The organism is Pseudomonas sp. LPB0260 (assembly GCF_013388395.1).
On the sequence record NZ_CP058247.1, the window covers coordinates 1 to 57,671 of the forward strand.

The following is a 57,671-nucleotide window of genomic DNA, read 5'->3' on the forward strand; positions in this document are numbered from 1 at the left end:
ACGAATGCAACCGCACTGACGACAGGCTTGAAAAGCGATTCCTCATCTACTTGTAGGGAGCGTCCATATACCATTTGTGAGCAGCGTAATATATGGTCGTTCGCGAATATGTGATTGTAGGAGCTAGCGCCTTTTAATAAGCGCAACCGCTGCCTCTGCGCGAAGCGCCATGCCAGCGATTTTGTGTGCCAGTTCGTTGTGCGATATGAAGAAATCGTTAGTTGCATTTAATTTTATGAACAAAGTATCCAGCTGTTCCGGTTGTAAAAGTAAGTAAGCAACTTCGTTGTTCTTTTGGGCAGACATGGCCAAAACTAGGAACTGTCCATTCTTCACCATTCTTCAATAGAAACATAGACCAACTACCTCTGGCTTTGTCTCTACCTGTCTGAATGCAAGTCGCCTGAGCTTCTGCTGTACCAGCCATTAAAAATTTGGTCGGATAGGCGGGCAACGTTGCAACCAGCATATACGTGAAGGCCCCCATTAAACAGCTGGACGCTGGAATAGCGAAGAGAGAATACAAAAACTGCTTATAGTTGCCTTCTTTGTATATGTTGGCTAGGTACCGGAAACCCGCAGGTTTTGAAGGTGTTCCTTTGTAGATGCTGCACATCAGAATAAGCGCAAAAAAAAATCAGCAATGATGAGTACGGGAGTACGACGTACTCTAAATCTGCCAAGGGCACATAAGGAGCTCGGGCTCCAAGAATTATTCCCCAAATCAGCACGCCAAATATTACCAAGATGTGTGCTGCTCTCTTTTCTATACTCATGAACTTTACTTATGGGCTCCAGCTGCTGCTAACGTTTGGTTAAGGGGCGGGCTTTAGCCCGTCCCAGTGAGCGAAGCGAACGACTTGAACCACTAGTTAGAGAACTTTCCACGTTGCTTTGGTTGTATAGCCTAAAGCAGCGGATAGTGTGAACAAGAATGAAAACTTAGCAATGCCAACTGCCGCGAAACTTAGCTGCGCCAAGCGGTCGTGTACCCCATGTGTTTGAGTAGCAAGCATTGCTATACCGATTAGGCAGTAAATTACACCGTAAATAGCGCCTGTTCCTGCACCGCTTTTGAGTGGCGTTTTACTAGAAAAATATCCTGCAACAAAACCTCCTGCCAGCCAAGGAAGGCTATAAATAGCCTCAAGCATAAGATTAAGGAATGGCCCTGAGAGTGGCTCGCCGAACACGGAAATAAGTACGAGCTTCAGGGTTTTTGCAATTAAATATGCGGCGACTGCTGCGGCTAAGCCAAGTGATATTGAGCTGCGTACCATGTTGTTCTCTAACGTTTGGTTAAGGGGCGGGCTTTAGCCCGTCCCAGTGAGCGAAGCGAGCGATTTGAACCATTTGTTAGAGGCATGGTGTTTATTCTGTGCATCTGTCAGGGTGCTTATCGCATAAGTAGCTTGTAAATTTTAAGAACTGCGACTTGTATAGGTTGTCGTTTGATAATTTGGAAAGTATTGGGTAGTAGAGATTTTGATGAATTACGACCGGGATTCCCCATATGGAATTTGGTGAGTGTGGTGCCGAGTTGAATACAATGATCATTATTATAAAAGGGCCAGCCAATAGTATGGCTGCGCATAATAATAGCGTTATCACTAGTGTTCTGGCCCTTCTGGTTGGCAGCATGGTTATGCTCTGCCTCTAACGATTAAGCTAAGGGGCCGGCTTTAGCCGGTCCCAGTGAGCGGAGCGAACGATTTGAGCGCATTGTTAGGTGCGTTATCGACGAAGCAGCGCTGTGTGATTGTGAAGATGCACGGAGTTACTCCCAAAGTTTCCAGCCAACGTATATGAAAGGAGCAGCGGCATAAAGCCCAGTAATTACAGCGGATAAGATTGATGGCCTGAATGAAGGCAAGCCACTTTTTACAAATTGCAGAAACACAATGAACGGCCAAAAAATGCAAATGGTGATTGCGACGCTGGGGCTTTTTACCAGCGGTGGGGTCAAATCAAATGCGCCGAATGTAACAGCCAGCGTGAAATAAACAATTGCTGCGAAGATAACTACCCAGCCTTGCGGCGTGGTAATTAGTGGCCCCCGAAGCAGCGCCGTTACAGATTGTGCGGAATAGTCCATAAGCACCTAACTAAAATTAGGCACCAAACGGTGCGTTTAAACGCACCATTTGGTGGATAACGTTCTGGGAGGGGGGAGCCTGAAGGGCTCTGGCGCGCGCCTTGGGCGGGGGGCGTTTGGGCGCGGGGGTGTTATGCACCATCGGGACAATTCCATTTGCGAGGGGCCGAAGAGGCGTCGAGATTAGCGCGTGCCGGGGACGGGAAACAATATGGTCGGTGATGACCAATTGGTTCTGGCAGCTGTACTGCGCGTGGGCAAATCGGCAGTTGGTAACAGGCAACGCGGCGGTATGGGCGAAGTCGATTCGGTGCGGTGGTCAGTTTTGCTGGGCGGGCGGTGCGTTAGCTGCCTGCTCGCATGTGGCGCTAACTCTAAAAAGGGGCGGCCATTGGCCGCCCTAAGGACATCCCTGGAGGGGAGGGTTCATTTGATCTGGATGCGCTCGAGCAGGTAGGCCTTGGCACTCGGGTCGCCGACCCGGGCGGCTTCGTCGGCCAGGCGCAGAGCGCGTTCCAGGTCCTTGCTGGCCAGCGCGGCGTCGATCGCCTGGCGGTAGTAGGCCTGGGTTTCCGGCAGCACCGCCGGTGCCGGCACGCTGGGCAGTTCGTTGCCCATTTCACGACCGATGCTGCGCGGCGGCACGTAGCTGTTGGCCTGCTGGCCGGCGCTGCCGTCTTCGATCAGCACCATCTTGATGACGCCCTCGGGCACGTGCAGGGCCACCGGGTCGGGGATGTTCGGCGGCTGGGTGCCGCGCGCCTTGGCATAGGCCTTGGCCGGGTGCTCCATGAGCGTCTTGCCGGCCAGCTGGGCGTCGCTGGTGTAGAGGATCAGGTAGCTTTCGTTGCCGGGGTTGTCCAGGTACAGCCGGTCGACCCGCAGCCGGGCGTCCAGGCTGTCGCCCTTGAGGCCCTGGGCGGGCACGTAGGTGAAGTCGTCGGCGCCGAGCAGGCGGGTGACGCGGAACTGGCTGTCGAGCAGCATGGCGTTGGGCGCCAGCACGGTGTCGCCGGCCTGGCTGTACAGGCGGATTTCGAAGGAGCGGCTGTTGTGCGGCAGGGCGAAGGCGCGGAAGAAGCTCTTGCCGCTGTCGAATTGAAAGGCCGGTGCGTGACGGTCGATCTGCACGCTGGCGGAAAAGTCGGGGCCGATAGGGGTATAGGGCAGCTCGCGCAGGCTGGCGCAGCAGAGCGGTGCGGCGGCCAGGGCGGCGAGGGCCGCGCCCTGGCTGGTGGCGATGGGGGCGGGCGTCTGGGCGAAGGCGTCGACCCGGCGCAGGGCGTCGTTGCTGCAGCCTGTCAGCAGCACACCGAGCAGGGCGAGGCCGGTTGTCTTGATGTACGGCATGGTTGTTCCTCTTATTGTGTTCATGCCTGCGAGTCCTGTTCACGCTGGGCCGCGCGCGATTGTGCGAGCCGCGTGGGGCGGACTCCTGGAAAAAGGGCCCCGGCCTGTTGCAGGTCCGGGGCAAAGCCATTGGAGCAGCGTTGTTGCGGATGGAACCTGCCCGGATGCAACGGGCAGTCAGCGGCTTACCACCAGGCTTCGGCCTGTACGCCGAAGGTCAGGCCGTTGTCGTCGCCCATTTCCACCGACTCGCTGGCGGCGTTGTATTTGTCGCCGTCCCACATCGCGTAGGTGGCGAACACGCGGATCTGCGGGCGCGCCCAGAAGCTGCGGCCGGCCGACCACTGCTGGGCCAGGGTGATCTTTTTCAGGTCGACGGTGTCGGCGCCGTCGGCTTGCGGGTTGACGCGGTCGTAGCCGAACTCCAGGGCGGTGCTCATGACGTTGTCCCACTTGTACACGGGGCGCACGCCGAAGGAGAACCACTGCTGCCCGGAGTCGTTGTCGAAGTCTTTGTTCTCGTAGATCTGCACGTACATCATTTCGATGTTGTCGCTCAGGCCGACCACGCCCTGGTTGACCAGGCGCTGCATGTCGCCGTTGCTGTTGCCGGTGGTGTTGCGCCCGGTGCCGCCGATGATGCCGTCGGTACCGTATTGCAGGGCCAGCTTGTTGAAGCCGCCGAACCAGTTGCCCTGGGTGTGCTCGACGGTGATCAGGTGGCCCTTCTGGTCGCGATAGCCCGGGTCCTTTTCCTGCTCGTCGGTGAGGTTGGCCTTGCCGTAGTCGTAGCCGAACTCCAGCTTGCCGTCGGTGTTGAAGTCGATGTCGTTCAGGCGCAGGTCGAGGGTGTCGTTGGCCACGTTGGTGCCGGTGCCGGCGCCGTTGTATACCCAGGTGCCATCGGTGTTGCGCATCCAGGCGATGTGGGCCTTGGCGAAGCCCAGGTCGATGTTCTCGATGCCGGCGCCGGGGCCGGAGACATCCCAGTAGTAGTAATCGTTGATGTGCACGTCGTGGCGCTGGTAGTAGCGCTTGCCCGCCCACAGGGTGGAGCCGGGCAGCATGCTGAGGACGTTCTTGCCCTGCACGTTGAACTGGCGGATCGAGCTGGTGCCGTTGGCGTAGGGGTTGTCGCCGTTGCCGCCCTTGCTGTCGGTGGCTTCCCAGTCGTTCGCCTGGTTCGACTTGTAGGCAATCATGCTGTCGACGTAGAAGCTCTGCTCGCCTTCCTTCCACACTTCCTGACCCAGGCCGATCTCGGCGTAGGTTTCGCACTCGTTGCCCAGGCGGTACTTGGCCGGCGCGCCGGCGGCCTGGAAGCACGCCTGGTCGCCGCCACCGCCGGTGGCGCCGATGCCGGAGCGCAGGTAGCCGTGGAAGTCGACGGCCATGGCCGGGCTGGCCAGCAGCAGGGCGGCGACCAGGGCGCTGGGGCGGAACAGCGGGGCAGGGTGGATCTTGTTCATCGTGGGGACCTTTTGTTGTTGTTGGATTCGAGGTGGCCGCTGGTTGGCGAAGCCGTTGCCAGGGCCGGGGCCATGGGCTGCTGCACGACCGGGTAGGGGCAGATGAACCGGTGGCGGCTGTCGGCAAGCGTCCGCCAAGGCCGGTTGGGCCACATCCTCCCGGCGATTTTTTTTCCAGGCTGAGGGGCTGGGCGTAGTGGGGCGTAGGTGCCGGGGAGGGCGGGGCGGAGGTAGCCATGGGCGGTCTACGCCTGCGGCCTACGCCGCAAAAAAACGCCGGGGGGAGGTAGGAGGCGCCGCCCAGGGACGGCAGGCTGCGACAGTCGGGTGGACCCTCGGGGCCGCCGGTCTATCCATCCGGGGGCGGCCCCCCGAAGTCGGATGCTCAGAACAATGACAACAAGGAGCTTTACGATGAACCGATACCTGCGAATCGCCGGTCTGACCCTGGCCCTGACGCCCCTGGCCTACCCCTGGGGCAACCTGCTGCACGCGGCGGACGCCAGCGGCAAGTCGCCGAACGGGGTGCGCTACCACGGCGGCGACGAGATCATCCTCCAGGGCTTTCACTGGAACGTGGTGAGAACCGCCCCCAACACCTGGTACAGCACCCTCGCCAGCAAGGCCCCGAGCATCGCCGCCGACGGTTTCACCGCGGTGTGGATGCCGGTGCCCTGGCGCGATTTCTCCAGCTGGAGCAACCCGGGCGATGGCACCTCGGGGGGCGGCGAAGGCTACTTCTGGCATGACTTCAACAAGAACGGCCGCTATGGCGGCGACAGCCAGCTCAAGCAGGCGGCCAACGCGCTGAACGGCGCCGGGGTCAAGCCGGTTTACGATGTGGTACCCAACCACATGAACCGTGGCTACCCCAACAAGGAGATCAACCTGCCGGCCGGCCAGGGCCTGTGGCGCAACGACTGCGTCGACCCCGGCAACTACCCCAACGATTGCGACGACGGCGACCGCTTCGTCGGCGGTGAGGCCGACCTCAACACCGCCCATGCGCAGAACTACGCCATGTTCCAGCAGGAGTTCAGCAACCTGCGCAGCAACTACGGCGCCGGCGGTCTGCGCTTCGACTTCGTCCGCGGCTATGCCGGCGAGCGGGTCAACAGCTGGATGAGCGCCGCCCAGGACAACGCTTTCTGCGTCGGGGAGCTGTGGAAGGCGCCGGGCGAATACCCGAGCTGGGATTGGCGCAACGGCGCCAGTTGGCAGCAGGTGATCAAGGACTGGTCCGACCGCGCCAAGTGCACGGTGTTCGACTTCGCCCTCAAGGAACGCATGCAGAACGGCAGCATCGCCGACTGGCGCCATGGCCTCAACGGCAACCCCGATGCGCGCTGGCGCGAGGTGGCGGTGACCTTTGTCGACAACCACGATACCGGCTACTCGCCCGGCCCCAACGGCGGCCAGCACCATTGGCCGCTGCCCGACGCCAAGCTCAAGCAGGCCTACGCCTATATCCTCAGCAGCCCCGGCACGCCGGTGGTGTACTGGCCGCACATGTACGACTGGGGCCATGGCGACTTTATCCGCCAGCTGATCCAGATCCGCCGCGCGGCGGGGGTCAAGGCGGCGTCGGCGATCCAGTTCCACAGCAGCTATTCGGGGCTGGTGGCCACAGTGACCGGCGAGCAGCAGCAACTGGTGATCGCCCTGGGCTCCAACCTGAGCAACCCCAACCAGGTGGCCGGCGGCAGCTTCACCCAGGCGCTGAATGTCGATAACGGCCAGGTGCGCATCTGGCGCAGCGGCAGCACCGGCGGCGGCCAGGTGAATGTCAATTTCCGCTGCGACAACGGCGTCACCCAGTTGGGCGACAGCGTCTATGCGGTCGGCAGCAGCGCCGAGCTGGGCAGCTGGAACTCGGCCAATGCCGTGCGCCTCACCGACACCAGCGCCTACCCGACGTGGAAAGGGGTGATCCGCCTGCCGGCGCAGCAGAGCCTGGAGTGGAAATGCATCATCCGCAGCGAGAGCAACCCGACCCAGGTCAAGACCTGGCAACCGGGCGCCAATAACCGCCTGACCAGCGCCGAGGGCGTAATCAGCATCGGTCGCTTCTGACGGCTATGACGGCCCTGGTGCGCATGGCGCACCCTACGTGCGTGCGCCAGCTGCTGTGGTTAAGGGTGGCCGTAGGGTGCGCCGCGCGCACCAGGTTCTATCCTGATCGAGCGATTCGTATCAGGAGACAGGGAATGTCCAACTACCGTCGTGCCCGGGAGACCGGTGCCTGCTATTTCTTCACCCTGGTGACCCATAAGCGCCAGCCTGTGCTGACCCAGCCCAGGCTGCGTGAAGCCTTGCGCCTGGCCATCGAACAGGTACGCCAGGGGCACCCCTTCAACATCCATGGTTGGGTGCTGCTGCCCGACCACCTGCACTGCCTCTGGCAACTGCCCGAAGGTGACGCCGATTTTGCTGTGCGCTGGTCGAAGATCAAGCGCCTGACCAGCCAGGCAGTGCCCGAGCTGTCGGCCAGCATCGGCTTTAGCCGCAGCCTGCGTCGTGAATCCGGACTGTGGCAGCGGCGCTTCTGGGAACACCGCATCCGCGATGAGCGGGACTATCGCCAGCATCTGGATTACCTGCACTGGAACCCGGTGCGTCATGGCCTGGTCGCGCGGGTTGGCGACTGGCCCTGGTCGAGCTACCACCGCCTGGTGCGGGATGGCGTGTATCCGGCGGATTGGGGCGGCGCCGGGGAGGTGCAGGGAGGGTTCGGCGAGTGAGCCGGTGCATCCCATTTCCGCGTGGCCGTGTAAGCCAGGTGGTGCGCGAGGCGCACCCTACGGGGGTAGAGGTGCCTGCCCGGTAGGGTGCGCCGCGCGCACCGGCATCAACCGCCGACCTGCCAGGTGCTGGCCTGCTGGCGGGCCAGGCGCAGTTGCTCGCGAAAGTCCTCGCCGGCGCCTGGCGTCTCCAGGACTTGCAGACGCCGCAGGTCTGCCTGGCGTTGGTGCAGGGCGCTTTCCAGCCAGTCGATACGGGCCAGGGTCAGCGGCGTGCAGGTCTGGCCGCCGAGGTCGTCGTGCAGGTCCAGCCAGTGGGAACGCCAGGCTTCCTCCAGGTACAGGTCTTCCAGGTCGCCCTGCAGCGCCCGTTGCCAGCCTGCGCAGATGGCCGCCAGCCAATCCAGCACCACCGGGCTGGCGCCCCGTTGCGCCAGGTCCATCTGCAGCTGCCGGTAGGTGTCCAGGGTGATCTGCTTCTCCAGGCGCAGGGCGGCCAGGGCCCGGGTTTCCGACTGTCGCTCCAGGGTCATCAGGTGGGCGAAATAGTGGCGCGTCTCGAAGCGCTCGGCGCCATGGAACTGGGGGGTAGCCGTGCCGTTGCTGTTGAAGTGCCGCAGCGGGTCGAAGCGGTACATGTAGCCGAAGTCGAACAGGCGAATCCGGCCGTCGTCGAGGATGTTGCCCGGGCACAGGTCCCACTCGAACAGGCCCTCCAGCAGCAGCGCGCGCAGGCAGTCGAACAGCTGCAACAGGCGCCGCTCCGTCCAGTCCTGCACCGGTTTCCCGGCGATCCAGGGCGACAGCAGCACACCACGGCGGTAGCTGGCGTACTGGGTGTCGACCAGGGCGGCGAAGCGCTCAAAGCCGCCGGGGCCGGCCTTTAGCCGCTGGATGTCGGCGCGGTGTTGCAGCTCGTTGAGAAAGGAGGTCTGGCCGTCGACGTTCTGCACCTTGCAGCGCTGGCGGGCGCGCTTGAGGGTCCAGTGGCGATCGCCGGCTTCGATGCGATAGACCTCGGCGGTCAGGCCGGCGCTGAAGTGCTGGCGTACCCAGGGGCTGTCGGCGTCGGTGATAACCAGTTGCTCGAGGGGCAGGGGGCAGTCGGCGGCGCTGCCGATCTCAAGTTCCGCGCCGCTGGCGGCGAAGGCCAGTTGTTGCTGGTGGCGTTGTTGTTCGGCGGTCATCTGGGCACCTGTTGCGGGAAATGGCTGGTGCGCGGGGCGCACCCTAGGGTGGTGTTGGGATTGGTGCGCATGGCGCACCCTACGGGGTGTTTTCTGTAGGGTGCGCCATGCGCACCACGGGTTTAGGGGCCCTGCACAACTACCACCTTGTCGGCGCCGAGCTGGCGGCTGAAGGCGTAGGCCTGGCCGGGCAGGCGCTGGTGGCGGCCGGCGCCGATGGCCGGGTGACGGGCGCGAAACTGTCCGAGCAGCTGCCAGTGGCGAATCAGCGCGGCGATCTCGGGCTGCTCGTGCTCGCTCCAGTTCATCGCCGAGCGGGTGCCCTGTTGCGGGTCCGAACCGCTGGGGCCGAGGCGCCGCGCGCTTTCATCGCCGTAGTAGAGCTGCACCGCGCCGGGGCTCAGCAGCAGGGCCGAGGCTAGGCCGCGCTGGCGCGCCAGGCTGTGCCCCTGACTGGCGAAGAACAGCGAGGTGTCGTGGGACGAGGCGTAGCTCATGAAGTTGTGCGCCGGGTTGTCGGACAGCAAGGCAGCGTAGTCGCGGTAGGTGCTGTCGGCCTGGGCCAGGCACTCGCTGGCCGGGCCGGCGCTGTCGTGCTGGAAGGCGAAGTTGATCAGACCGTCGAAGCCGTTGGCCTGGTAGCTGTTGGGTTGCGGGCCGTGGCCGAACACCTCGCCGACCATCCAGAACGGCGTGCCGCTCATGGGGTCGTGCGGGTTGTTGGCGGACCACTCGGCGCGCGCCTGGTCGGCGGCGCGGCGCAGTTCGGCCCAACTGGCCAAGTCGACATGCTTGACGGTGTCGGCGCGAAAGCCGTCGACGCCGAACTCGCGCACCCAGAAGCTCAGCCATTCGGCCAGGTAGTCGCGCACCCGGTAGCCTGCGCGCTCGACCGCGCGGGTCGGCTGCTTGCGTTTGAGGAAGGCGGGTAGGGCGACCGCCTGCTGGCTGTCGGTCTTGAAGTCCGGGAGGAAGGCCAGCGAGCCCTTGAGCGGGTCGGCCAGCACGCTGGGCGGGCTGTCGTAGTCGGCGATGCCGGCGCGCACCCAGTCCTTGCCCCACCAGGCGGCCCAGTTCGGGTGCTGGTAGTCGATCAGGTTGTGGTAGGCGTGCAGGTTCTCGAAGGGCTCGGGGCGCCAGGCGCTCCAGTCATTGGGCAGGAACTTGCTCATGCCGCCGCGCAGGGCGCCGAAGTCAAGCGCCTGCATGTCGGCCAGGGTCGAGTAGCCGGGATGGTTGAGCACCACGTCGAACAGCACGCGGATGCCGCGGGCGTGGGCCTGCCGGATCAGCTCGCGCAGCTCGTCCTCGCGGCCCATGTTGGCGTCCAGCTGGGTGTAGTCCAGGGCGTAATAGCCGTGATAGGCGTAGTGGCGGAAGTCGCCTTGATCGCCGCCGCCGACCCAGCCGTGGATCTGTTCATAGGGCGCGCTGAGCCACAGGGCGCTGACTCCGAGCTGCTGCAGGTAGTCGAGTTTGCCGGTCAGGCCCTTGAGGTCTCCGCCATGGAAGGTGCCGATCTCCTGCTCGCCGTCCGGCTGGCGGCCGTAGCTGCGGTCGTTGCCGGGGTCGCCGTTGGCGAAGCGGTCGGTGAGGACGAAGTAGACCGTGGCGTTGCGCCAGTCATGGGAAGCCGGCGCATCCGCTTCGGCCGCCTCCAGTAGCAACAGGCCGCCGCTCTGGGCCGAAGGCTTCAGGCTGACCCGGCCATGCTCGACCCGGGCCTGCTGGCCGCTGTAGGCGTCGCGCAGCAGCTGGCCATCGGCGAACACCCGGCTGACATCGACCTCCAGGGCTTCGCCCTGCCAGCTCGCGCAGCGGGTCGGGCGGGCGGCCTGCTTGACCGGCAGCAGGCGTAGACTCGGCGCGTCGCCGCCCTGGAACAGCAGGCGGTAGCGACCGGCAGTCGCCAGCGTCAGGCTCAAGTGGCTGTCTTCGCGCCAGGGGTGGCGCTGGTACGGCGCCAGCGCCTGGGCGGCGGCGCTGCCGGCAGGCCCTTGTAGCACCAGCAGGCCGGGGGCCAGCTCCAGTTCACTGCTGAAGCGTTGCCGGCCATCCGTCTGCCAGTCCAGCGCCACGGCTTGCTGGTCCAGCCAGGCCTGGACCGGCGGCGCGGCGAGGGCGACGCGCCCCGGCAGCAGAAGGATCGTCAACACGAACAGCCATCGATAAGGGGACACTGAGGGGCGCATGGGGGCTCTCCGGGGTCGGGGGAAACCCCATTGAAGCGACTGGCTGTGCGCTGCGACAGGCGCAGAAAGGGCAGGGATGGGTCGATTTTTATCGCGGTGGTGGCAGACTACGCCCCCATTGCTACGCCCTGCTCGAGTCGATCCGGGGAGGATGTGGGCTGGGCTTTTCTGGTCGAGGATGCAGGGGCTGCTCGACCGGTCCATGGCAGGCAGCGGATGTGGATTAACTATAAGAAGCCACGAGGAAATCACGCATGAACAAGAAGCTGTTTGGCGCCGCCGCGATCGGCCTGGCCGCCACCCTGGGTCTGCCTTTGACGAGCCAGGCGGCCATCGAGGAAGGCAAGCTGGTCATCTGGATCAATGGCGACAAGGGCTACAAGGGTCTGGCCGAGGTCGGCGAGCGTTTCACCGCGGACACCGGGATCAAGGTCGAGGTGGCCCATCCGGACAGCGCCACCGACAAGTTCCAGCAGGCCGCCGCCACCGGCAATGGTCCGGATATCTTCATCTGGGCCCACGACCGTTTCGGTGAGTGGGCACAGAGCGGCCTGATCTCGCCGATCAACCCCAGTGCCAAGACCCGCGCCGAGAGCGAGGACTTCGCCTGGCAGGCGGTGACCTACGACGGCAAGCTGTGGGGCTACCCGATCGCCGTGGAGGCCACCGGGCTGATCTACAACAAGGCCCTGGTCAAGACCCCGCCCGCGAGCTTCGACGAGGTCATGGCGCTCAACGAGGAGCTGGCCAAAGACGGCAAGCGCGCCATCCTCTGGGACTACAACAACACCTACTTCACCTGGCCGCTGCTGGCGGCCAACGGCGGTTACGTGTTCGCCGAAGCCGACGGTGGCTTCGACGTGAGCAAGACCGGAGTCAACTCGGCCGGCGCCAAGCAGGGCGCCGCCACCCTCAAGGCGCTGATCGACCAGGGCGTGATGCCCAAGGGCGCCGACTACAGCGTGGCCGAGGCGGCGTTCAACAAGGGCGAATCGGCCATGTTCATCAGCGGCCCCTGGGCCTGGTCGAACATCAAGAAGAGCGGCATCGACTTCGGCGTGGCGCCGATCCCGGCGGTCGGCAGCGAGCCGAGCAAGCCGTTCAGCGGGGTGATGGCCGCGACCCTGAACGCCGCCAGCCCGAACCAGGCCCTGGCCGTGGAGTTCCTCGAGAGCTACCTGCTGCAGGTCGAGGGCCTGAGGACGGTGAATGCCGACGTGCCGCTGGGCGCGGTGACCCACAAGGCCTATATGGCCGAGCTGGCCAGTGACCCGCTGATCAAGGCGACCTTCGACAACGCCGCCATGGGTCGGCCGATGCCCAACGTGCCGGAGATGGGCGCGTTTTGGTCGGCCATGGCGCCAGCCCTGACCAACATCACCTCGGGCCGCCAGAGCGTGGATGCCGCCCTCGACGACGCCGCCAAGCGCATCGCCAAGTGAAACCCAGCCGCCACCGACGCCAGGCGTCGGTGGCGGACCTGCCTGAGGCTATAAGTAGATGTCAGCCCTTAACGAGCCTGCCGACCTGGCCGGTCTGCCCATGACCAAGAGTCTCACCCCGCCCTCGCTGCGCAAGGCCCTGCGCTGGTCGGTCTGGAGCCTGTTCAACGCCCTGGCGCTGTACCTGGTGGTGGCGCTGTATGCCCAGCAGCAGCTGGCTTTCGCCCTGCTCGGCCTGGTGGTCACCGGCATCGCCAGCTATGTGTTCATCAGCCGCCGTACCTACGCCCACCGCTATATCTATCCGTCGCTGGCCGGGATGCTGGTGTTCGTGATCTTCCCGCTGCTGTACACGGTCGGCATCGGCTTTACCAATTACAGCGCGAGCAACCTGCTGAGTTTCGAGCAGGTCCAGCGCTACCACCTGAATCAGACCTACCTGGCCGGCGAACGCTATGCCTTCGCCCTGCACCGCGATGCGGCCGGCGAGCTGCGCCTGCGGGTCGACCGGGGCGAACGGGGCGTGTTCGTCTCGCCGCCTCTGCTGGGCGACCCGGCCGTGCGTTCGCCGCTGCCGTTGCAGCCCGCCGAGGCTGAAGCACTGGGCGAGGCACTGCCGCTGCGCGAGGTGATCCAGCGCCGGGCCGAACTGGAGCAGTGGGCGCTGCGCGATGCTGAGGGCGAACTGCTGCGCCTGTACGGCCTGCGCGAGGTGGCGGCGGTCAAGCCGCTGTTCCGCCTGCTGGAGGGCGGTGACCTGCTCAATACCCGCAGTTCCGAGCGGCTTACCGCCGACCACGACAGCGGCTTCTATGTCGACAGCCACGGCAACAGGGTGGCGCCGGGCTTCACCGTGTATGCCGGCTGGAGCAACTTCGCCAGGGTGCTGGGCGATCCGAGCATCCGCGGTCCCTTCCTGGAAATCTTCGTCTGGACGGTGGTGTTCGCCGCCGGCACCGTGCTCTTCACCCTGATGCTTGGGCTGCTGCTGGCCAGCCTGCTGCAGTGGGACCTGGTGCGTGGCAAGCCGTTCTACCGGGTCATGCTGATCCTGCCCTACGCGGTGCCGGCCTTCATCTCGATCCTGGTGTTCCGCGGCCTGTTCAACCAGAACTTCGGCGAGATCAACCTGCTGCTCGACAGCCTGTTCGGCGTGCGCCCGGACTGGTTCAGCGACCCGACCCTGGCGCGCGGGATGATCCTGCTGGTCAACACCTGGCTCGGCTACCCCTACATGCTGCTGCTGAGCATGGGCCTGCTGCAGGCGATCCCCCGCGACCTCTACGAGGCCTCGGCGATGGACGGCGCCACGCCGCTGGACAACCTGCTGAAGATCACCCTGCCGCTGCTGATCAAGCCGCTGGCGCCGCTGCTGATCGCCAGCTTCGCCTTCAACTTCAACAACTTCGTGCTGATCACCCTGCTCACCCGCGGCGGCCCGGACATCATCGGCGCCACCACGCCGGCCGGCACCACGGACCTGTTGGTCAGCTACACCTACCGCATCGCGTTCCAGGATTCCGGACAGAACTTCGCCCTGGCGGCGGCCATCGCCACCCTGATCTTCCTGGTGGTCGGCGGCATGTCCTGGCTCAACCTGAAACTGTCGAAAGTCAAAGTCTGAGGAATCACCCCATGGCGATGGTGCAACCCAAATCCGTGAAATACCGCCTGTGGCTGACTCATGCCGGGCTGCTCGGCTTTATCGGCCTGATCCTCTTCCCGCTGCTGATGGTGGTGTCGATTTCCTTTCGCGAGGGCAACTTCGCCACCGGCAGCCTGCTGCCGGACAACCCGACCCTGGAGCACTGGTCGCTGGCCCTGGGCATTCCCTATACCCAGGCCGACGGCAGCGTGGTCAACCCGCCGTTCCCGGTGCTGACCTGGCTGTGGAACTCGCTGAAGATCGCCTTTATCAGCTCGCTGCTGATCCTCATGCTGTCGACCACCAGCGCCTACGCCTTCGCGCGCATGCGCTTCGCCGGCAAGGGACCGATCCTCAAGGGCATGCTGATCTTCCAGATGTTCCCGCCGGTGCTGTCGCTGGTGGCCATCTACGCCCTGTTCGACCAGCTCGGCCAGCACGCCAGCTGGTTGGGGGTGAACAGCCATGGCGCGGTGATCGTCGCCTCCCTGGGCGGCATGGCCCTGCACATCTGGACCATCAAGGGCTACTTCGAAAGCATCGACGCCTCCCTGGAAGAGGCCGCCATAGTCGATGGCGCCACCACCTGGCAGGCCTTCCTGTACATCCTGTTGCCGATGAGCGTGCCGATCCTCGCGGTGGTGTTCATCCTGGCCTTTATCACCAGCATCACCGAATACCCGATCGCCTCGGTGCTGCTGATGGACGTGGACAAGCTGACCCTGTCGGTCGGCGCCCAGCAGTACCTCTACGAGCAGAACTACCTGTGGGGCGACTTCGCCGCCGCGGCGGTGCTCTCCGGGCTGCCGATCACCGCGGTGTTTCTCTACTGCCAGAAGTGGATAGTCGGCGGCCTGACCGCCGGTGGCGTGAAGGGGTAGGGTGCGCCCTGCGCACCAGGGGGCCTGCATCGAAGCCCGCTTGTGACGTTCGGGTTGCGCTGCTGCCGTTTATTGGTGCGCGCGGCGCACCCTACGGGCGCCGGTGTATCGGGACTGGGTAGGGTGCGCCCTGCGCACCAGGGCCTGCATCGAAGGCCGCTTGTGGCGTTCGGGTTGCGCTGCTGCCGTTATTGGTGCGCGCGGCGCACCCTACGGGTTGACCGCGAGCGGCGTCGGGTAGGGTGCGCCCTGCGCACCATGGTGATGGCCGTCGCTGGGGCATAAGGTTTTTGCCCTATAGCGCAGACGCAAGCCTGCAACTTGGTTAGATTTCGACGCTACCCGAACAACCATAACTAACGGGAGACGTTTATGAATGCCTTGGCCTCGACGCCCATGCTGCAACCCCTGCCGCTGATTCCGGCCAAGTTCGCCGCGCCGGCAGTCCATCGCGGCCTGCTCGCCCGGCCACGTTTCGATGAGTGGTTGCAGCGCCTGCCCCAGGTGCGCTTGGCCGTGCTGCAGGCGCCCAGCGGGTTCGGCAAGACGGTGCTGGCCAGCCAGTGGGCCCAGGACTTCCTCGGCGCCGTGGCCTGGCTCAACCTCGACGGCAACGACAACCAGCCCCGGCAGTTCGGCCGCTACCTGGTCAACGCCCTGGATCGGCAGCTCGAGGCCGGTTGCCCGCAAGCCGTGGCCCGCGCCGAACTGGGTGAGGAGGGGCCGGAGAGCCTGCTCACCCGCCTGCTCGCCGAACTGCCGGCCGAGCACGCGCCGCTGCTGCTGGTGCTCGATGGTTTCGAGCAGTTGCGCAACGCCGAGGTGATCCAGGCGCTGCGCTTCTTCCTGCGCAACATGCCGGAGTGGTTGACCCTGCTGGTGTGCAGCCGCGGCCTGCCCGACCTGGGTGTCGCCGAATGGCGGGTCAAGCAGCAGCTGCTGGCCGTCGACGCCGTGCAGCTGGCCTTCGAGCACGACGAGGTGCAGAGCCTGCTGGAGCTGGGACTGCCGTTTGCCATCAACCGCGAGCAGATCGAGCGCCTCAACCGGCGTATCGGCGGCTGGCCCTGCGCCTTGCAGCTGGCCGTGCAGGAAGTGCAGACCGGGCGCGGCATGGACCTGTTCCTGGAAAGCCTGCAGCTCGGCCACCCCTATATCCGCGACTACCTGCGCGAGCAGGTGCTCGCCGGCCTGGGCGAGGCGACCCAGGACTTCCTCTATTCCACCTGCCTGCTGGAGCGCTTCAGCGCGGCCCTGGCCGATCGCCTGACCGCCACCTGCAACGGCCGCGAGATGCTCGAACAGCTGGAGCGCAGCGGGCTGTTCATCCAGCCGGTCGATGGCCTGCGTCAGTGGTTCGCCTACCATCCGCTGTTCGCCAGCTTCCTCAAGGGCGAGCTGCGCACCCACCAGGCGCCGCGCATCGCCGAGTTGCACCTGCGCGCCGCCGAGGCGCTGCTGGAGGAGCGGATGGCGGAGGAGGCGGCCGAGCACGCGGTGCTGGCCAACCACCCGCAGCGGGTCGAAGAGATACTCGTCAACCACGGTCGCCAGTTCTACCGCCAGGGGCGCCTGGAACTGCTGCAGCAATGCCTGCAGGTGCTGCCGGAAAACCGCGTCGCCGAGTCGCCGCTGTTCACCCTGCTGCAGGCCTGGTCATCGCAGAACCAGTACCAGTGTGATCAGGTCGAGCGCTGGCTGCAGGCCGGCGAGGCGGCGCAGAAGGGCCAGTACAGCCCCGAGCAATGGGTGCGCATCGAGGCCGACTTCAAGGCCGTGCGCGCCCAGGTGGCGATCAACCAGGGCAACCAGCAGCAGGCCATGGCCCTGGCCCGCGAGGCCCTGGCCTTCGAGCCGCTGACGATGCGCACCTCCAAGGTCGCGGCGATGTCGGTGCTGGCCGAGGCGCACTTCGTCCAGGGCGACCTGCAGCAGGCCCAGCAACTGCACGAGGACACCGTGCGCCGTGCGCAGCAGATCAATGCCGCGCACCCGGTGCTGTGGAGCCTCGGCCAGCTGTCGGAAATCGCCATCGCCCAGGGCCACCTGCAGAAGGCCTACAACCTGCAGGAGCGGGCGCTGCAATACATCGAGCAGGAAAAGCTGCCGTTGACCCCGATCATGGAGTTCATCCACCGGGTGCGCGGCCAGGTGCTGCTCGAATGGCACCACCTGGATGCGGTCGAACAGTGCGCCCTGCAGGGCCTGGAGCTGCTCGACCGGGTCGGCGACCACTGGTTCCTGCAGTGCTACGTGCTGCTGGCCCGGGTCGCCCACGCCCGCGGCCAGCAGAGCGTCTGCGCCGACTATGTCGGCAAGCTCAAGAGCCTGCTGGCGGCCGACGACTACCACATCGACTGGCAGGCCAATGCCCACGGGGTGATGCTCAGCTACTGGGAATCCACCGAGGACAAGGACAGCATCCGCCAGTGGCTGAGCACCGCGCCGCCGCTCAAGCCCGGCGCCAACCACTTCGCCCAGGGCAACGCGCGCAACCATGTACTGGCCTACCTGGCGCTGAACCAGGCCGAGCGCGGCTTGCCAATCCTGCGCCAGCTGCAGATCGACGCCGAGCGCCACCAGCTGGTGATGGACCAGAACCGCAACCACATCCTCCAGGCCATGCTCTACTGGCAACGCGAGGAGCGCCAGAGCAGTCTCGATCACCTGCATAAGGCCATGACCCTGGCCAGCGGCACCGGCGCCATCGGCAGTTTCCTGCGCCTGGGCAAACCGCTGATCGCCATGCTCAAGAGCCTGCAGCACGAACGCCAGCTCGACGAGCTGGAGCGCCAGCGCGCCGACCGCCTGATCCAGCTGGCCCAGCAGCAGCGCGACTTCAGCCGGGCGATCCGCATCACCCTCGACGAGGCGGTGATCCAGGACATCATCAACCGCCCGGATGTGCCCGAGCTGATCCGCCATTCGCCGCTGACCCGCCGCGAGTGGCAGGTGCTCAGCCTGATCCATGCGGGCCTTTCCAACGAGCAGATCTCCGAGCACCTGAACGTGGCGCCGACCACCATCAAGACCCACATCCGCAGCCTCTACCAGAAGCTCAACATCACCCAGCGCAGCGAAGCCGTGCAGCTGGCACGCAGCCTGCTGAGCAAGATCCAGGGCGAGTAAGGCGTAGGGTGCGCCGTGCGCACCGATTTGCTGGCGCTGGCGATTTCGAGTTGTGGTGCGCGTGGCGCACCCTACGGTAACCCACGGTTGTGCAGGTCCGCGTAGGGTGCGCCGTGCGCACCGATTTGCCGGCGCTGGCGATTTCGTGTTGTGGTGCGCGTGGCGCACCCTACGGTAACCCACGGTTGTGCAGGTCCGCGTAGGGTGCGCTGTGCGCACCGATTTGCTGGCGCGGGCGATTTCGAGTTGTGGTGCGCGTGGCGCACCCTACGGTAACCCACGGTTGTGCAGGTCCGCGTAGGGTGCGCCGTGCGCACCGATTTGCTGGCGCTGGCGATTTCGAGTTGTGGTGCGCATGGCGCACCCTACGGCTCCTGGGTTGTACGGGGCGCGGTAGGGTGCGCCGTGCGCACCGATGGGGTGATGGGGGCGGATTCGGGCATTGCTGGGTGTGCCGCGTCGTAGGCTCGGCGCCGATCTCCTCCTCCCCGATGCGCAAGAGCTACGCCGGCGAAAAAACGCCTGGGGAGGATGTGCGGGCAGGGCCACCTGCCTAGAGTGGCAAGCGTCATCACCCTCTATAAGGCTTTGCTGTATGGCAGTTAATCGCAAGGACTGGTGGCGCGGCGGCGTCATCTATCAGGTTTACCCGCGCAGTTTCTTCGACAGCAATGACGATGGCGTCGGCGATCTGCCCGGCGTGCTGGCCAAGCTCGACTACATCGCCAGCCTGAATGTCGATGCCATCTGGTTGTCGCCCTTCTTTACCTCGCCGATGAAGGATTTCGGCTACGACGTGAGCGACTATCGCGGCGTCGATCCGCTGTTCGGCAGCCTGGAGGACTTCCAGGCGCTGGTCGCCGCGGCCCATGAGCGTGGCCTGCGCATCATCATCGACCAGGTGCTCAACCACTGCTCGGACCAGCACGAGTGGTTCAAGGAGAGCCGCTCCAGCCGCACCAACGCCAAGGCCGACTGGTTCGTCTGGGCCGAGCCGAACCCGGACGGTACGCCGCCGAACAACTGGCTGTCGGTGTTCGGCGGTTCCGCCTGGTCCTGGGACGGGCGGCGCAAGCAGTACTACCTGCACAACTTCCTGGCCAGCCAGCCGGACCTGAATTTCCACTGCGAGGCGGTGCAGCAGCAACTGCTCGACGACATGGAGTTCTGGCTCAAGCTTGGTGTCGACGGCTTCCGCCTGGATGCGGCGAACTTCTACTTCCACGACCGGCAACTGCGCAGCAATCCGCCCAACCCGGACATCCGCGAGGGCGGCATCGGTGTGCGCGCCGACAACCCCTACGCCTACCAGCAGCACCGCTTCGACAAGAGCCAGCCGGAGAACCTGCCGTTCCTGCGCCGCCTGCGCGGGCTGATGGACCGCTACCCGGGCACCTCGACCGTGGCGGAGATCGGCTGCGACCAGTCGCTGCGCACCATGGCCGCCTATACCAGCGGTGGCGATACCCTGCACATGGCCTATTCCTTCGACCTGCTGACCGCCCAGTGCAGCCCGGCCTTTATCCGCCACACGGTGGAGAGCATCGAGCGCGAACTGGGCGACGGCTGGCCGTGCTGGTCGGTGGGCAACCACGACGTGGTGCGGGTGATAAGCCGTTGGGCGCTGCATGGCAAGGAGCAGCCGGCCCGCGGGCGCCTGTTGATGGCCCTGCTGCTGTCGTTGCGCGGTAGCGTCTGCCTGTACCAGGGTGAGGAGCTGGGCCTGCCGGAGGCCGAGCTGGCCTTCGAAGACCTGGTCGACCCCTACGGCATCCGCTTCTGGCCGGAGTTCAAGGGCCGCGACGGTTGCCGCACGCCCATGCCCTGGAGCAGCACCGCGCGCCATGCCGGCTTCTCCAAGGCGCAGCCCTGGTTGCCGCTGGCCGAGCCGCACCGGGCGCTGGCGGTGGACGTGCAGGAGTCGGACCCGCAGTCGATGCTCAATACCTACCGGCGTTTCCTCGCCTGGCGCCAGGCGCAGCCGCTGCTGATCGAGGGGGCGATCGAGATGCGCCACCACGACGACGGTCTGCTGGTATTCGAACGGCGCCTGGGCGAGCAGGCCTGGTTGTGCCTGTTCAACCTGAGTGACGCCGAGCGTCGCTACGACCTGCCGCTGATGGTCGAGCCGCTCGAGGACGTCCCCGCCAGCACTGCCGAGTTCCTCGGCAGCTGGGTACACTTGCCGGCCCACGGGTACGGCTTCGCCCGCCTGTTGGGCTGAGAGGAAAATAGCCATGGCCAGCGTCACCCTGCGCAACATCTGCAAGAGCTACGACGGTGCGGCGATCACCCGCAACATCGACCTGGATATCGAGGACGGCGAGTTCGTGGTCTTCGTCGGCCCCTCCGGCTGCGGCAAGTCCACGCTGTTGCGGCTGATCGCCGGGCTGGAAGACATCAGCGCCGGCGACCTGTTGATCGACGGTCAGCGGGTCAACGAGCTGCCACCCATGGATCGCTCGGTGGGCATGGTGTTCCAGTCCTACGCCCTCTACCCGCACCTGAGCGTGGCGGAGAACATGGCCTTCGGCCTCAAGCTGGCCAAGGTCGGCAAGGCCGAGATCCGCCGCAAGGTCGAGGCCGTGTCGCGCATCCTGCAGCTCGACCAGCTGCTCGAGCGCAAGCCCAAGGACCTTTCCGGCGGCCAGCGCCAGCGCGTGGCGATCGGCCGCACCATGGTCCGCGAACCCAAGGTGTTCCTGTTCGACGAGCCGCTGTCGAACCTCGACGCCTTCCTGCGCGTGCAGATGCGCATCGAGATTTCGCGGCTGCACCAGCGCCTGAAGTCGACCATGATCTACGTCACCCACGACCAGGTCGAAGCCATGACCATGGCCGACAAGATCGTGGTGCTCAACGCCGGCGAGATCGCCCAGGTCGGCGCGCCGCTGGAGCTCTACCATTACCCGCAGAACCGCTTCGTCGCCGGCTTCATCGGCTCGCCGCAGATGAACTTCCTGCCGGTGCGCGCCCTCGGCGCCGACGCCGACGGCGTCGAGATCGAGCTGCCCGGCGCCTGCCGCATGCGCGTGCCGGTCGATGGCAGTGCCGTGCAGGTCGGCGAGGCGCTGACCCTGGGCGTGCGCCCGGAGCACTTCGTCGCCGCCGAGCAGGCCGACTTCGCTTTTACCGGCGAGATCGGCGTGGCCGAGCGCCTGGGCGACCACAACCTGATCCACCTGAGCCTGGAAGGGGTGGCGGAGCTGATCACCCTGCGCGGCGACGGTAACGCGCGGGTGGCGGCGGGCCAGCGCTACGCCGCCGGGCTGATGGCCAACAAGTGCCACCTGTTCCGTGCCGACGGCCAGGCCTGCGCGAGGCACTACCGCGAGCCGGCGATCCATGGCTGAGCGCGGACGCGCGGTTCAGCAGTAGCGTTGCAGCGCATCGGCCAGGTCCTTGGCCAGCAGAGCGTCAGGGGCCCGGGCTTGGTCGCCGGCGCGGTACTTGCCGGTCTGCACCAGGCAGGCCTGCAGGCCGGCGCGCTGCGCGCCCAGCACGTCGCTCTCGACATCGTCGCCGATCATCAGCGCCTGCCCGGCCGCCACGCCGAGCTCCTCCAGGGCCCCGGCAAAGAAAGCCGGCGAGGGTTTGCCGAGCACCTTGGCCTGCACCCCGGCGGCGTACTCCAGGGCGCGGACGAAGGGCCCGGCGTCCAGGCGCAGTGCGCCCTGGTAGCGAAAGTAGCGGTTGTCGCCCATGGCCAGCAGCGGCGCGCCGTCCAGCAGCAGGTGGAAGGCCCGCTCCAGGTGGGCGTAGTCGAAGCGCTCGGCGGCATCGCCGATGACTACCGCATTGGGCGCCGGCAGTTCCAGCAGGTCGGCGAATTCGGCTTCAAGGTTGCGGTGGATCAGGCAGTAGGGGCGCAGGCCATGCGCCTGCAGGTAGTGACGCATGGCGCGCGGTGCGCTGTAGATCTCCTCGGGCTGCAGGGCATAACCCATGGCGAGGAGCTGGCGATGGATCTCGGCGGCGGTCAGGCGCGAGGTGTTGGTCACGAGGCGCAGCGGGTAGCCCTTGGCCTGCAGGGTCCGGACCGCCTGCACCGAGCCGGGTATCGCCTGGGTGTCCTGGTAGAGCACGCCGCTGATATCGAGCAGCACCGCCTGTGGCATCGGCCTATTCTCTCGTGGGTATCGGTCCTGGCGCGTCAGCGCCTTCTACAGCGATAGCACAGCTTGTCCGCGGCTGCCGTCTGCGCGCGCCCGCGGGGAGTGGTCTAGGGTTGCTGACTGGCCGGTGGAAAACGGCCAGCCGCTTGCCTCGATCGACCGCGGGGCAGGGCAACCAGGCGACAGGTGAGCGCCGGGCTGGTGCTCCCCAACAACCCGATGAGGAAACACGACATGCGTTTTATGGTGATGGTCAAGGCCACAGCCGATTCCGAAGCCGGTGTGATGCCCAGCGAAGAATTGTTGGCCGCCATGGGGCGTTACAACGCGGAGTTGGTCGAGGCGGGGGTGTTGCAGGCCGGCGAAGGTCTGCACCCCAGCAGCCGGGGCGCGCGGGTGCGGTTTGCCGGTAGCCAGCGCAGCGTGGTGCAAGGCCCCTTCCCGGAAACCCGGGAGCTGATCGCCGGCTTCTGGATCTTTCAGGTGGAGTCCTTGCAGGCCTGCATCGACTGGGTCAAGCGTTGCCCCAACCCCATGCCGGGTGACTCGGAGATCGAGATTCGTCAGTTGTTCGAGGCCGAGGACTTCGGTGAGGCACTCACGCCAGAGTTGCGCGAGCAGGAAGAACGCGTGCGCGCGCGCACCGAACACCAACCGCGAGGAAATAAAGGATGAAGATCAATAGCTATCTGTCGTTCGACGGCCAGTGCGAGGCCGCCTTCAGGTTCTACGCCGAGTGCCTGGACGGCAAGCTGGACACCCTGATGCGCTACGGTGAAAGCCCCATGGCCAAGGACGTTCCGGCGCAGTTCCATGAGCGCATCATCCATGCCAGCCTGAAGCTCGATGACCAGGTGTTGATGGGCTCGGACAGCATTCCGCTGCAATGCCCTTACGAGGGGATCAAGGGCTGTTCGGTCTGCCTGCAGGTGGACAACGTCCCCCAGGCGGAGCGCCTGTACGCCGCCCTGTCGGCAGGAGGGGCGGTGCAGATGGAGCTGCAGGCGACCTTCTGGGCCGCGCGCTTCGCCATGTTCACCGACCGTTTCGGCGTACCGTGGATGATCGACTGCGAGGTAGACAGCCAGATGGGCTGAGCCGTCCAGCGGGTGCCCCATCAGGCACCCGCTGGCCCTGGCCCTAGACGGCCAGCAAGGCCTCGCGCTCGGGCAGTGGCTCTTCGGCCACCCCGGCGAGGAACTCGTCGCCCCAGCGGCGGATGTCGTTGTAGCTGACGATATCGAACAGCTGGCGCAGGCGCGCCTGGGCCTCGGCCTTGGGCAGGTTCAGCGCCAGGTAGCAGCTCTGCACCAGGTCAGCCGGGTCGTGCGGATTGGTCAGCAGGGCACCCTTGAGTTCGGCGGCGGCGCCGGCGAACTCGGAGAGCACCAGCACGCCGCTGCCACCGAGCAGGCCCTGGGCTGCGACGAACTCCTTGGCCACCAGGTTTAGGCCGTCGCGCAGCGGGGTGATCCACATGACGTCGGCCATGGCGTACCAGGCGCTGACCTCCTCGAACGGCAGGCTGCGGAAGAAGAACTGCAGCGGCGTCCAGCCGATGCGGGCGAAGCGCCCGTTGATCCGCCCGACGGCCTGCTCGATCTGCCCCTGCAGCTCGTCGTAGATGGTCATTTCCTTGGCCGCCGGCACGCAGACGGTGACCAGGGTGACCTTGCCGAGCAGCTCCGGGTTTTCCGCCAGCAGGCGCTCGTAGGCGTTGAGCTTCTCCAGGATGCCCTTGGTGTAATCCAGGCGTTCGACCGAGAGGATCAGCTTGACCCCGGACAGCTCCTCGCGCAGGCGGGCCATCATGTCGAGGATCTTCGGGTTGTCCAGGGCGCTGCGGACCCGGTCGATGTCCAGACCGACCGGATGGGCGCCCAGCTTGACCACCCGGCTGCCGGTATCCACGGCGGTGGTCATGCGCTCCAGGCCGACCGCGCAGCCGTAGGTGATGAAGCGCGGCGCGCAGTTCTGCCGGCTGACCGTCTGCAGCGGCGTGACGCCGCGGGCCACGTCGACGAAGTTCTCCACCTGGCGCGGGATATGGAAGCCCACGTAGTCGCACTGCAGCAGGCTGCCGATGATCTGCCGGCGCCACGGCAGCACGTTGAACACGTCCGCCGAGGGGAAGTAGGTGTGGTGGAAGAAGGCGATGCGCAGGTCCGGGCGCAACTCGCGCAGGTAGGCCGGGACCATCCACAGGTTGTAGTCGTGCAGCCACACGGTGGCGCCTTCCGCGGCCTCCAGGGCGGTGCGCTCGGCGAACGCGCGGTTGACCTTGCAGAACACCTGCCAGTCGTCCTCGTTGAAGGTGGCGCGCTCCCAGAAGGTGTGCAGGGTCGGCCAGAAGGCTTCCTTGGAGAAGCGCTTGTAGAAGACGTCGACATCCGCCTTGCTCAGCTTGACCCGCGCAGCGGTGAGCTTGGGGTAGCGCTCGGCATCCACCGGCGTATGGGTATCGAAGGGCTCATCGTCGTCCTCGTGTACCGCCCAGGCGATCCAGGAGCCCGGCCGGCCGTCGCCGAAGAAGCTCAGCAGGGTGGGGATGATGCCGTTCGGCGAGGTCGGCCGGCGACGCTGCAGCTTGCCGTCGGCGCCGCGATGCTCCTCGTAGGGCAGGCGGTGGTAGACCATCACCAGTTCGGCGTTGCCGGGCTGGGCCGCCTTGCGGCGTTCGGCGGCGATGCCGTGTTCGCCGAGGAAACCGAAGTGGGCGAAGGCCTCGAGGATGCCGCCGCAGCCCGGGCGCTCGGCGTGCAGGGTGAGCGAGTGCTGGGCGGTGGCTTCGAGCAGGCCTTGTTCCGACTGGCCAACACAGACGCCCTTGAACGGGCCGCTGAGCATGGACAGGTCATTGAGGGTGTCGCCGGCCGCCAGCACCTGGTCGGCCTCCAGCTCCAACCAGTCGGCCAGGGCCTTGAGGCTGCTGCCCTTGTTCACCCCCTGGGGCAGGAAGTCGAGGTAGCGCTCGGCCGAGTACAGAAGGTCGCAGCCCAGGGCCTGTGCGGCCTCCAGCAGGGCCGGATTGGCCGCCTGTTCCGGCGTGCAGAAGTAGGAGCAGCGGCGGGCCTGGGGCACGTCCTGGCGCTCCAGCTCGAAGCCCTCGATGGCGCTGGCTACCTGGCTCTCGCCGGGCCACAGGGCATCCACCGCGCTCTGCAGCGGCTGGATCGGCTGCAGCGTATCGCCGTGCACCAGGCTGGCGCCGACGTCGGCGATGATGAAGTCCGGCTGCGGCAGCGTCGGGTCCGCCAGCAGCGGCAGCACCGCTTCCAGGCTGCGCCCGGTGACGTAGGCCAGGCGGATGTCCGGGTGGGCGGCAATGGTCTGGTAGAGGCTCAGGCGATCCTCGGGATCGCCGGCGAGAAAGGTTCCATCGAGATCGGTAGCAAGTAGCATGCGCTGTCTCCCTGTCCATGAGTGGGTGCAGTTGACGCGCCGACGTGGGCCGACGAGCTATGAGCCTAGTGATGCATTGCTGCGCGATTATGGCGCGGCAGGCATTGGGCTCTGCGTGTTGGGCAGTCGCGCCTGGGAAGGCGGCTGCCGGGTTTGTCGCAGGCGCTGGCGAACCGGCGCCTACGGAGATTCGGCCAAGGGCTCCTCGGCGTGCGGCTCGGCGTCCGCCGCTGGTGCGTCGGGCATCAGCTCGAGCACCGTATGGCTGGTACGCAGCATCGGCACGAAGTGCGCGTGCTCGCCGCTGACCAGGTCACTGACGTGACGCAGGCGATAGATCGTGTAGGCGGCCAGCAGGGCCAGCACCGCGGCGAAGAACAGCGGCAGCGCCTGGGCGCCGAGCTGCTGCATCAGCACCCCGGCGAGCAACGGCCCGCAGACGGCGCCGACGCCGTTGACCATCAGCAGGCTGCTGGAGCCGGCGAGGATTTCATCGCTGTGCAGCTGGTCGATCAGCTGCGCGACCGCCACCGGGTAGATGGCGAAAGACAGGCCACCGAACAGGAAGATCAACCCGAGCAACGGCCGGCCGGCCGGCAGCAGGCTCATCAGCAGGGATACCAGCACAGCCAGGATCACCACCCAGAGCAGCACCAGGCGGCGGTCGTGCTTGTCCGAGTAGAGTCCGATCGGCCATTGCAGCAGGGCGCCGCCGAGGATCGCGCTGCTCATCATCAGGCCCACGCCGGTGGCATCGAAGCCGCTCAGGCTGGCGTATACCGGCGCCATGCCCCAGAAGGCGCCGAGGGCGAGGCCGGACAGGCCGGCGGCGGCGATCGACAGCGGGGCGATGCCGAGCAGCTGACGCAGATTGGTGTGCAGGGTATCCGGCACGCTGGGCTGGCCCTGGCGGGTCAGGGTGATGGGCATCAGCGCGGCGCTGATCAGCATCGCCGCGAGGGCGAACAGCATGAACTCGCCGGGTTCGGCCAGGCCGAGCAGCTGCTGGGCGGCGGCCAGGGCGCCGAGGTTGACCGCCATGTAGATGGCGAACACCTGGCCGCGCTTGTCCGCGGGGGCCTGGGCGTTCAGCCAGCTCTCGATGACCATGTACAGGCTGACCAGGGCCAGGCCATAGAGCACGCGCAGGCCCAGCCAGACCCAGGGATCGACCAGTAGCACATGGAGCAGGGCGGTGATGGCGGCGAGCGCTGCGCAAAAGGCGAACGCACGGATGTGCCCAACGCGGCGCACCAGCGGGATCGCCAGCCAGGTGCCGAGGAGGAAGCCGACGAAGTACCCGGACATGATCAGTCCGAGCATTGCGGTGGAGTAGCCTTCGGCGACACCACGCAGCGTCAGTAGGGTATTGAGCAGGCCATTGCCGAGCAGGAGTAACGCGACCCCGCTCAGCAACGAACTGATAGGGGCAATTTGAGACCACATGGCGGACTACCCTAGGGAAGTAAGTCCTCGATAGCAAGCATGAATCGCGCCAGTGACTGCCGGGTGTGTTGTGTAAGTTATTGTTATATATCGAAAAAATAACTGACAAAAGGCGCCTTGATTTATTTTTTGGCCGATTGTGCACCGCTATGGTGCGCGCATGCCTCAGTCATTCTCGATTTTCAGCGGTTTCAACGCAGGGGGCGACAGCGGCGCGGCCTGGTTGAAGCGCTCGATCATGCCGTTGATTTCTTCGCGGTCGCGGCGGTTGCGGATATGCACCGCCGCGGTCTCCACGACGCTGCGCGCGTGGCGTACCAGGTCCGCCTGGTGGTGGGCGCGGGGCTGCTGGTAGAGCAGGTTCTTGAAGGCCTGCAGCAGGCTGGTCAGGACATGGGGGTCGCAGCTGCCGTAGGTCCTGAGCGGGCCGAAGATCAGTTGCAGCAGCTGGTCCAGCGACAGTTCGAAGAAGAACAGTCGCGGCGGCCCGTCCGGCAGCGGCGATACGTCCAGGTCGGGCAGCTCCATGCGCTTGCTGAACAGCACGGTGAGCATGTCGATGGCGGTGATGGCGGTGCCCGGGTCGTTGATCCCGGGGCTCAGGGCCTTCACCGCGATCTCGGAGATATGTTTGCAGCCGAACACGTAGTGGGAGCTGGCGTATTGTTCGACGAAGAAATCGAAGCAGTCGCGCAACTGCGCGCACAGGTCCTCGTCGACCTCGCGGTCCAGCTTGAACAGCGGGTGCCCGGCCATGACGAAGAAGCCGCGATGGATCAACACCACCATGCGCAGGTCGTTGTCGACCAGCAGTTCGTTGAGGGTGCCGGTATTGAGCTCCTTGAAGTAGCCGCTGCGCTGGGCGTCGACCGTGGCCCAGCCCTCGTCGGCCGGCCAGGACGGCGAGTCCTGGCACTCGAGCAGCTTGCGGGCGTTGCTGTCGAGTTTCTCCTGGGTCGTGACGTAGAGGTTGTTGAGGATGTGTTCGACCTGGATCGACAGCGAGATCGAGCGGATGAAGTCGACGAACAGTCCCAGGCAGGCAATGCCCAGGCCCAGGGTCACCAGTACGCCCAGGCTGGGGACGCGCTCGCTGTTGCCCTGCTCGATGGTGGTGATCAGCAGCAGGGCGTAGACGATGGTGCCGAGGTAGAAGCCCAGGGTCTTCTGGTGCCCCTTGCTGCTGATCAGCCCCGGCACGACCCGCGGCGAGAGCGCCGCGGAGGCGTTGTTGAGTACCACCATGACCATCGAGAAGCTGAACACCATCAGCGACATCACCCCGCCCACCAGGGTGCCGAGGATCAGCCGCGCGTTGTCGGCATTGCGCACCAGGCCGATATCCAGATGGGCCTTGAGGGCCATCAGCCAGGGCTGGTACTCGATGGCGATATTCAGCAGGCCTGCCAGCAGGAAGGCCAGGGAGATCAGCGTCGGATAGAACGCCAGGCTGTGGATGGTGCGCAGGTAGATGCGAAACAGCAGGTTGGCTGGTTGGACCACGGGACTTTCCGTTTCGGTGAGGACAATGCCTCGAAGGATAGTCGAGCGCTGGGCCGTGCCAGGAAAAGCCGGCACGCGGCCGGCTTGCTCAGGGTGGTGTCAGGCGCAGACGGTGGCGATGGCTGCGGCCAGTTGCTCCAGCCGGCGGGCATCCAGGCCGGCGACATTGGCCCGACCCGAGCCGACCATGTACACGCAGAACTCGTCGCGCAGGCGTTGCACCTGTTGGGGCGACAGGCCGGTGTAGGAGAACATCCCGCGCTGCTCGGCGATGTGGGCGAAGCGCTCGGCCAGGCCGTGGGGGCGCAGGGCTTCGACCAGGCCCTGGCGCAGGCTGGCGACGCGCTGGCGCATGGCGTTCAGCTCCTCCTGCCACAGTGCCTTGAGGGCCTCGTCGTCGAGGATGCTGGCGACCACCGCGGCGCCGTGGGCCGGCGGCGTGGACCACAGGTTGCGGGCGATGTAGGCCAGCTGGCTGCGCACATCCAGGAGCTTCTCCGCGTCCGCCGCGCAGACCAGCAGGGCGCCGGTGCGTTCGCGGTAGAGGCCGAAGTTCTTCGAGCAGGAGCTGGTGATCAGCAGTTCCGGCAGCGCCTCGGCAAACAGGCGCACGGCCCAGGCGTCCTGTTCCAGGCCGGCGCCGAAGCCCTGGTAGGCGAAGTCGATCAGCGGCAGCAGTTCACGGGCCTTGACCACCTCCAGCACCCGGCGCCAGTCGTCCTGGCTCAGGTCGAAACCGGTGGGGTTGTGGCAGCAGGCGTGCAGCAGCACCACGTCGCCCTGGGGCAGGCGGCCGAGGGCATCGAGCATCGCCTCGACATCCAGGCGGTTGTCGGCGCCGACGTAGGGGTAATGGCCGACGCGCAGGCCGGCTTCGGCAAACAGGCTTTCGTGGATCGGCCAGGTCGGGTCGCTCAGCCAGATGCCACGGCCGGGCAGGCAGTGGCCGATGAAGTCGGCCGCCAGGCGCAGCGCGCCGGTGCCACCGGGTGTCTGGCTGGCGGCGGCGCGGCCTTCGGCGAGTGCCGGGCTGGCGGTACCGAGGACCAGTTCGGCCAGGCGAGCGGTGAACAGCGCATCGCCATGACCGCCGATATAGCTCTTGGTGGTCTCGCGCTCGACCAGGCGCTGCTCGGCCAGGGTAACCGCCCGGGGGATCGGCGTCAGGCCCTGGGCGTCCTTGTACACGCCGACACCCAGATCGAGCTTGGCCGGATTGCTGTCGGCGCGGAAGGCTTCCATCAGCCCCAGAATGGGGTCGCCGGGAACCCGCGCGATCTGGCCGAATTGCCTCACTTGCGGCCCTCCGCGCTGCTAGCCACCTGGTCGGTGCGTGCGGCCATGATGAAGTCGTTGCGATGCAGGCCGCGGGCCTCATGGCTCCACCAGGTCACGGTGACCTTGCCCCATTCGGTGAGCAGCGCCGGATGATGGCCTTCTTCCTCGGCGATCGCGCCGACGGCGTTGCTGAAGGCCAGGGCGTGGCGGAAGTTCTTGAACAGGAAGACCTTCTCCAGCTCCATGTGATCGCCGCGGGTTTCGATGTTCCAGTCGGGGATCTGCTTGATCAGCTCGGCCAGCTCCTCGTCGGATACCAGCGGGGCGCCGGCGCGGCAGGCTTCGCAGTGGGCTTGGGCAAGGCTCATGGGGATTCTCCAGGGCAAAGGGGGGTTATGGGGTAGGGCGGAAAACCGCAACGGGTTTTCCACCTTGGGTTCAGAGGGTGGAACAGACCGCCGTCGGTTTCCACCCTACGCCGCTTTGGGCGGGAATTTCGGGGCGTGCAGGCCCATCTGCATGGCCCGGTGGACCAGTGCCATGATGTCCTCGTGGGCCAGCTCGAACAGACGCTTGAGTTCCGGCAGGACGAAGTACAGCGGCTGCAGGATATCGATACGGTACGGCGTGCGCATCGCCTCCAGGGCGTCGAAGGACTGGTGCTCGGGCTCAGCGGACAGGCAGTAAACGGTCTCCTTGGGCGAGGAGAGGATGCCGCCGCCGTAGATCTTGCGGCCCTGGCTGGTGTCGACCAGGCCGAACTCGATGGTCATCCAGTACAGCCGCGCCAGGTACACCCGCTCTTCCTTGCTGGCCTTGAGGCCAAGCTTGCCGTAGGTGTGGGTGAATTCGGCGAACCAGGGGTTGGTCAGCAGCGGGCAGTGGCCGAAGATCTCGTGGAAGATGTCCGGTTCCTGCAGATAGTCCAGCTCTTCCGGGGTACGGATGAAGGTGGCCACCGGGAATTGCTGGCTGGCCAGCAGCTCGAAGAAGGTCTGGAAGGGGATCAGCGCCGGCACGCGGGCGACCCGCCAGCCGGTGGCTGCCAGCAGCACCTTGTTGATCTCGTCGAGCTGGGGGATGCGTTCGAGCGGCAGGCCGAGCTGGTCGATGCCGTCCAGGTACTCCTGGCAGGCGCGCCCTTCGACTACCTTGAGCTGCCGGGTGATCAGGGTGTTCCACACCTGATGCTCGGCGTCGCTGTAGTGGATGAAGCCGCTTTCGTCCGGTTTGCGGGCCACGTACTGCGTGGATTTCATCGCTGCCTCCTGAGGGGGCCTTGTTGTTGTGTTGGACTATGGATATCCCAGGATGTGCAATTTCGCAGCTGCCCCCGTGTCGCCTGAGGCGGGTCGTGCTCGGATTTTTGTAAAGAATAGATTACGACGTCGGCGACATGGCTCGGCGTCTTCTTGCTGTCGGGTATATCCGTCACATATTCTTGACGGAAATTAAGGCTGAGCGCGCATTTCCATGGCCTTCAGCCCACCAAAACGCCGTCTTCGGGGCCCTCATGCGTATCAAAGTCCACTGCCAGAACCGTATCGGCATCCTGCGCGACATCCTCAACCTGCTGGTCGAGTACGGCATCAACGTGGCCCGCGGCGAGGTCGGCGGCGAGCAGGGCAATGCCATCTACCTGCACTGCCCGAACCTGATCAACCTGCAGTTCCAGTCGCTGCGCGCCAAGTTCGAGGCGATTCCCGGGGTCTTCGGCGTCAAGCGCGTCGGCCTGATGCCCAGCGAGCGCCGCCACCTGGAGCTCAATGCGCTGCTCGGTGCTCTGGACTTTCCGGTGCTGTCGATCGACATGGGCGGCTCCATCGTCGCCGCCAACCGCGCCGCTGCGCAGCTGCTCGGCGTGCGGGTGGACGAGGTGCCGGGGATTCCGCTGTCGCGCTATGCCGAGGATTTCGACCTGCCCGAGCTGGTGCGGGCCAACAAGTCGCGGATCAACGGCCTGCGGGTCAAGGTCAAGGGCGACGTGTTCCTCGCCGATATCGCGCCGCTGCAGACCGAGCACGACGAAAGCGATGCCCTGGCCGGGGCGGTGCTGACCCTGCACCGCGCCGATCGCATCGGCGAGCGCATCTACCATGTGCGCAAGCAGGAGCTGCGCGGCTTCGACAGCATCTTCCAGAGCTCCAAGGTGATGGCCGCGGTGGTGCGCGAGGCGCGGCGCATGGCGCCGCTGGATGCGCCGCTGCTGATCGAGGGCGAGACCGGCACCGGCAAGGAGCTGCTGGCCCGCGCCTGCCACCTGGCCAGCCCGCGTGGCCAGTCGCCGTTCATGGCGCTCAATTGCGCCGGGCTGCCGGAGTCGATGGCCGAGACCGAGCTGTTCGGCTATGGCCCCGGCGCCTTCGAGGGCGCGCGACCGGAGGGCAAGCTCGGCCTGCTCGAGCTGACGGCTGGCGGCACCCTGTTTCTCGATGGCGTCGGCGAGATGAGCCCGCGCCTGCAGGCCAAGCTGCTGCGCTTCCTGCAGGACGGCTGCTTCCGCCGGGTCGGCAGCGACGAGGAGGTGTACCTCGACGTGCGGGTGGTCTGCGCCACCCAGGTCGACCTGTCCGAGCTGTGCGCCAAGGGCGAGTTCCGCCAGGACCTCTATCACCGACTCAACGTGCTCAGCCTGCATATTCCGCCGTTGCGCGAGTGCCTGGACGGCCTGGCGCCGCTGGTCGAGCACTTCCTCGACCAGGCCAGCCGACAGATCGGCTGCCCGCTGCCCAGGCTGGCGCCCCAGGTGCTGGACAAGCTCGGCCACTACCACTGGCCGGGCAACGTGCGCCAGCTGGAGAACGTGCTGTTCCAGGCCGTGTCGCTGTGCGAAGGCGGCACGGTCAAGGTCGAGCACATCCGCCTGCCCGACTATGGCGCCCCTCAGCCGCTGGGTGACTTCTCCCTGGAGGGCGGCCTGGACGCCATCCTCGGGCGTTTCGAGAAGGCCGTGCTGGAGCGCCTGTACCAGGATCACCCGAGCAGCCGGCAGTTGGGCAAGCGTCTCGGTGTGTCGCACACCACCATCGCCAACAAGTTGCGCCAGCATGGCCTTGGCAAGGAATAGAGGGTCGCGCTATTGGCGCTGAACGAGTGCGTTTGCACCTCATCGGCTTTCCTGTCGCACCAGGGTCCTAGCGTCGGCTTGCCCAGGGCGGGGCGGTCAGATCCTGTTAGACCTTGGTGTAATGGCTCGTCCGGAGCCGCTGGCGGAGACTTTTGGCATCCGAACCCTGCGTGATTCGGATGCAGTACGCTTCCGTTCCCCGTAAGCCTTATGGGTAAGCGATCCCTTGCGGGATCGCTTTTTTTTGCCTGCGATTTGCCCGCCGGCGCTGACCGCCACCAATGCAGTAGTGCGGTACTACGATGGTCGAATGGTCCGGCCCAGGGCGCGCGGGCTAAAAATGCAGCATTGAAGAACAACAACTACCCACCGAGGTGTAATCGATGAGTGCTGCGTCCCTGTATCCCGTGTGCCCCGAGGCGGCTGCCCGGTCCTTGACCGATGAGGCCACCTACAAAGCCATGTACCAGCAGTCGGTGAGCAACCCCGATGGTTTCTGGCGTGAACAGGCGCAGCGGCTCGATTGGATCAAGCCGTTCACCCGCGTCAAACAGACCTCCTTCGACGAGCACAATGTCGACATCAAGTGGTTTGCCGATGGCACCCTGAATGTCTCCCACAACTGCCTGGACCGGCATCTGGCCGAGCGTGGCGAGCAGGTGGCGATCATCTGGGAGGGCGACGATCCTGCCGAGCACAAGCACATCACCTACCGCCAGCTGCATGAGCAGGTGTGCCGCTTCGCCAACGCCCTGCGTGGCCAGGGCGTGCAGCGTGGCGACGTGGTGACCCTCTATATGCCGATGATTCCCGAGGCGGTGGTGGCAATGCTGGCGTGCACGCGCATCGGTGCCATCCATTCGGTGGTCTTCGGCGGCTTCTCTCCCGAGGCCCTGGCCGGGCGCATCGGCGATTGCGGCTCGAAGGTGGTGGTCACCGCTGACGAAGGCGTGCGCGGCGGCAAGCACACGCCACTCAAGGCCAATGTCGATGCGGCCCTGGGTGGCGCGGAAACCGCCAGCGTGGAGAAGGTCATCGTCTGCCGGCGCACCGGTGGCGAGATCGCCTGGAACCCCGGACGCGACCTCTGGTACGAGGAGCTGGTCGAGGTCGCCGGCAGTGACTGCCCGGCCGAGGAGATGGGCGCCGAGGACCCGCTGTTCATCCTCTACACCTCCGGCTCCACCGGCAAGCCCAAGGGTGTGCAGCACACCAGCGGTGGCTACCTGTTATACGCCGCGCTGACCCACGAGCGGGTGTTCGACTACAAGCCCGGTGACATCTACTGGTGCACCGCCGACGTCGGCTGGGTCACCGGCCACAGCTACATCGTCTACGGGCCGCTGGCCAATGGCGCGACCACCCTGCTGTTCGAGGGCGTGCCGAACTACCCGGACATCACCCGCATGGCGCAGGTCATCGACAAGCACCGGGTCAATATCCTCTACACCGCGCCGACCGCGATCCGCGCCATGATGGCCCAGGGCGATGCGGCGGTGCAGGGCACGGACGGCTCCAGCCTGCGCCTGCTCGGTTCGGTGGGCGAGCCGATCAATCCGGAAGCCTGGAACTGGTACCACACCACCATCGGCCAGGGCCGCTGCCCGATCGTCGACACCTGGTGGCAGACCGAGACCGGCGGCATCCTGATCAGCCCACTGCCGGGCGCCACCGCGCTCAAGCCCGGCTCGGCGACCCTGCCGTTCTTCGGCGTGCAGCCGGCCCTGGTGGACAACGAAGGCCAACTGATCGAGGGCGCCGCCGAAGGCAACCTGGTGATCGTCGACTCCTGGCCGGGTCAGGCGCGCACCCTGTATGGCGACCACGGGCGCTTCGTCGACACCTACTTCAAGACCTTCAAGGGCATGTACTTCACCGGCGACGGCGCCCGTCGCGACGAGGACGGTTACTACTGGATCACCGGCCGGGTGGATGACGTGCTCAATGTCTCCGGGCACCGCATGGGCACCGCGGAGATCGAGAGCGCCCTGGTCGCGCACGCCAAGGTCGCCGAGGCGGCGGTCGTGGGCGTGCCTCACGACATCAAGGGGCAGGGCATCTATGTCTACGTCACCCTGAACCAGGGCGAGGAGCCCAGCGAGCAGCTGCGCCTGGAACTGAAGAACTGGGTGCGCAAGGAAATCGGCCCGATCGCCTCGCCGGATGTGATCCAGTGGGCCCCGGGCCTGCCGAAGACCCGCTCGGGCAAGATCATGCGGCGTATCCTGCGCAAGATCGCCACCGCCGAGTACGATGCCCTCGGCGATATTTCCACCCTGGCCGACCCGGGCGTGGTGCAGCACCTCATCGATACCCATCGCAGCATGCAGGCCGCCTGACCGGCGCCTGACAACGACGCCCCGCCCCGGCCATCAGCCGCGGCGGGGCGTTGTGCTTTCTGCGGTCTGCTCGACGGCCGCGGTGGGCGCAGCGGCGGTAACGCTTTGCCCGGGCTGCTGGGGCGAACGGAAACGCTTTGCCCGCGTTTTGTCTGTTCGGCTGGCACCTGTTGCGGGGCTGGCACGCTCAAAACCCCGTGGCTATTGGTCTGGGCGTGTTTGGGCGCGTTTATTGCTTTAGTTACCGGTTATCCCTTCTTCTGGTCTCTGCACGTTTGCTGGAGGCTGTCAATGCGTCTCGCCCGGCCTTCCTGGTCTTTTGTAATTACTTGTCGCATTGAGGAAATTTCGCCTTCCGGGCTCTCGCTAGAATGCCGCTCACCCAGTCGGGCCGCCTGTTGTCCGTGTGTAACGCGGCAAGGACGGCGACGTTCCCCGCAATTCATGCATGGCTGGATGCATGCGCATATCGGCAGGCTGCCGAGCGAGCCATTCCCATTCGAAGGAGTCACAAGATGAAGAAGATTGCACTTCTCGGCGCCCTGGCGCTCTCCGTGCTGTCCCCGCTGGCCATGGCCGAAGACGCCAAGCCCCTGCGTATCGGCATCGAAGCGGCTTACCCGCCGTTCGCCTACAAGACTCCGGAAGGCAACATCACCGGTTTCGACTACGACATTGGCCAGGCTCTGTGCGAGGAGATGAAGGTCGAGTGCAAGTGGATCGAGCAGGAGTTCGACGGCCTGATTCCGGCATTGAAGGTGCGCAAGTTCGACGCCGTGCTGTCCTCCATGAACATCACCGAGGAGCGCCTGAAGTCGGTGGACTTCTCCAAGAAGTACTACAACTCCCCGGTTAAGCTGGCGATGAAGGCCGGCACCGAGATCAACGACCCGCTGGTCGATCTCAAGGACAAGAAGGTCGGCGTGCAGCGCGCCTCGATCTACGATCGCTATGCCACCGACAAATTCGCCCCGGCCGGTATTGAAGTGGTGCGCTACAGCTCGCAGAACGAGATCTTCCTCGACATGACCGCCGGCCGCCTGGATGCCACCCTGGCCGATGCGGTGAACATCGATGACGGTTTCCTCAAGACCGATGCGGGCAAGGGCTTCGCCCTGGTCGGGCCAACCTTCTCCGAGCAGAAGTACTTCGGCGAAGGCGCCGGTATCGCCGTGCGCAAGGGCGAGACCGAACTGGCCGACAAGATCAGCGCGGCCATCGCGGCGATCCGCGCCAACGGCAAGTACCAGGAAGTCCAGGACAAGTACTTCGACTTCGACATCTACGGCGAGTAATCGCATCCCACCGAAAGTGGCGCAAACCGATCCGAAGGTGAATCTGCGCCACTTTTTCGTTGTGCTCCACGGCGCCTGGTGGCGCCCGCTTGAGGTAACTAGAGCATGCTGAACGGCTACGGCTCGACCATTCTCGAAGGTGCCTGGCTCACCTTGCTGCTGGCCCTGTCCTCCGTGGCGGTGGCGGTCTTCCTCGGTCTGGTCGGGGCGGCGTTCCGCCTGTCACCGATCAAGTGGCTGGCGATGCTCGGCGAAGCCTACGCCACGGTGATTCGCGGCATTCCCGACCTGGTGCTGATCCTGCTGATCTTTTATGGCGGCCAGGACCTGGTGAACCGGGTGGCGCCGATGCTTGGCCATGACGAGTACATCGACATCAACCCGTTCATCGCCGGTGTGTTCACCATGGGCTTCATCTTCGGCGCCTATCTGTCCGAGACCTTTCGTGGCGCCTTCATGGCGATCCCCAAGGGCCAGGGCGAGGCGGGTGCCGCCTACGGCATGAGCGGGGTGCAGGTGTTCTTCCGCATCCTCGTGCCGCAGATGATCCGTTTCGCCATTCCCGGCTTCACCAACAACTGGCTGGTACTGACCAAGGCCACCGCGCTGATCTCGGTGGTCGGCCTGCAGGACATGATGTTCAAGGCGAAAAGCGCGGCCGACGCCACGCGTGAACCCTTTACCTTCTACCTGGCGGTCGCGGCCCTGTACCTGGTACTGACCAGCGTGTCCCTGCTGGCCCTGCGCTACCTGGAAAAACGCTACTCGGTCGGCGTCAAAGCCGCGGAACTGTGAGTAAGGGAGCGAGCGCATGATCTTCGATTACAACGTTATCTGGTCGAGCCTGCCGCTGTACCTGGGCGGGGTGCTGGTGACCATCAAGCTGCTGCTGATCTCCCTGGCCCTGGGCCTGGCGATGGCCATTCCGCTGGGGCTGATGCGGGTGTCCAAGTCGCAGTTGCTGAACTTCCCGGCCTGGCTCTACACCTATGTCATCCGCGGCACGCCGATGCTGGTGCAGCTGTTCCTGATCTACTACGGCCTGGCCCAGTTCGAGGCGGTGCGCGAGAGCATGCTCTGGCCGTACCTGTCGGACGCGACCTTCTGCGCCTGCCTGGCCTTCGCCATCAACACCAGCGCCTACAGCGCGGAGATCCTCGCCGGCAGCCTGCGCGCCACCCCCCATGGCGAGATCGAGGCGGCCAAGGCCATGGGCATGTCGCGGGCCAAGCTGTACCGCCGCATCCTGCTGCCGTCGGCCCTGCGCCGGGCGCTGCCGCAGTACAGCAACGAAGTGATCATGATGTTGCACACCACCAGCCTGGCGTCGATCGTTACCCTGATCGACATCACCGGCGCGGCGCGCACCGTCAGTTCCCAGCATTACCTGCCGTTCGAGGCCTTCATCACCGCCGGCCTGTTCTACCTGTGCCTGACCTTCGTCCTGGTGCGCCTGTTCAAGTCGGCCGAGCGCCGCTGGCTGGGCTACATGGCGCCGCGCAAGGCCTGAGGAGGCGAGCATGCACCGGATCGAGCACGTACTGCCCTGGGGTTGCCCGGGCACCGAGCGCCGTTTGACCGTGTTCCGCTTCGGCAGCGGGCCGTGCAAGGCCTATATCCAGGCCTCTCTGCACGCCGATGAGTTGCCCGGCATGCGCGTGGCCGTGGCGCTCAAGCGGCGCCTGCGCGAACTGGAGGCCCAGGGCCGCCTGTGCGGGGTGATCGAGCTGGTGCCGGTGGCCAACCCGATCGGTCTGGCGCAGCTGTTTCAGGCCGCCCACCAGGGCCGTTTCGAGTTCGCCAGCGGCAAGAACTTCAACCGCGACTTTTTCGACTTGGCCGGCGCCATCGCCCCGGCCCTGGAAGGCAGCCTGGGCCAGGACGGCCCGGCCAACGTGCGGCTGATCCGCGCGGCCATGCAGGCGGCCCTCGACGCCCTGCCGCCGGCCGAGTCCGAGCTGCAGGGCCTGCAGCGCCTGCTGCTGGGGCATGCCTGCAACGCCGACGTGGTGCTCGATTTGCATTGCGACTTCGAGGCGCTGGTGCACCTGTACTGCCTGCCGCAGCAATGGTCGCTGCTGCAACCCTTGGCCGCACGGCTGATGGCCGGAGCGGTGCTCACTACCGAGGACGGCGGCGGCAGCTCCTTCGATGAAGCCTGCTCTGCGCCCTGGTTGCAGTTGGCGCGGCGCTTTCCAGAGGCGGACATCCCGCTGGCCTGCCTGGCCGCCACCGTGGAGCTGGGCGGCATGGCCGACACCGAAGCGGAGCGGGCCGAGGCCAGTGCCGAGAGCATCCTGGCGTTCCTCGCCGAGCAGGGGCTGATCGCCGGCGATTGGCCGCCCGCCCCACGGGAAAGCTGCGCGGCGACGCCATTCGAAGGCGCCGAATATGCCTACCCGCCCCACGCAGGCGTGGTGAGTTTCCTGCAGCCGCTGGGCGCACGGGTCAAGGTCGGCGACCCGCTGTTCGAGGTGCTCGATCCCCTGGAGGATCGCCACAGCATCGTCCGCGCCTCCACCGACGGTGTGCTCTATGTGCGTGAACGGATGCGCTTCGCTCAACCCGGTCTATGGCTGGCCAAGGTGGCCGGCAGTACCCCTATTCGCCAGGGTCGCTTGCTGAGCGACTGATTCAAGAGAGTGGAAACCATGTACAAACTCGAAGTTCAGGATCTGCACAAGCGCTATGGCAGCCACGAAGTGCTCAAGGGCGTGTCCCTGGCGGCGAAGGCCGGTGATGTGATCAGCATCATCGGCTCCAGCGGCTCGGGCAAGAGCACCTTCCTGCGCTGCATCAACCTGCTGGAGCAGCCCTACGGCGGCAAGATCCTGCTCAACGGCGAGGAGCTCAAGCTGGTGGCCAACAAGGATGGCGGGCTCAAGGCCGCCGACCCCAAGCAGCTGCAGCGCATGCGCTCGCGCCTGTCCATGGTGTTCCAGCACTTCAACCTGTGGTCGCACATGAGCGCCCTGGAGAACGTCATGGAGGCGCCGGTGCAGGTGCTCGGCGTGGCGAAGAAGGAGGCCCGGGAGAAGGCCGAGCACTACCTGAGCAAGGTCGGCGTGGCGCACCGCAAGGATGCCTACCCGGGGCACATGTCCGGTGGCGAGCAGCAGCGCGTGGCAATCGCCCGCGCCCTGGCGATGGAACCGGAGGTGATGCTGTTCGACGAGCCGACCTCGGCGCTCGACCCGGAGCTGGTCGGCGAAGTGCTCAAGGTCATGCAGGACCTGGCCCAGGAAGGCCGCACCATGGTGGTGGTGACCCACGAAATGGGCTTCGCCCGCGAGGTGTCCAACCAGCTGGTATTCCTCCACAAGGGCGTGGTAGAAGAGCGTGGCTGCCCGAAGGAAGTGCTGGTCAACCCGCAATCCGAGCGGCTGCAGCAATTCCTCTCCGGTAGCCTGAAGTAAGCGGTAATTCGTGCGTCGCGGCATGCCCCGAAAAGCCATTAGAGCCTAAACTGCCCCCCATGACTGCCCATCGAATCGGCTTCCTGCTTTGGCCTAATACCAAGCCCCTGACCTTGGCCCTGGCTGAGGAAGCCCTGCGTGTCGCCCAGCGCGTCCACCCCGAGGTGGTCTACGAGCTGTCCTTCCTCCAGGCGGAGGTGCCCGAGGAGGGCGCCTGGCGCCTACCGGGCGCGCCATGGCAAGGCGAATTGGAGGGCTTTGACAAGCTCTTTCTGCTCGCCGATGAGCCGCCGGCGGCCATCGCCCCGGCACTGTCCAGTGCGCTCAAGCACCTGGTGCGCGGCGGCTGCGTGATCGGCGGCATCTCGGCGGGCGTCTATCCGCTGGCGCAGCTGGGCCTGCTCGACGGCTACCGCGCCGCCGTGCACTGGCGCTGGCAGGACGACTTCACCGAGCGCTTCCCCAAGGTGATCGCCACCAGCCACCTGTTCGACTGGGATCGCGACCGCCTGAGCGCCTGTGGCGGGCTGGCCGTGCTCGACCTGCTGCTGGCCCTGCTGGCCCGCGATCATGGCGCCGAGCTGGCCGGGGCGGTGTCCGAGGAGCTGGTGGTCGAGCGCATCCGCGAGGGCAGCGAGCGTCAGCGCATTCCGTTGCAGAACCGCCTGGGCTCCAGCCACCCGAAGCTGACCCAGGCGGTGCTGCTGATGGAGGCCAATATCGAGGAGCCGCTGACCACCGACGAGATCGCCCAGCACGTGTGCGTGTCGCGCCGCCAGCTGGAGCGCATCTTCAAGCAGTACCTGACCCGCGTGCCGAGCCAGTACTACCTGGAGCTGCGCCTGAACAAGGCGCGCCAGCTGCTGATGCAGACCAGCAAGTCGATCATCCAGATCGGCCTGTCCTGCGGCTTTTCCTCGGGTCCGCACTTCTCCAGCGCCTACCGCAACTTCTTCGGCGCCACCCCGCGCGAAGACCGCAACCAGCGGCGCAGCAACAGCCCGTTCGAGCTGACGTCCTCGGAAGCCGAACGCAGCTGATCCCGGTGAATGAAAAAGCCCGCGTTGTCGCGGGCTTTTTCATGCCTGTCAGGCGCTGCTAGCGCTGATCGTTCTCGCGCGGGAACAGTGCATGGCCACAGCGCGTGCAGAACGCCGCTTCCGGCTCGTGGAACTTCTTGGCGCAACTGGGGCAGTCGCGCTTGAGCTGTTCACTGCCGCGCATCGCGGCGGCCAGTTCGGCGCTGAAGATGCCGGTGGGCACGGCGATGATCGAGTAGCCGGTGATCATCACCAGGGTCGACAGGGCCTGGCCCAGGGGGGTCTTGGGCACGATGTCGCCGAAGCCGACGGTGGTCAGGGTGACCACCGCCCAGTAGATGCCGGTGGGGATGCTGGTGAAGCCGTTGCTTGGCCCTTCGATCACATACATCAGGGTGCCGAACACCGTGACCAGGGTGGCGATGCTGGCGAAGAACACGATGATCTTCTGCCGGCTGCCGCGCAGGGCGGTGAGCAGGAAGTTGGCCTGGGTCAGGTACTGGCGCAGTTTGAGTACGCGAAACACCCGCAACATGCGGATCACCCGGATGATCAGCAGGTACTGGGCGTCGGCGAAGAACAGCGTGAGGATGGCCGGCAGGATGGCCAGCAGATCGATCAGGCCGAAGAAGCTGAAGGCGTAGCGCAGCGGCTTGGGCGAGCAGTACAGGCGCACCCCGTACTCGATGGCGAACAGCAGGGTGAAGCCCCATTCCAGGGCCTTCAGCCACTCACCGTACAGGCCGTGGTAGGCGTCGACGCTGTCGAGCATGACCACCACCAGGCTGGCCAGGATCGCCAGCAACAGGTAGCGATCGAAGCGCTGCCCGGCCGGGGTGTCGGTGAAGAAGATGATGACGTAAAGCTGCTGGCGCCAGTTGTCCAAGGCGAACTCCCTGCTTGCGAGAGGGCAAAGCCTAGGCAGGATGAGCCGGGGCTGGCAAGGGGTAATCTCGGGCGCGGGGCGAATGCCGTGCGCGCGTGTGCAGCAAGCAGAGAAGCGCTCGCGCCCGGCGTATCGGCAGGGCGCGCGCCGTGGTCAGTCGACTGCCAGGTAGTGCTTGGTGAAGCTGTCGCTCACGACTTCCCACAGGGTCGGGGTGCCGCTGGCGACGAAGAAGGCATCGCCCGCCTTGTAGTGGGCGGTCTCGCCGGTCTGTTCGTTGGTGATCTTCACCTCGCCAAGGGTCACCACGGCCTGCTCGTGGAAGGTGTAGGGCAGACGGAAGCGGCTGCGGCGGACACCGAAGTAGCCGGCGCTGACCGACTCGTCTTCGGTGGCGAAGGTGGTCAGGGCGAACATGGCGTTGTCGCCTTCGAGCATCTCGACGCCGATGTCTTCGAGGGTGCCGCTGGGTTCCAGTTCTTCCAGGGTGATGCCTTGCTTGATGCTGTGCAGCATGTCGTTCTCGCTCGGTTGAGGGCGCGGGCCCGCAGGGATGGGGCTCTACGCTAGCAGGGCGGGTTGCCTGTGCCATGCGCATGCGCGACACCGGGCGCCATGGAAACGCCTTGCCGCCGGTAATTAGGCAGCGATTGGCGGTTTCCCCTGGCAACCGATCCGCCCCGGGCGATCCACGCGCCCGGAGGACAGGCGCCTGCTCAGTGGGATTGCCGTCCGGGCACGCCGGCCTTGACCGCGCGCTGCCAGCCTTGTGCGCCGGTCTGGATCAGCCAGCAGGCGAGGATGAAAGGCAGGGTCAGCGCCTGCAGCCCCAGACTGCTCAAGCCCAGCTGCAGCAGCGTGGCCATGCCGATGCCCAGCAGCACTACCCAGGGTCTGCGTTGCACCTGGCTCAGCGCGATCGCCGCCAGGGCGCCGTTGTAGCCGTAGAGCCCGGCGAGGGCCCGCTCCTGGGGCGCGCCCAGGAGCAGCGCCAGGCCCAGGCCGCAGGCCGAGCCCAGCAATGCCCAGCACGCCGCGCGGCGCGCGGCCAGGAACAGGCCGAGTAGCATCAGCAGGCCGGCCCAGGGGCTGTCCAGGAAGATCACCTGGGCGAGCCCCAGGGCCATGCCGCTCAGCGTACCCAGCCAGTCCAGGGTTGCAGCCGTGACCAGTGGCCCCGGCTGCGCCTGGAGGCCCATGGCGGGCGCCAGGCTCAGCAGCAACCAGCTCAAAGCCACGAACGGAAAGGTGAAGGCCGGCAACCAACGGCGTTTGCGCATGCCCTGCATCCAAGGCGCCAGGATCAGGCTGGACAGGCCGGCGCTGGCGATGATCAGCAGCGGCACGATGAGCGACCAGGCGAACTGCAGGCTGATCAGCAGGCCAAGCAGGATGCCGTTGTAGCCATACAGGCCGATCTCGATATCGGCCTGGGGGTAGCCGCGGCGTTGGGCGGTGAGCATGCCGCTGAGGCCACCGAGCAGGGCGCCGCCGAGCAGCGCCGGCGCCTCCGCGGCGAGGCCTAGTACTAGCAGCAGGCCGAATCCCGGATGGCTTTGCAGAAGGACCTGGCTGAAGCCATTGAGCAGGGCGCGCAGACCGCGCAGGGCGTGATGTGGCGAGGGCAGTTCGTGCATGCGCGTGAACCCGGATAAAAAGAGGCGCCCATCGTTTGCACGATGGACGCCTGCAAACTGGCGATGCCAGCGTGGGAGTCGTGGGGCTGCGGCCAGATCGACCCGGGCCGCAGCGGTTAGCGGGTCAGTGCAGGGTCTCGATGCGCAGGCTGTTGGTGCTGCCGGGCTGGCCGAAGGGTTCGCCGGCGGTGATCACCAGGGTGTCGCCGGCCTTGGCCAGGCCGGCGGACTGGGCAATTTCCAGGGCGGTGCGGGTGACGTCCTCGACCTGGTGCAGGCGCGCGTTGACCACCGAGTAGACGCCCCAGGCCACGGACAGGCGGCGCGCGGTATCGAGGCTGGGGGTCAGGCTGAGGATCGGCGCCTTCGGCCGCTCGCGCGAGGCGCGCAGGCTGGAGGCGCCGGACTCGGTGTAGTTGACCAGCGCCGCCACCGGCAGGATGGTGCTGATGCGGCGGATCGCGCAGCTGATGGCGTCCGAGGCGGTAGCCTCGGCCTGGGGGCGGCTGACGTCGAGCTGGGCCTGGAAGTCCGGGCCGCCTTCCACCTGGCGGATGATCTTGCTCATCATCTGTACCGCTTCCTGTGGGTAGTCGCCGGAGGCGGTCTCGGCCGACAGCATCACCGCGTCGGCGCCTTCGGCCACGGCGTTGGCCACGTCGGTGACCTCGGCACGGGTCGGCGCCGGGGAGAAGCGCATCGATTCGAGCATCTGCGTGGCCACTACCACCGGCCGGCCGAGCTGGCGGCAGGTGCGGATGATGTCCTTCTGGATGCGCGGCACGTTTTCCGCCGGCACCTCCACGCCCAGGTCGCCGCGGGCGACCATGATGGCGTCGCAGAGCCGGGCGATTTCTTCCAGGTGCTGCACCGCCGAGGGCTTCTCGATCTTGGCCATGAGGAAGGCCTTGCCCTGGATCAGCTCGCGGGCCTCGCGGATGTCCTCGGGGCGCTGGACGAACGACAGGGCCACCCAGTCGACCCCCAGCTCCAGGCCGAAGCTCAGGTCGCGGCGGTCCTTCTCGGTCAGCGGCGACAGCTGCAGCACGGCTTCGGGCACGTTGACCCCCTTGCGGTCGGACAGTTCGCCACCGGCGATCACCCGGGTATCGACGGCGTCGGCATGCTTGGCGGTCACCTGCAGGCGCAGGCGGCCATCGTCCAGCAGCAGGGTCATCCCCGGCTGCAGGGCCTCGATGATCTCCGGGTGGGGCAGGTTGACCCGCCGGGCGTCGCCTGGGGTGGGGTCCAGGTCCAGGCGCAGGGCCTGCTCGCGTTCCAGGTTGACCTGGCCCTCGGCGAAGCGCCCGACCCGCAGCTTGGGCCCCTGCAGGTCCATGAGGATGCCGATCGGCGTGCCCAGCTGCTGCTCCACCTCGCGCACCCAGCGATAGCGCTGGGCGTGGTCGGCGTGTTCGCCGTGGCTGAAGTTGAGGCGGAACAGGTTGACGCCGTTTTCCACCAGCTGACGGATGTCGTCGATGGTCTTGATCGCCGGGCCGAGGGTGGCGAGGATCTTTACTTTCTTGTCGGCTTTCATGGGGCTGGACTCTCGAGAATAAGAATGGCGCGGAAATCGTTGACGTTGGTGCGGGTCGGCCCGGTGACGATCAGCTGGTCCAGGGCGGCGAAGTAGCCGTAGCCGTTGTTGTCGTCCAGTTCGTCGCTGGCGTTCAGGCCCAGGCGCGCGGCGCGCCGGTAGCTGTCCGGGGTCATCAAAGCGCCGGCGTTGTCTTCCGAGCCGTCGATGCCGTCGGTGTCGCCGGCCAGGGCGTAGACGCCGGGCAGCCCCTTGAGGCAGTGGGTCAGGCTGAGCAGGAACTCGGCGTTACGCCCGCCACGGCCATTGCCGCGCACCGTCACCGTGGTCTCGCCGCCGGAGAGGATCACGCAGGGCGCCTTGAGCGGCTGGCCATGCAGCAGCACCTGGCGGGCGATGCCGGCGTGGACCTTGGCCACTTCGCGGGCCTCGCCCTCCAGGTCGCCGAGGATCAGGGCCGGCAAGCCGGCGGCCTCGGCCTTGGCGGCGGCGGCATCGAGGGACTGCTGGGGCATGGCGATCAGCTGGAAGTGGCTGCGCGACAGGCAGGGATCGCCGGGCTTGACCGTTTCCGAGCGCGGGTCCTGGAGCCAGGCGCGGACGTTGGCGGGAATCTCGATCTGGTAGCGGGCGAGAATGGCCAGGGCCTCGGCCGAGGTGCTCGGGTCGGCCACGGTCGGGCCGGAGGCGATCACCGAAGCCTCGTCGCCGGGCACGTCGGAGATCGCATAGGTGTACACGCTGGCCGGCCAGCAGGCCTTGGCCAGGCGGCCGCCCTTGATCGCCGAGAGGTGCTTGCGCACGCAGTTCATCTCGCCGATGGAGGCGCCGGACCTGAGCAGGGCCTTGTTGATCGCCTGCTTGTCGGCCAGGCCGATGCCCTCGGCCGGCAGGGCCAGCAGGGAGGAGCCGCCACCGGACAGCAGGAAGATCACCCGGTCGGACTCCTCGAGGTTGCTGACCATCGCCAACACCCGCCGGGCCACCCGTTCGCCGGCATCGTCCGGCACCGGGTGGGCGGCTTCCACCACCTCGATCTTGCGGCAATCGGCGCCGTGGTCGTAGCGAGTCACCACCAGACCGCTGACCTCGCCCTGCCATTCGCGCTCGATCACCTCGGCCATGGCGGCGGCGGCCTTGCCGGCGCCGATGACGATGACCCGGCCGCTGCGATCGGCCGGCAGATGGTCGGCCAGCACCTGGCGCGGATGGGCGGCGTCGATGGCGGTGGCGAACAGCTCGCGCAACAGGCTTTGCGGATCGAAGGACATGGCGGACTCCTGAGTCTGGACTCTTGTTATGGCTGGCTACGCCACCGGGCGAGGCTCACCGCTTTGGTCGATTGCAGTCCGCAGCGGCCGCCTGGCAGCGGCTATGGACTGGAATCGACCCACCCGGCCGGCAGGCCGTGACACCGCCAACCGGGCAGATCGAAAAGGGCACCGGCTGACTGGCCCAACCTACCTTGGGTCAGCCAGCCGGTGTGTTGCTCGTTGTGCGCCTCAGTCCTCGCGGATCGAGAAGTTGGCCATGTGCTCCAGGCCCTTGACCAGCGCCGAGTGGTCCCAGTTGCTGCCGCCGAGGGCCGCGCAGGTGCTGAACACCTGCTGAGCGTTGGCGGTGTTGGGCAGGTTGAGGCCCAGCTCGCGGGCGCCGGACAGGGCCAGGTTGAGGTCCTTCTGGTGCAGGCTGATGCGGAAGCCCGGGTCGAAGGTGCCCTTGATCATGCGCTCGCCATGCACCTCGAGGATCTTCGAGCTGGCGAAGCCGCCCATCAGCGCTTCGCGCACCTTGGCAGGGTCGGCGCCGTTGCGCGCGGCGAACAGCAGGGCCTCGGCCACCGCCTGGATGTTCAGCGCGACGATGATCTGGTTGGCCACCTTGGCGGTCTGGCCGTCGCCGTTGCCGCCGACGCGGGTGATGTTTTTGCCCATGGCCTGGAACAGCGGCAGGGCGCGTTCGAAGGCCTGCTCGCCGCCGCCGACCATGATCGACAGGGTGGCGGCCTTGGCGCCGACCTCACCGCCGGAGACCGGGGCGTCCAGGTATTCGGCGCCGCTGGCGTTGATCTTGGCGGCGAAGGCCTTGGTGGCCGACGGCGAGATCGAGCTCATGTCGATCACCACCTTGCCGGCGCCGACGCCCGCGGCCACGCCGTCCTGGCGGAACAGCACGTCCTCGACCTGCGGGGTGTCCGGCACCATGACGATGATGAACTCGGCCTCCTGGGCCACTTCCCGGGGGTTGGCCAGGGCGATGGCGCCGGCCTCGACCAGGTCGGCCGGGGCCGGGTCGTGGTGCTCGGAAAGGAACAGGGTGTGGCCTGCCTTCTGCAGGTTCTGCGCCATGGGCTTGCCCATGATGCCGGTACCGATGAATCCGATTTTTGCCATGAGATGCACTCCTAGATAGTGGGCTCAGATTGCGTTGTGCGCTTTCATCCAGCCGAGGCCGGCGACGGTGGTGGTGGCCGGCTTGTATTCGCAGCCGATCCAGCCCTGGTAGCCGATGCGCTCCAGGTGTTCGAAGAGGAAGCGGTAGTTGATCTCGCCGGTGCCCGGCTCGTTGCGGCCGGGGTTGTCGGCCAGCTGCACGTGGTTGATCGCCGCCAGGTTGTCCGCCACGGTACGGGCCAGGTCACCTTCCATGATCTGCATGTGGTAGATGTCGTACTGCAGGTACAGGTTGTCGCTGCCGACCTTGTCGCGAATGGCCAGGGCCTGCCTGGTGTTGTTCAGGTAGAAACCGGGAATGTCGCGGGTGTTGATCGCCTCGATGACCAGCCTGATGCCGGCTGCCTGGAGTTTTTCCGCGGCATACTTGAGGTTGTCGACGAAGCACTGCTCGACAGTGGCGCAATCCAGACCCTGGGGGCGGATGCCGGCCAGGCAGTTGACCTGGGTGTTGCCCAGCACCTTGGCGTAGGCGATGGCCTTGTCCACGCCGGCGCGGAATTCCTCGACCCGCTCGGGGTGGCAGGCGATGCCGCGCTCGCCCTTGGCCCAGTCGCCGGCCGGCAGGTTGAACAGCACCTGCTCGAGGCCGTTGGCGTCCAGGCGTGCCTTGATCTCCGCTACCGGATAGTCATAGGGGAACAGGTACTCGACGCCGCTGAAGCCGGCTTCGGCGGCGGCGGCAAAACGGTCCAGGAAGTCCACCTCGGTGAACAGCATGGACAGGTTGGCTGCAAAGCGGGGCATGGGGGGCTCCTTCAATGGTCGGGTAGGGCCCGGAGTTACTCCGGGCTCGGGAGTGGGTCAGTCGAGCGCCATGATGCTGGTCGGTGCGTCGGCCCGGCTGCTGGCCAGCGCCTCGAACTCGTTGATGGCGTCGATCTCGGTACCCATGGCGATATTGGTCACCCGCTCGAGGATCACCTCGATCACCACCGGCACCTGGTGCTCGGCCATCCAGGCCTCGGCCTGCTCGATGGCCGGGCGCAGTTCTGCCTGGGAGCGCACGCGGATGGCCTTGCAGCCCAGGCCCTCGACCACCGTGATGTGGTCGACGCCGTAGCCCTCGACCTCGCCGGCATTGATGTTGTCGAAGGCCAGCTGCACGCAGTAGTCCATGTCGAAGCCGCGCTGGCTCTGGCGGATCAGGCCGAGGTAGGCGTTGTTCACCAGGATGTGGATATAGGGCAGCTTGAACTGCGCACCCACGGCCAGCTCCTCGATCATGAACTGGAAGTCGTAGTCGCCGGACAGCGCGACGATCTTGCGCTGCGGGTCGGCCACGCGAACGCCCAGGGCCGCCGGGATGGTCCAGCCCAGCGGGCCGGCCTGGCCGCAGTTGATCCAGTGGCGCGGCTTGTACACGTGCAGGAACTGGGCGCCGGCGATCTGCGACAGGCCGATGGTGCTGACGTAGCAGGCATCCTTGCCGAACGCGTTGTTCATGCACTGGTAGACGCGCTGCGGCTTCATCGGCACGTCGTCGAAGTTGGTCTTGCGCAGCAGGGTGGTCTTGCGCTCGCGGCAATCGGCGGCCCAGGCGCTGCGGTCCTTCAGGCGGCCGGCGGCCTTCCACTCGCTGGCCACCTGGACGAACAGGGCCAGGGCGGCACCGGCATCGGAGACGATGCCGTAGTCCGGCGAGAAGACCCGGCCGATCTGGGTCGGTTCGATGTCGACGTGGACGAACTTGCGATCTTTTGTATACACCTCGACCGAGCCGGTGTGCCGGTTCGCCCAGCGGTTGCCCACGCCCAGCACGAAGTCGGACGCCAGCATGGTGGCGTTGCCGTAGCGGTGGCTGGTCTGCAGGCCGACCATGCCGGCCATCAGCGGGTGGTCGTCGGGGATGCAGCCCCAGCCCATCAGGGTCGGGATCACCGGTACGCCGACGATCTCGGCGAACTGCTGCAGCAGGGCCTCGGCGCCGGCGTTGTAGATGCCGCCGCCGGCCACGATCAGCGGGCGCTCGGCCTGGTTGAGCATCTCCAGGGCCTTCTCGATCTGCGCCCGGGTGGCACTGGGCTTGTACGCCTGCAGCGGCTGGTAGGTCTCGATGTCGAACTCGATCTCGCCCATCTGCACGTCGAACGGCAGGTCGATCAGCACCGGTCCGGGACGGCCCGAGCGCATCACGTGGAAGGCCTGCTGGAACACCCGCGGGACCAGGGCCGGCTCGCGCACGGTGACGGCCCACTTGGTGACCGGCTTGGCGATCGATTCGATGTCCACCGCCTGGAAGTCCTCCTTGTGCAGGCGGGCGCGTGGCGCCTGGCCGGTGATGCAGAGGATCGGGATGGAGTCGGCGGAGGCCGAGTACAGGCCGGTGATCATGTCGGTGCCGGCCGGCCCAGAGGTGCCGATGCACACGCCGATGTTGCCGGCCTTGGCCCGCGTGTAGCCCTCGGCCATGTGCGAGGCGCCCTCGACGTGGCGGGCCAGGATGTGGCGGATGCTGCCATCGGCCTTCAGCGCGGAATACATCGGGTTGATCGCCGCGCCGGGTACGCCGAATGCGACCTCTACACCTTCCTTGCGCATTACCGCCACTGCAGCATCGATTGCTCTCATTCGCGCCATGATTGAATCCTCCAGGCTGTATTCGATATTTTTTGTACGTGGTCAAAGCATGCCGTGCCCGCAGTTATGGGGTAAACTGCAGGTCTCTTCATTTCTGTCGATATCAGGAGTATCGAATGGATCGTCATACCCTGTTGCACAGCTTCGTTCTGGTGGCCGACCACGGCAGCTTCGCGGCTGCCGCCCTGGCCGAAGGCGTGACCCCGGTGGTGATGGGGCGGCGTCTCGATGCCCTCGAGCGCCACCTGGGGGTCAAGTTGATGCATCGCTCGACCCGCGGCCTGTCCCTGACCGACCTGGGCGAGCAGTATCTGGAGCGCGCCCGCGGTCTGCTGCGCGACTTCGACGAGGCCGACGCGAGCATCACCCACGGCGGGCATTCGGTCAGCGGCCACCTGGTGGTGTCGGCGCCGGCGGCGTTCGGCCGGCGTCATATCGCTCCCCACGCCCCGGCGTTTCAGGCGCGTTACCCGGAGCTGAAGCTGTCGTTCAACCTGACCGACAGCGTGGTCGACCTGGTGCGCCAGGGCTACGACATGGGCATCCGTATCGGCGAGGTCACCGACCCCAACTATGTGGCGATCAAGCTGTTCCCTAACCGCCGCGTGGTCTGCGGTGCGCCGAGTTATTTCCAGCGTCATTCGGCGCCGCAAACCCTGGAGGACTTGAGCGAGCACAACTGCCTGGCCTTCAACCTGCAGGGGGGGCAGCAGCGCGGCTGGACCTTCCTGCGCGATGGCAAGCAGGTGGCGATCAAGGTTTCCGGCAATCTGGACTGTAATGACGGCGAACTCCTGTACAACTGGGTGAAACAGGGGCTGGGCATCGGCTGGCGTTCGACCTGGGAGATCCAGGCCGAGCTCAAGCGCGGGCAGCTGGTGACGGTGCTCGACGAGTTCGCCGTGCCGGCCTACGACATCCAGGCCGTCTATCCGCAGCAGCGCTACCTGCCAGCCAAGGTGCGGTTCTTCATCGACTACCTGAAGTCGATCTACAACACGCCAGGCTATTGGGAGAGTTGATGCGGATAACTGTATACAAAAAGATCGATTTAAATGTAAACAAATAAATTATTCATGTGTACAGTTGCTCGGCCTGCCAATCTGCAGCGCTGCGTTTGGCCAAGGGCGCCGGTGCGGCGGGCAGGGTTTTGGATCATCAGCCTGAGAGAGGACAAACCATGAGCACCCTGAACCTGGATACCGCCACAGCCATCAGCAACCAGGCCCTGGCGATCGGCCGCGAGCTGTCGGCGGCGCCGCTGACCGTTGCCGTGCTGGATGCCGGCGGTCACCTGATCTGTCTGCAGCGCGAGGACGGCGCGAGCCTGCTACGCCCGCAGATCGCCATCGGCAAGGCCTGGGGGGCGGTCGCCCTGGGCAAGGGCTCGCGCCTGATCGCCGCCGATGCCCAGCAGCGTCCGGCGTTCATCGGCGCGGTGAATACCCTGGCCGATGGCAAGCTGGTGCCGGCGCCAGGAGGCGTGCTGATACGCGATGCGGCGGGGCAGCTGATCGGGGCCGTCGGCATCAGCGGCGATACCTCGGACCTCGACGAGCAGTGCGCCATCCGGGCTGTGGAGGCCCAGGGACTGACGGCCGATGCAGGCATCGCCGGGTAGGGGGAGGAGGTACGGCGGCGAAGCCGCCCAATGCGCGCGCAGGCGGTGACTGCGCCGCGGGTGCGGGCCTAGCGGGCCGTGACCTGCTCGGAGGGGCTGCTGGCCGAGCTGGCGTCGACTTCGCAGCCCTTGATCACCAGGCGGATGATGGTTTGCGCGGCGGCTTCGTAATCCTCGTCGCTGAGGCTGGCCTTGCCGGTGACGGTGGAAATCTGCCAGTCGAAGTCCGCGTAGGTCTGGGTCGCCGCCCAGATGCTGAACATCAGGTGGTGCGGGTCGACGGGTGCCATCAGCCCCTGGTCGATCCAGCGCTGGATGCAGGCGATATTGTGCTGGGCCTGGGCGTTGAGCTCCTCGGCCTGCTCGGCGGACAGGTGCGGCGCACCGTGCATGATCTCGCTGGCGAACACCTTGGAGGCAAAGGGCAGTTCGCGGGAGATGCGGATCTTCGAGCGGATATAGGCCTCCAGCACCTCGGCCGGGCGCCCCGGCTGGTTGAAGGGCGCGGAGGCGGCGAGCAGCGGCTCGATGATGCTTTCCAGCACCTCGCGATAGAGGTTCTCTTTCGATTTGAAGTAGTAGTAGACGTTGGGCTTGGGCAGGCCGGCCTTGGCGGCGATGTCGCTGGTCTTGGTCGCCGCGAAGCCCTTGTCGGCGAACTCCTCACTGGCTGCGCGCAGGATCAGCTCTTGGTTGCGCTCGCGAATGCTGGTCATAGGCCCTATCGATTTCCTGGTGTCGCCCTGCTTGGGGCGGCGGGCCGGCATGGTAGCACCGGCCTCGCGCAGCGCTCAAGCCGGCGGCTGATGGGCCTGTCAGCGCTTTCCTGACCTGTCGGTCAATTGAATGTATACACAAATAGATTTTTCTGTTTACATCCTTCTTCGTTCACTTCACCACAAGAAATGTCTCGGCTCCTTGGGCGACAGGAGACTCGCTGTGCACAACCCCCAGCTGGTCGACCCCTTCGGTCGGCGCATCACCTACCTGCGGCTGTCGGTCACCGACCGTTGCGATTTTCGCTGCACCTACTGCATGGGCGAGGACATGGTGTTCGCCCCGCGCGCGCAGATTCTCAGCCTGGAGGAGCTCTACGCGGTGGCCGATGCCTTTATCGGCCTGGGCGTCAGGCGTATCCGCATCACCGGCGGCGAACCCCTGGTGCGCAAGAACCTGCTGAGCCTGCTGGCGCGCCTGGGCCGGCGCGACGAGCTGGAAGACCTGGCCATCACCACCAACGGCTCGCAGCTGGCCGAACTGGCGCCGCAGCTGCGCGCCGCCGGGGTCGCGCGGCTGAACATCAGCTTGGATTCGCTGAGGCGCGAGCGCTTCGCCGCCTTCACCCGTCGCGACCGTCTCGAGCAGGTACTGGCCGGCATCGATGCGGCGCGGGCCGCGGGTTTTCGCCGGATCAAGCTCAATACCGTGGTGCAGAAGGGGCGCAACGACGATGAGGTGCTCGACCTGCTCGAATTCGCCATGGCGCGCGGCCTGGATATCAGCTTTATCGAGGAAATGCCGCTGGGTGATATCTCCAGCCACAGTCGTCAGGCCACCTTCTGCTCGAGCGACGAGGTGCGCGAGCGCATCGCGCAGCGCCACGCCCTGGTGCGCAGCAATCGGGCGACCGGCGGCCCCTCGCGCTATTGGCAGGTGGTGGGCAGCGCCACCCAGGTCGGCTTTATCTCACCGCACAGCCACAACTTCTGCGGCGACTGCAACCGGGTGCGGGTCACCGCCGAGGGCAAGCTGGTGCTCTGCCTCGGGCACGACCATGCCCTGGACCTCAAGGCGCTGATCCGTCGCTACCCAGGCGACCGCGAGCGCCTGCGCGGGGCGCTGCTCGATGCTTTGCGCCTCAAGCCGGAACGCCATCACTTCGCCAATGACGAGCAGGTCCAGGTGGTGAGGTTCATGAGCATGACCGGCGGCTGATTCGCCGCCACCTGGGCACTTCTTGGCCCCTCGCCGTTGCGCCACCCCGATCCAAAACAAAAAGAAGGAGGGTTGCTGTGAAAATCACTCGCGTCTGCAGTTTACTGATGGTGCTGGGCGCTACCGGAGCCAGTGCCGAAAGCTATGTGATCGGCGTGGAAGAGCTGGCTTTCGCCCCGCACTACAGCATCGACAAGCAGGGCCAGTACCAGGGCTTTGCCCGTGAGCTGTTCGACGCCTTCGCTGCGCACAGCGGTGTCCAGTTGAGCTACAAGCCGTTGCCGGTGGCGCGCCTGCTGCCCGCGCTGCTGGCGGGAGAGGTGGACCTCAAGTACCCCGACAGCGCCCATTGGGCCCAGGCGCAGAAGGACGGTAAGGACCTGCACTACAGCCAGGCGGTGGTCAACTATGTCGATGGCGTGCTGGTCGCGCCGAAGCGCCAGGGCCGCCCACTCGAGCAGCTCAAGCGTCTGGCCATGGTCGACGGCTGGACGCCCTGGGGCTATCAGGAACGGATCGACGCCCAGCAGATCGTGCCGACCTACAACGACGACCTGCGCAAGATGATCCACCAGGCGCTGAAGCAGGACACCGACGGCGCCTACTTCAACGTGGTGGTCGCCACCCATTACCTCGACAACATTCGTGCCCGCCCCGGCGCCCTGGTGTTCGACCCCAAGCTGCCGCATACCCGCGGCACCTTTCACCTGTCCAGCCTGCGGCATGCCGAACTGCTGCAGCGTTTCGATCGCTTTCTGCTCGAGCGCCACGGCGAGGTGGCGGCGCTGAAGGCCAGGTATCGGGTGGAGGCCAATCTGGATTCGGAATACATGGGCATGGAGCAGTGGAAGGTGGACTTCCTCAAGCGGCAGAAGGCCAGGCAGACCGGCGAGTGAGGGCTTGCGCGCGGCAGCCCCATGGGCCGGTGCATCGCCCACGGGGCTGCCTGGCGGCAGTTCTATCAGCTGCGGAATCGCTGGCAGGCCGACCAGTGGCGCATCATCAGGTAGTAGCTGAGGCCCGCGGGGACCAGGCTGGCGTACCAGGACACCGAGGACAGGCTCAGGGCCGCCGCGGCGCCGATCAGCGAGGCGATGATGGCGGCGTAGTTCACGCCCCGATAGGGGCCGTGCGCGTCGTAGAGCTTGCCGATATCCAGCTGGCGCCGGCGGATGATGAAGTAGTCCACCACCATCACCGCGAAGATCGGCCCGAGGAACGCGGAGTAGGTCTGTACGAACACCTGCAGGCCGGCGGAGGATTCTTCCCTGACCAGCTCCCAGGGAAAGGTGCCGAAGGCCAGCAGGCCGACGATGATGGTCGAGGTGCGGAACGGCAGCTTGAACACATCCATCAGGATGTAGGTCGGCGGCACCACGTTGTTCAGCACGTTGGTGGTCACCTGGGCAAAGGCGATGAACAGCAGGGTGGTCACCAGCAGCGGGGTGTTGTCGACGGCGCTGGAGAACACCTGGATCGGGTCATTCACCCCGGTGGCGCCGGACACCATCAGGCCGATCAGCCCCATGAACAGGGTGCAGGGCAGGATCGACATGGCATAGAGGGTGGTCAGCAGGCCCGCGCCGCTGCCCTGCTTGAGCTCGCGCGAGTAGTCGCTGACGTTGAGCATCATGGTGCTGTAGATGCCGAGGAACAGCATGGTCGCGCCCCAGAACGGCAGGCCCCAGGTGCCTTCGACGTTGACCAGATTGGTCATGATCTCGTCGCCGTAGCGGTTGATCACGCTGTAGAACATGTACACCAGCGACACCAGGATAAAGCCGCTGCCGACGTTCTCCAGCCACTTGATGCCCTGGAAGCCGAACATCGACAGGCCGATCTGCAGGAACTGGAACACCACGAAGTAGAAGATCATGTTGTCGAAGCCCAGCAGCGTCGCCGACACGGCGTTGATCGCCGCCGCCCCGACCCAGCTCTGAAAGCCGTACCAGACGATCGCCGGCACCGCCCTGACCAGTCCGGGGAAGCGGGTGCCGGCGAAGCCGAAGGCGCTGCGCGCCTGCACCATGAACGGGATGCCGTACTTGTAGCCGGCCGCTCCGTTGAGCGCCAGGGCGATGCCGATGACGAAGCAGCCGATGCCGATGGCCAGCGCCGTCTGCAGCAGGTTGAGGGTGCCGACGATGCTCGAACCCATGGCGAAGGTGCCGATCGACACGCAGCCGCCGAACCAGGCCAGCAGGTAAGAGAGCCTGCCCATGATGCGTTTTTCTTGCGGGGCCAGTGATTCGTCACCGGCGGGTTTGCTGGCTGCCGGCTGTGCGTAGCCGAGAGCCGGTGAAGCGACAGTTTCGTTTTGCATGGTATGAACCTCGGTACAGGGAACTGAAGTTCCCGTTGTTCTTGTTGTGTCGTTACCTGATTCCATCGTCGCAGCGCGTCTGACCCTCTATGGTCAGCGCTGGCAGTGCCGTGGCTAGCGGCCCGGCTGCCCGGGTGAGAGGTAGGCGAACTGTCCGCTGAAGGCCTTGGGCCGCGGGAAGTCGAGGTCGCCATGCTTGCTGGTGCCCAGCTGCAGGCTGGCCAGCGCCTCGGCCAACTTCACCGCCGCGGTGACGCCTTCGACGATTGGCAGGCCGACGGCTTCGCTGATCTGCGCGGTCAGGTCGGCCATGCCGCCGCAACCGAGGACGATGGCGCCGATGTTGTCTTCGGCCTTGGCCCGCAGGCATTCGTCGATGATCCGATCCAGCGCCAGGTTGCCGTTGTGCTCGAGATCGAGCACCGGAATCTCCGCCGCCCGCACCCGGCGACAGTGGTGGGCATAGCCGTAGTTCTGCAGCAGGTGCTCGGCGATGATCCCGGTGCGGCCCAGGGTGGTGACGATGGAGAAACGCGTGCTGATCAGCGCGGCGAGGTGGAAGGCCGCTTCGGCGATACCGATCACCGGGGCGCGGGTGAGTTCCCGGGCAGCCAGCAGGCCGGGGTCGCCGAAGCAGGCGAGGATGTAAGCGTCGGTTTGTTCGAGCTCGCCGGCGCGGACCTCTTCGAGTACGCCGACGGCGCTGATCGCCTCGTCGAAGTGGCTTTCGATCGACTCCGGACCGCTGCGCGGATTGCTGGCGACTATCCGCGTGCCGGGGCTGGCCACGCGGATGGCGGCTGCGCCTATCTTCTCCGTCATTGCGGCGGTGGTGTTGGGGTTGATGACGCGAATCTTCATGGCTTCCTCTTCTTGGTGAGTGGTTGTATTCAATGTTGTACACAATAAAAACTAAAATAGAAATGAAAAAAGTAGATCTGTGGCTACAAAATATCGCTCAACTGTGCTAGTAAGTTGACGGTGCGGTCAGCTTTAAGGCCGGATATGAAGTAAATATCCATGCAATTCAGTCTGTTGGACGCCTGCGTCCAATGCCGCCTTTTCTCGATTCCAGCCAGGCTAAGTTGCCTATCGCTTATCGCTGCTGCCGAAGCATCGGCGGAGGTCGGCTGCCTCGGCGACGAGGTGGCGCCTGGGGCAGGCTGTCAGGGGGAGGTGCTGCCAGCCGGGTATGGCGTCGTTGCCATGGGGGCAAGACGCTGCCGCAGGCCGCCTGGGGCGGTCGGCCTGATGCTGGAGCGGGAGATTGCGAGTTCTTACGGTGCGGAACCGGGCGACCGCAGCGGCGTGCAGCTGGCCGCTGCGGTGGTCCGTGGTAACTCAGGGCAGGCGAATGGAGGAAGCTCCTTGCCGAACGCACGCCGCGCGCCTGGGCGCGCGGCTTGGCAAAGGGTGTGCCTCAGCTGGGCGAGCCGGCTGGCGCCGAGCTGCCGTTGGCCACGCAATGCTTGCGCATCAACAGGTAGTGAAGGAGTGCGCCGAGTATCGCGCCGAAGATCCAGGAATAGCCGGACAGGCTACTCAGCGCGGGGCTCCAGACCGAGGCGACGGAGAACACCGAGGCGATGCCGAAGGCAATCATAGCCTTGCGATTCCAGCCGCCATCGTAATGGTAGCGAGTGCCCGGTTCGGCGGAGAACAGC

The 57,671-nt window shown here is 65.8% G+C and carries 48 protein-coding genes (1 of these 48 running past the window's edge); 22 read left to right on the plus strand and 26 right to left on the minus strand.

The features are described 5' to 3' along the window. Positions 1–123: 123 nt before the first annotated feature. The 5 genes from LPB260_RS00005 to LPB260_RS00025 form a co-directional block, all read right to left on the minus strand. Positions 124–306: a hypothetical protein gene (locus LPB260_RS00005; protein WP_208706599.1), complete on the minus strand. Its 183-nt coding sequence runs from the start codon at positions 304–306 to the stop codon at positions 124–126. 566 nt (positions 307–872) lie between these two features. Next, positions 873–1,280, minus strand: coding sequence for a hypothetical protein (locus tag LPB260_RS00010; protein WP_208706600.1), 408 nt, complete (start codon positions 1,278–1,280; stop codon positions 873–875). A 497-nt stretch (positions 1,281–1,777) separates the two neighbouring features. Beyond that, positions 1,778–2,095 carry a hypothetical protein gene (locus LPB260_RS00015; protein WP_208706601.1) on the minus strand — a complete coding sequence of 106 codons (318 nt, stop codon included), beginning with the start codon at positions 2,093–2,095 and terminating at the stop codon, positions 1,778–1,780. Positions 2,096–2,521: 426 nt separating this feature from the next. Next, positions 2,522–3,445, minus strand: a complete 924-nt coding sequence (locus tag LPB260_RS00020; RefSeq protein WP_208706602.1) for a MalM family protein — start codon at positions 3,443–3,445, stop codon at positions 2,522–2,524. A 185-nt stretch (positions 3,446–3,630) separates the two neighbouring features. Then, positions 3,631–4,914: a maltoporin gene (locus LPB260_RS00025; RefSeq protein WP_208706603.1), complete on the minus strand. Its 1,284-nt coding sequence runs from the start codon at positions 4,912–4,914 to the stop codon at positions 3,631–3,633. A gap of 414 nt (positions 4,915–5,328) precedes the next feature. On the opposite strand from LPB260_RS00025, the gene LPB260_RS00030 reads away from it, so the two are divergent. Together LPB260_RS00030 and LPB260_RS00035 are read left to right on the plus strand one after the other, a co-directional pair. Further along, on the plus strand, positions 5,329–6,987 hold the full coding sequence (locus LPB260_RS00030; protein WP_208706604.1) for a glucan 1,4-alpha-maltotetraohydrolase domain-containing protein: 1,659 nt from the start codon (positions 5,329–5,331) through the stop codon (positions 6,985–6,987). Positions 6,988–7,121: 134 nt separating this feature from the next. Continuing rightward, the gene (locus tag LPB260_RS00035) at positions 7,122–7,655 is read left to right on the plus strand and encodes a transposase (protein WP_208706605.1); all 534 of its coding nucleotides are present in this window, start codon (positions 7,122–7,124) and stop codon (positions 7,653–7,655) included. Positions 7,656–7,762: 107 nt separating this feature from the next. Here the strand turns inward: LPB260_RS00035 and LPB260_RS00040 are convergent, their stop codons facing one another. Together LPB260_RS00040 and LPB260_RS00045 are read right to left on the minus strand one after the other, a co-directional pair. Next, positions 7,763–8,842 carry a hypothetical protein gene (locus LPB260_RS00040; RefSeq protein WP_208706606.1) on the minus strand — a complete coding sequence of 360 codons (1,080 nt, stop codon included), beginning with the start codon at positions 8,840–8,842 and terminating at the stop codon, positions 7,763–7,765. 122 nt (positions 8,843–8,964) lie between these two features. After that, positions 8,965–10,998 (minus strand): alpha-amylase, encoded by a 2,034-nt coding sequence (locus LPB260_RS00045; protein ID WP_256625427.1) that lies wholly within the window; start codon positions 10,996–10,998, stop codon positions 8,965–8,967. Positions 10,999–11,288: 290 nt separating this feature from the next. On the opposite strand from LPB260_RS00045, the gene malE reads away from it, so the two are divergent. The 6 genes from malE (at position 11,289) to malK (ending at position 21,484) form a co-directional block, all read left to right on the plus strand. Beyond that, on the plus strand, positions 11,289–12,476 hold the full coding sequence (malE, locus tag LPB260_RS00050) for a maltose/maltodextrin ABC transporter substrate-binding protein MalE (RefSeq protein WP_208706608.1): 1,188 nt from the start codon (positions 11,289–11,291) through the stop codon (positions 12,474–12,476). A gap of 58 nt (positions 12,477–12,534) precedes the next feature. Then, the gene (gene malF / locus LPB260_RS00055) at positions 12,535–14,100 is read left to right on the plus strand and encodes a maltose ABC transporter permease MalF (RefSeq protein ID WP_208706609.1); all 1,566 of its coding nucleotides are present in this window, start codon (positions 12,535–12,537) and stop codon (positions 14,098–14,100) included. A gap of 11 nt (positions 14,101–14,111) precedes the next feature. Beyond that, complete coding sequence (malG, locus tag LPB260_RS00060; protein ID WP_208706610.1) at positions 14,112–15,002, plus strand: maltose ABC transporter permease MalG; 891 nt, start codon at positions 14,112–14,114, stop codon at positions 15,000–15,002. A gap of 372 nt (positions 15,003–15,374) precedes the next feature. Then, a complete protein-coding gene (gene malT, locus LPB260_RS00065) occupies positions 15,375–18,131 on the plus strand; it encodes an HTH-type transcriptional regulator MalT (protein ID WP_208706611.1) in 2,757 nt (918 codons plus the stop codon). Positions 18,132–18,726: 595 nt separating this feature from the next. Then, positions 18,727–20,355, plus strand: a complete 1,629-nt coding sequence (locus LPB260_RS00070; RefSeq protein ID WP_208706612.1) for an alpha-glucosidase — start codon at positions 18,727–18,729, stop codon at positions 20,353–20,355. A gap of 13 nt (positions 20,356–20,368) precedes the next feature. After that, positions 20,369–21,484: a maltose/maltodextrin ABC transporter ATP-binding protein MalK gene (gene malK, locus LPB260_RS00075; RefSeq protein WP_208706613.1), complete on the plus strand. Its 1,116-nt coding sequence runs from the start codon at positions 20,369–20,371 to the stop codon at positions 21,482–21,484. A 15-nt stretch (positions 21,485–21,499) separates the two neighbouring features. Here malK and LPB260_RS00080 read toward each other — a convergent pair whose 3' ends face one another. Further along, positions 21,500–22,249: a TIGR01458 family HAD-type hydrolase gene (locus tag LPB260_RS00080; protein ID WP_208706614.1), complete on the minus strand. Its 750-nt coding sequence runs from the start codon at positions 22,247–22,249 to the stop codon at positions 21,500–21,502. Between the two features lie 231 nt (positions 22,250–22,480). On the opposite strand from LPB260_RS00080, the gene LPB260_RS00085 reads away from it, so the two are divergent. Next, on the plus strand, positions 22,481–22,921 hold the full coding sequence (locus LPB260_RS00085; RefSeq protein WP_208706615.1) for a YciI family protein: 441 nt from the start codon (positions 22,481–22,483) through the stop codon (positions 22,919–22,921). Next, on the plus strand, positions 22,918–23,343 hold the full coding sequence (locus LPB260_RS00090) for a VOC family protein (RefSeq protein ID WP_208706616.1): 426 nt from the start codon (positions 22,918–22,920) through the stop codon (positions 23,341–23,343). Before LPB260_RS00085 ends, LPB260_RS00090 begins: the two co-directional genes overlap by 4 nt. Positions 23,344–23,386: 43 nt before the next feature. Here the strand turns inward: LPB260_RS00090 and ggpS are convergent, their stop codons facing one another. The 6 genes from ggpS to phhA all read right to left on the minus strand — a co-directional run bounded on the left by ggpS (position 23,387) and on the right by phhA (position 31,134). Continuing rightward, positions 23,387–25,648, minus strand: a complete 2,262-nt coding sequence (gene ggpS / locus LPB260_RS00095; protein WP_208706617.1) for a glucosylglycerol-phosphate synthase — start codon at positions 25,646–25,648, stop codon at positions 23,387–23,389. 180 nt (positions 25,649–25,828) lie between these two features. Next, the gene (locus LPB260_RS00100; protein WP_208706618.1) at positions 25,829–27,094 is read right to left on the minus strand and encodes an MFS transporter; all 1,266 of its coding nucleotides are present in this window, start codon (positions 27,092–27,094) and stop codon (positions 25,829–25,831) included. A gap of 165 nt (positions 27,095–27,259) precedes the next feature. Then, a complete protein-coding gene (locus LPB260_RS00105; RefSeq protein WP_208706619.1) occupies positions 27,260–28,597 on the minus strand; it encodes a DUF2254 domain-containing protein in 1,338 nt (445 codons plus the stop codon). A 99-nt stretch (positions 28,598–28,696) separates the two neighbouring features. Next, positions 28,697–29,893 carry an amino acid aminotransferase gene (locus tag LPB260_RS00110; protein WP_208706620.1) on the minus strand — a complete coding sequence of 399 codons (1,197 nt, stop codon included), beginning with the start codon at positions 29,891–29,893 and terminating at the stop codon, positions 28,697–28,699. Beyond that, positions 29,890–30,243, minus strand: coding sequence for a 4a-hydroxytetrahydrobiopterin dehydratase (locus LPB260_RS00115; RefSeq protein ID WP_208706621.1), 354 nt, complete (start codon positions 30,241–30,243; stop codon positions 29,890–29,892). The genes LPB260_RS00110 and LPB260_RS00115 overlap by 4 nt, the downstream gene beginning before the upstream one ends. 105 nt (positions 30,244–30,348) lie before the next feature. Next, on the minus strand, positions 30,349–31,134 hold the full coding sequence (gene phhA, locus LPB260_RS00120; protein ID WP_208706622.1) for a phenylalanine 4-monooxygenase: 786 nt from the start codon (positions 31,132–31,134) through the stop codon (positions 30,349–30,351). A gap of 254 nt (positions 31,135–31,388) precedes the next feature. Here phhA and LPB260_RS00125 point away from each other — a divergent pair, with 254 nt between their 5' ends. The 8 genes from LPB260_RS00125 (at position 31,389) to argR (ending at position 41,032) form a co-directional block, all read left to right on the plus strand. Beyond that, positions 31,389–32,942 (plus strand): sigma-54-dependent transcriptional regulator, encoded by a 1,554-nt coding sequence (locus tag LPB260_RS00125; protein ID WP_208706623.1) that lies wholly within the window; start codon positions 31,389–31,391, stop codon positions 32,940–32,942. Between the two features lie 383 nt (positions 32,943–33,325). Then, positions 33,326–35,281 (plus strand): acetate--CoA ligase, encoded by a 1,956-nt coding sequence (gene acs, locus LPB260_RS00130; protein ID WP_208706624.1) that lies wholly within the window; start codon positions 33,326–33,328, stop codon positions 35,279–35,281. 515 nt (positions 35,282–35,796) lie between these two features. Continuing rightward, on the plus strand, positions 35,797–36,576 hold the full coding sequence (locus LPB260_RS00135; RefSeq protein WP_208706625.1) for an ABC transporter substrate-binding protein: 780 nt from the start codon (positions 35,797–35,799) through the stop codon (positions 36,574–36,576). A 105-nt stretch (positions 36,577–36,681) separates the two neighbouring features. Beyond that, the gene (locus LPB260_RS00140; protein ID WP_208706626.1) at positions 36,682–37,371 is read left to right on the plus strand and encodes an ABC transporter permease; all 690 of its coding nucleotides are present in this window, start codon (positions 36,682–36,684) and stop codon (positions 37,369–37,371) included. A 16-nt stretch (positions 37,372–37,387) separates the two neighbouring features. Further along, a complete protein-coding gene (locus LPB260_RS00145; protein ID WP_208706627.1) occupies positions 37,388–38,086 on the plus strand; it encodes an ABC transporter permease in 699 nt (232 codons plus the stop codon). A 10-nt stretch (positions 38,087–38,096) separates the two neighbouring features. Then, complete coding sequence (locus LPB260_RS00150; RefSeq protein WP_208706628.1) at positions 38,097–39,209, plus strand: succinylglutamate desuccinylase/aspartoacylase family protein; 1,113 nt, start codon at positions 38,097–38,099, stop codon at positions 39,207–39,209. 18 nt (positions 39,210–39,227) lie between these two features. Continuing rightward, positions 39,228–39,992 (plus strand): ABC transporter ATP-binding protein, encoded by a 765-nt coding sequence (locus tag LPB260_RS00155; protein ID WP_208706630.1) that lies wholly within the window; start codon positions 39,228–39,230, stop codon positions 39,990–39,992. A gap of 59 nt (positions 39,993–40,051) precedes the next feature. Beyond that, positions 40,052–41,032: a GlxA family transcriptional regulator gene (gene argR, locus LPB260_RS00160; protein WP_208706634.1), complete on the plus strand. Its 981-nt coding sequence runs from the start codon at positions 40,052–40,054 to the stop codon at positions 41,030–41,032. Positions 41,033–41,090: 58 nt separating this feature from the next. Here the strand turns inward: argR and LPB260_RS00165 are convergent, their stop codons facing one another. The 8 genes from LPB260_RS00165 to gcl form a co-directional block, all read right to left on the minus strand. Beyond that, positions 41,091–41,918, minus strand: coding sequence for an ion transporter (locus LPB260_RS00165; protein ID WP_208706636.1), 828 nt, complete (start codon positions 41,916–41,918; stop codon positions 41,091–41,093). 153 nt (positions 41,919–42,071) lie between these two features. Beyond that, the gene (locus LPB260_RS00170; protein WP_208706638.1) at positions 42,072–42,434 is read right to left on the minus strand and encodes a cupin domain-containing protein; all 363 of its coding nucleotides are present in this window, start codon (positions 42,432–42,434) and stop codon (positions 42,072–42,074) included. Positions 42,435–42,634: 200 nt separating this feature from the next. Then, the gene (locus tag LPB260_RS00175) at positions 42,635–43,555 is read right to left on the minus strand and encodes an urea transporter (protein WP_208706640.1); all 921 of its coding nucleotides are present in this window, start codon (positions 43,553–43,555) and stop codon (positions 42,635–42,637) included. A 124-nt stretch (positions 43,556–43,679) separates the two neighbouring features. Further along, the gene (gene pyk, locus LPB260_RS00180; protein ID WP_208706641.1) at positions 43,680–45,095 is read right to left on the minus strand and encodes a pyruvate kinase; all 1,416 of its coding nucleotides are present in this window, start codon (positions 45,093–45,095) and stop codon (positions 43,680–43,682) included. Beyond that, positions 45,092–46,366, minus strand: coding sequence for a glycerate kinase (locus LPB260_RS00185; protein WP_208706642.1), 1,275 nt, complete (start codon positions 46,364–46,366; stop codon positions 45,092–45,094). The genes pyk and LPB260_RS00185 overlap by 4 nt, the downstream gene beginning before the upstream one ends. Before the next feature lie 231 nt (positions 46,367–46,597). After that, positions 46,598–47,488: a 2-hydroxy-3-oxopropionate reductase gene (locus LPB260_RS00190; RefSeq protein WP_208706643.1), complete on the minus strand. Its 891-nt coding sequence runs from the start codon at positions 47,486–47,488 to the stop codon at positions 46,598–46,600. A gap of 24 nt (positions 47,489–47,512) precedes the next feature. Next, the gene (hyi, locus tag LPB260_RS00195) at positions 47,513–48,295 is read right to left on the minus strand and encodes a hydroxypyruvate isomerase (protein WP_208706644.1); all 783 of its coding nucleotides are present in this window, start codon (positions 48,293–48,295) and stop codon (positions 47,513–47,515) included. 57 nt (positions 48,296–48,352) lie between these two features. Beyond that, the gene (gene gcl / locus LPB260_RS00200) at positions 48,353–50,128 is read right to left on the minus strand and encodes a glyoxylate carboligase (RefSeq protein ID WP_208706645.1); all 1,776 of its coding nucleotides are present in this window, start codon (positions 50,126–50,128) and stop codon (positions 48,353–48,355) included. A gap of 116 nt (positions 50,129–50,244) precedes the next feature. On the opposite strand from gcl, the gene LPB260_RS00205 reads away from it, so the two are divergent. After that, entirely contained in the window at positions 50,245–51,150 is a 906-nt protein-coding gene (locus tag LPB260_RS00205) for a LysR family transcriptional regulator (protein WP_208706646.1), read from the plus strand. Between the two features lie 158 nt (positions 51,151–51,308). Next, positions 51,309–51,749 carry a heme-binding protein gene (locus tag LPB260_RS00210; protein WP_208706647.1) on the plus strand — a complete coding sequence of 147 codons (441 nt, stop codon included), beginning with the start codon at positions 51,309–51,311 and terminating at the stop codon, positions 51,747–51,749. Between the two features lie 68 nt (positions 51,750–51,817). On the opposite strand, the gene LPB260_RS00215 is transcribed toward LPB260_RS00210, so the two are convergent. Further along, a complete protein-coding gene (locus tag LPB260_RS00215; protein ID WP_208706648.1) occupies positions 51,818–52,465 on the minus strand; it encodes a TetR/AcrR family transcriptional regulator in 648 nt (215 codons plus the stop codon). A 223-nt stretch (positions 52,466–52,688) separates the two neighbouring features. Between LPB260_RS00215 and moaA the strand changes: the two genes are divergently transcribed. Beyond that, positions 52,689–53,684, plus strand: coding sequence for a GTP 3',8-cyclase MoaA (gene moaA, locus LPB260_RS00220; protein ID WP_208706649.1), 996 nt, complete (start codon positions 52,689–52,691; stop codon positions 53,682–53,684). Positions 53,685–53,761: 77 nt separating this feature from the next. Beyond that, the gene (locus LPB260_RS00225) at positions 53,762–54,580 is read left to right on the plus strand and encodes a substrate-binding periplasmic protein (protein WP_371926096.1); all 819 of its coding nucleotides are present in this window, start codon (positions 53,762–53,764) and stop codon (positions 54,578–54,580) included. 65 nt (positions 54,581–54,645) lie between these two features. Here LPB260_RS00225 and LPB260_RS00230 read toward each other — a convergent pair whose 3' ends face one another. From LPB260_RS00230 to LPB260_RS00240, 3 genes are all read right to left on the minus strand, one after another. Next, positions 54,646–56,073 (minus strand): NCS1 family transporter, encoded by a 1,428-nt coding sequence (locus LPB260_RS00230; RefSeq protein ID WP_371926097.1) that lies wholly within the window; start codon positions 56,071–56,073, stop codon positions 54,646–54,648. Positions 56,074–56,121: 48 nt separating this feature from the next. Continuing rightward, entirely contained in the window at positions 56,122–56,868 is a 747-nt protein-coding gene (locus tag LPB260_RS00235; protein WP_208706651.1) for an aspartate/glutamate racemase family protein, read from the minus strand. Positions 56,869–57,427: 559 nt separating this feature from the next. Then, positions 57,428–57,671: the 3' end of an NCS1 family nucleobase:cation symporter-1 gene (locus tag LPB260_RS00240; RefSeq protein ID WP_208706652.1), read on the minus strand. 1,235 nt of this gene lie beyond the right edge of the window; 244 of the gene's 1,479 nt are visible here — the last part of the coding sequence; its start codon lies beyond the right edge, outside the window; it ends in the stop codon at positions 57,428–57,430.

Coding starts and splice junctions, on each gene's coding strand:
- malE (WP_208706608.1), top strand. CDS start 11,289: ATGAACAAGAAGCTGTTTGGCGCCGCCGCGATCGGCCTGGCCGCCACC.
- LPB260_RS00185 (WP_208706642.1), bottom strand. CDS start 46,366: ATGTCCTTCGATCCGCAAAGCCTGTTGCGCGAGCTGTTCGCCACCGCC.
- LPB260_RS00040 (WP_208706606.1), bottom strand. CDS start 8,842: ATGACCGCCGAACAACAACGCCACCAGCAACAACTGGCCTTCGCCGCC.
- LPB260_RS00175 (WP_208706640.1), bottom strand. CDS start 43,555: ATGCACGAACTGCCCTCGCCACATCACGCCCTGCGCGGTCTGCGCGCC.
- LPB260_RS00140 (WP_208706626.1), top strand. CDS start 36,682: ATGCTGAACGGCTACGGCTCGACCATTCTCGAAGGTGCCTGGCTCACC.
- LPB260_RS00035 (WP_208706605.1), top strand. CDS start 7,122: ATGTCCAACTACCGTCGTGCCCGGGAGACCGGTGCCTGCTATTTCTTC.
- malK (WP_208706613.1), top strand. CDS start 20,369: ATGGCCAGCGTCACCCTGCGCAACATCTGCAAGAGCTACGACGGTGCG.
- ggpS (WP_208706617.1), bottom strand. CDS start 25,648: ATGCTACTTGCTACCGATCTCGATGGAACCTTTCTCGCCGGCGATCCC.
- LPB260_RS00005 (WP_208706599.1), bottom strand. CDS start 306: ATGTCTGCCCAAAAGAACAACGAAGTTGCTTACTTACTTTTACAACCG.
- pyk (WP_208706641.1), bottom strand. CDS start 45,095: ATGAAAGCCGACAAGAAAGTAAAGATCCTCGCCACCCTCGGCCCGGCG.
- LPB260_RS00125 (WP_208706623.1), top strand. CDS start 31,389: ATGCGTATCAAAGTCCACTGCCAGAACCGTATCGGCATCCTGCGCGAC.
- LPB260_RS00020 (WP_208706602.1), bottom strand. CDS start 3,445: ATGCCGTACATCAAGACAACCGGCCTCGCCCTGCTCGGTGTGCTGCTG.
- LPB260_RS00215 (WP_208706648.1), bottom strand. CDS start 52,465: ATGACCAGCATTCGCGAGCGCAACCAAGAGCTGATCCTGCGCGCAGCC.
- LPB260_RS00010 (WP_208706600.1), bottom strand. CDS start 1,280: ATGGTACGCAGCTCAATATCACTTGGCTTAGCCGCAGCAGTCGCCGCA.
- LPB260_RS00230 (WP_371926097.1), bottom strand. CDS start 56,073: ATGGAATCAGGTAACGACACAACAAGAACAACGGGAACTTCAGTTCCC.
- LPB260_RS00080 (WP_208706614.1), bottom strand. CDS start 22,249: ATGCCACAGGCGGTGCTGCTCGATATCAGCGGCGTGCTCTACCAGGAC.
- LPB260_RS00150 (WP_208706628.1), top strand. CDS start 38,097: ATGCACCGGATCGAGCACGTACTGCCCTGGGGTTGCCCGGGCACCGAG.
- malT (WP_208706611.1), top strand. CDS start 15,375: ATGAATGCCTTGGCCTCGACGCCCATGCTGCAACCCCTGCCGCTGATT.
- LPB260_RS00190 (WP_208706643.1), bottom strand. CDS start 47,488: ATGGCAAAAATCGGATTCATCGGTACCGGCATCATGGGCAAGCCCATG.
- LPB260_RS00135 (WP_208706625.1), top strand. CDS start 35,797: ATGAAGAAGATTGCACTTCTCGGCGCCCTGGCGCTCTCCGTGCTGTCC.
- malG (WP_208706610.1), top strand. CDS start 14,112: ATGGCGATGGTGCAACCCAAATCCGTGAAATACCGCCTGTGGCTGACT.
- LPB260_RS00090 (WP_208706616.1), top strand. CDS start 22,918: ATGAAGATCAATAGCTATCTGTCGTTCGACGGCCAGTGCGAGGCCGCC.
- LPB260_RS00085 (WP_208706615.1), top strand. CDS start 22,481: ATGCGTTTTATGGTGATGGTCAAGGCCACAGCCGATTCCGAAGCCGGT.
- phhA (WP_208706622.1), bottom strand. CDS start 31,134: ATGAAATCCACGCAGTACGTGGCCCGCAAACCGGACGAAAGCGGCTTC.
- LPB260_RS00145 (WP_208706627.1), top strand. CDS start 37,388: ATGATCTTCGATTACAACGTTATCTGGTCGAGCCTGCCGCTGTACCTG.
- LPB260_RS00115 (WP_208706621.1), bottom strand. CDS start 30,243: ATGAGCCTTGCCCAAGCCCACTGCGAAGCCTGCCGCGCCGGCGCCCCG.
- LPB260_RS00070 (WP_208706612.1), top strand. CDS start 18,727: ATGGCAGTTAATCGCAAGGACTGGTGGCGCGGCGGCGTCATCTATCAG.
- LPB260_RS00025 (WP_208706603.1), bottom strand. CDS start 4,914: ATGAACAAGATCCACCCTGCCCCGCTGTTCCGCCCCAGCGCCCTGGTC.
- LPB260_RS00015 (WP_208706601.1), bottom strand. CDS start 2,095: ATGGACTATTCCGCACAATCTGTAACGGCGCTGCTTCGGGGGCCACTA.
- LPB260_RS00235 (WP_208706651.1), bottom strand. CDS start 56,868: ATGAAGATTCGCGTCATCAACCCCAACACCACCGCCGCAATGACGGAG.
- acs (WP_208706624.1), top strand. CDS start 33,326: ATGAGTGCTGCGTCCCTGTATCCCGTGTGCCCCGAGGCGGCTGCCCGG.
- LPB260_RS00155 (WP_208706630.1), top strand. CDS start 39,228: ATGTACAAACTCGAAGTTCAGGATCTGCACAAGCGCTATGGCAGCCAC.
- gcl (WP_208706645.1), bottom strand. CDS start 50,128: ATGGCGCGAATGAGAGCAATCGATGCTGCAGTGGCGGTAATGCGCAAG.
- LPB260_RS00205 (WP_208706646.1), top strand. CDS start 50,245: ATGGATCGTCATACCCTGTTGCACAGCTTCGTTCTGGTGGCCGACCAC.
- hyi (WP_208706644.1), bottom strand. CDS start 48,295: ATGCCCCGCTTTGCAGCCAACCTGTCCATGCTGTTCACCGAGGTGGAC.
- LPB260_RS00030 (WP_208706604.1), top strand. CDS start 5,329: ATGAACCGATACCTGCGAATCGCCGGTCTGACCCTGGCCCTGACGCCC.
- LPB260_RS00100 (WP_208706618.1), bottom strand. CDS start 27,094: ATGTGGTCTCAAATTGCCCCTATCAGTTCGTTGCTGAGCGGGGTCGCG.
- LPB260_RS00210 (WP_208706647.1), top strand. CDS start 51,309: ATGAGCACCCTGAACCTGGATACCGCCACAGCCATCAGCAACCAGGCC.
- argR (WP_208706634.1), top strand. CDS start 40,052: ATGACTGCCCATCGAATCGGCTTCCTGCTTTGGCCTAATACCAAGCCC.
- malF (WP_208706609.1), top strand. CDS start 12,535: ATGTCAGCCCTTAACGAGCCTGCCGACCTGGCCGGTCTGCCCATGACC.
- LPB260_RS00170 (WP_208706638.1), bottom strand. CDS start 42,434: ATGCTGCACAGCATCAAGCAAGGCATCACCCTGGAAGAACTGGAACCC.